The organism is Burkholderia seminalis DSM 23518 (assembly GCF_902832885.1).
Taxonomy (GTDB): domain Bacteria; phylum Pseudomonadota; class Gammaproteobacteria; order Burkholderiales; family Burkholderiaceae; genus Burkholderia; species Burkholderia seminalis.
On sequence record NZ_CADFDK010000006.1, the window covers coordinates 226846 to 284516 of the forward strand.

45 protein-coding genes and 2 pseudogenes (2 of these 47 only partly in view) are annotated in these 57671 nt (G+C 69.2%); 22 read left to right on the forward strand and 25 right to left on the reverse strand.

What is annotated here, in order from left to right; translation table 11 throughout:
* The 3 genes from HWX00_RS20455 to HWX00_RS20465 all read right to left on the reverse strand — a co-directional run.
* On the reverse strand, window positions 1–850 hold the 5' end (the start) of the coding sequence (locus HWX00_RS20455; protein ID WP_175028554.1) for a GGDEF domain-containing protein. It extends 926 nt beyond the left edge of the window; the window shows 850 of its 1776 coding nt (coding positions 1–850); its start codon is at window positions 848–850; the stop codon falls past the left edge of the window.
* Entirely contained in the window at window positions 847–1977 is a 1131-nt protein-coding gene (locus tag HWX00_RS20460) for an extracellular solute-binding protein (RefSeq protein ID WP_034191651.1), read from the reverse strand. The genes HWX00_RS20455 and HWX00_RS20460 overlap by 4 nt, the downstream gene beginning before the upstream one ends.
* Window positions 1978–2151: 174 nt before the next feature.
* Complete coding sequence (locus tag HWX00_RS20465) at window positions 2152–2874, reverse strand: FadR/GntR family transcriptional regulator (RefSeq protein WP_069704699.1); 723 nt, start codon at window positions 2872–2874, stop codon at window positions 2152–2154.
* A 266-nt stretch (window positions 2875–3140) separates the two neighbouring features.
* Between HWX00_RS20465 and uxuA the strand changes: the two genes are divergently transcribed.
* From uxuA to HWX00_RS20495, 6 genes are all read left to right on the forward strand, one after another.
* On the forward strand, window positions 3141–4202 hold the full coding sequence (gene uxuA / locus HWX00_RS20470) for a mannonate dehydratase (protein ID WP_175028555.1): 1062 nt from the start codon (window positions 3141–3143) through the stop codon (window positions 4200–4202).
* Between the two features lie 71 nt (window positions 4203–4273).
* On the forward strand, window positions 4274–5584 hold the full coding sequence (locus HWX00_RS20475) for an MFS transporter (RefSeq protein WP_175028556.1): 1311 nt from the start codon (window positions 4274–4276) through the stop codon (window positions 5582–5584).
* 128 nt (window positions 5585–5712) lie between these two features.
* On the forward strand, window positions 5713–7146 hold the full coding sequence (locus HWX00_RS20480) for an aminotransferase-like domain-containing protein (RefSeq protein ID WP_069704697.1): 1434 nt from the start codon (window positions 5713–5715) through the stop codon (window positions 7144–7146).
* A gap of 101 nt (window positions 7147–7247) precedes the next feature.
* Window positions 7248–7643 carry a hypothetical protein gene (locus HWX00_RS20485; protein ID WP_069704696.1) on the forward strand — a complete coding sequence of 132 codons (396 nt, stop codon included), beginning with the start codon at window positions 7248–7250 and terminating at the stop codon, window positions 7641–7643.
* 205 nt (window positions 7644–7848) lie between these two features.
* Window positions 7849–9633: a nitrite/sulfite reductase gene (locus HWX00_RS20490; RefSeq protein WP_175028557.1), complete on the forward strand. Its 1785-nt coding sequence runs from the start codon at window positions 7849–7851 to the stop codon at window positions 9631–9633.
* Entirely contained in the window at window positions 9630–10085 is a 456-nt protein-coding gene (locus HWX00_RS20495; RefSeq protein WP_175028558.1) for a DUF934 domain-containing protein, read from the forward strand. Before HWX00_RS20490 ends, HWX00_RS20495 begins: the two co-directional genes overlap by 4 nt.
* A gap of 79 nt (window positions 10086–10164) precedes the next feature.
* Here HWX00_RS20495 and HWX00_RS20500 read toward each other — a convergent pair whose 3' ends face one another.
* The 4 genes and pseudogenes from HWX00_RS20500 to HWX00_RS20515 all read right to left on the reverse strand — a co-directional run bounded on the left by HWX00_RS20500 (window position 10165) and on the right by HWX00_RS20515 (window position 15901).
* Window positions 10165–11445, reverse strand: coding sequence for a virulence factor family protein (locus HWX00_RS20500; RefSeq protein ID WP_059556607.1), 1281 nt, complete (start codon window positions 11443–11445; stop codon window positions 10165–10167).
* Window positions 11442–14036 carry a bifunctional lysylphosphatidylglycerol flippase/synthetase MprF gene (mprF, locus tag HWX00_RS20505; protein WP_175028559.1) on the reverse strand — a complete coding sequence of 865 codons (2595 nt, stop codon included), beginning with the start codon at window positions 14034–14036 and terminating at the stop codon, window positions 11442–11444. Before mprF ends, HWX00_RS20500 begins: the two co-directional genes overlap by 4 nt.
* A gap of 444 nt (window positions 14037–14480) precedes the next feature.
* Window positions 14481–14903 (reverse strand): annotated as a pseudogene (locus HWX00_RS20510) (hypothetical protein); the annotation flags it as partial.
* A gap of 83 nt (window positions 14904–14986) precedes the next feature.
* On the reverse strand, window positions 14987–15901 hold the full coding sequence (locus tag HWX00_RS20515) for a LysR family transcriptional regulator (RefSeq protein ID WP_034191251.1): 915 nt from the start codon (window positions 15899–15901) through the stop codon (window positions 14987–14989).
* A gap of 95 nt (window positions 15902–15996) precedes the next feature.
* On the opposite strand from HWX00_RS20515, the gene HWX00_RS20520 reads away from it, so the two are divergent.
* Window positions 15997–16440, forward strand: a complete 444-nt coding sequence (locus HWX00_RS20520; RefSeq protein ID WP_034191250.1) for a GlcG/HbpS family heme-binding protein — start codon at window positions 15997–15999, stop codon at window positions 16438–16440.
* A gap of 4 nt (window positions 16441–16444) precedes the next feature.
* Window positions 16445–17221, forward strand: a complete 777-nt coding sequence (locus HWX00_RS20525; RefSeq protein ID WP_034191249.1) for an SDR family oxidoreductase — start codon at window positions 16445–16447, stop codon at window positions 17219–17221.
* Between the two features lie 45 nt (window positions 17222–17266).
* Here the strand turns inward: HWX00_RS20525 and HWX00_RS20530 are convergent, their stop codons facing one another.
* The 4 genes and pseudogenes from HWX00_RS20530 to HWX00_RS20545 all read right to left on the reverse strand — a co-directional run bounded on the left by HWX00_RS20530 (window position 17267) and on the right by HWX00_RS20545 (window position 25780).
* On the reverse strand, window positions 17267–21454 hold the full coding sequence (locus HWX00_RS20530) for a bifunctional nitrate reductase/sulfite reductase flavoprotein subunit alpha (protein WP_175028561.1): 4188 nt from the start codon (window positions 21452–21454) through the stop codon (window positions 17267–17269).
* A gap of 16 nt (window positions 21455–21470) precedes the next feature.
* Window positions 21471–21815, reverse strand: coding sequence for a nitrite reductase small subunit NirD (nirD, locus tag HWX00_RS20535; RefSeq protein WP_034191247.1), 345 nt, complete (start codon window positions 21813–21815; stop codon window positions 21471–21473).
* A 31-nt stretch (window positions 21816–21846) separates the two neighbouring features.
* Window positions 21847–24433, reverse strand: a pseudogene (nirB, locus tag HWX00_RS20540) (nitrite reductase large subunit NirB).
* 21 nt (window positions 24434–24454) lie between these two features.
* Entirely contained in the window at window positions 24455–25780 is a 1326-nt protein-coding gene (locus HWX00_RS20545; protein WP_175028562.1) for an MFS transporter, read from the reverse strand.
* A 608-nt stretch (window positions 25781–26388) separates the two neighbouring features.
* Between HWX00_RS20545 and cobA the strand changes: the two genes are divergently transcribed.
* The 7 genes from cobA (at window position 26389) to HWX00_RS20580 (ending at window position 32352) form a co-directional block, all read left to right on the forward strand.
* The gene (cobA, locus tag HWX00_RS20550; protein WP_049030155.1) at window positions 26389–27150 is read left to right on the forward strand and encodes a uroporphyrinogen-III C-methyltransferase; all 762 of its coding nucleotides are present in this window, start codon (window positions 26389–26391) and stop codon (window positions 27148–27150) included.
* Window positions 27151–27280: 130 nt separating this feature from the next.
* Window positions 27281–27868, forward strand: coding sequence for an ANTAR domain-containing response regulator (locus HWX00_RS20555; RefSeq protein WP_175028570.1), 588 nt, complete (start codon window positions 27281–27283; stop codon window positions 27866–27868).
* 5 nt (window positions 27869–27873) lie between these two features.
* Window positions 27874–28926 (forward strand): CmpA/NrtA family ABC transporter substrate-binding protein, encoded by a 1053-nt coding sequence (locus tag HWX00_RS20560; RefSeq protein WP_034191243.1) that lies wholly within the window; start codon window positions 27874–27876, stop codon window positions 28924–28926.
* Window positions 28927–29050: 124 nt separating this feature from the next.
* On the forward strand, window positions 29051–29650 hold the full coding sequence (locus HWX00_RS20565) for a uracil-DNA glycosylase family protein (RefSeq protein WP_069704686.1): 600 nt from the start codon (window positions 29051–29053) through the stop codon (window positions 29648–29650).
* Window positions 29651–29711: 61 nt separating this feature from the next.
* Window positions 29712–30494, forward strand: a complete 783-nt coding sequence (locus HWX00_RS20570; protein WP_069704685.1) for a YkgJ family cysteine cluster protein — start codon at window positions 29712–29714, stop codon at window positions 30492–30494.
* A gap of 91 nt (window positions 30495–30585) precedes the next feature.
* Complete coding sequence (locus HWX00_RS20575; protein WP_059556617.1) at window positions 30586–31527, forward strand: helix-turn-helix transcriptional regulator; 942 nt, start codon at window positions 30586–30588, stop codon at window positions 31525–31527.
* 126 nt (window positions 31528–31653) lie between these two features.
* Window positions 31654–32352 carry a fumarylacetoacetate hydrolase family protein gene (locus tag HWX00_RS20580; protein ID WP_046548002.1) on the forward strand — a complete coding sequence of 233 codons (699 nt, stop codon included), beginning with the start codon at window positions 31654–31656 and terminating at the stop codon, window positions 32350–32352.
* A gap of 55 nt (window positions 32353–32407) precedes the next feature.
* Here HWX00_RS20580 and HWX00_RS20585 read toward each other — a convergent pair whose 3' ends face one another.
* From HWX00_RS20585 to pdxR, 6 genes are all read right to left on the reverse strand, one after another.
* Entirely contained in the window at window positions 32408–32953 is a 546-nt protein-coding gene (locus tag HWX00_RS20585; protein WP_175028563.1) for a DUF4303 domain-containing protein, read from the reverse strand.
* A 124-nt stretch (window positions 32954–33077) separates the two neighbouring features.
* A complete protein-coding gene (locus tag HWX00_RS20590; RefSeq protein ID WP_404823829.1) occupies window positions 33078–34298 on the reverse strand; it encodes an MFS transporter in 1221 nt (406 codons plus the stop codon).
* Between the two features lie 212 nt (window positions 34299–34510).
* The gene (locus tag HWX00_RS20595) at window positions 34511–36100 is read right to left on the reverse strand and encodes a trypsin-like peptidase domain-containing protein (RefSeq protein WP_175028565.1); all 1590 of its coding nucleotides are present in this window, start codon (window positions 36098–36100) and stop codon (window positions 34511–34513) included.
* Between the two features lie 375 nt (window positions 36101–36475).
* Window positions 36476–37369 (reverse strand): hypothetical protein, encoded by an 894-nt coding sequence (locus HWX00_RS20600; RefSeq protein ID WP_226193964.1) that lies wholly within the window; start codon window positions 37367–37369, stop codon window positions 36476–36478.
* A gap of 41 nt (window positions 37370–37410) precedes the next feature.
* Entirely contained in the window at window positions 37411–38247 is an 837-nt protein-coding gene (locus HWX00_RS20605) for a CPBP family intramembrane glutamic endopeptidase (RefSeq protein WP_175028566.1), read from the reverse strand.
* Window positions 38248–38743: 496 nt separating this feature from the next.
* A complete protein-coding gene (pdxR, locus tag HWX00_RS20610; RefSeq protein WP_175028567.1) occupies window positions 38744–40219 on the reverse strand; it encodes a MocR-like pyridoxine biosynthesis transcription factor PdxR in 1476 nt (491 codons plus the stop codon).
* A 181-nt stretch (window positions 40220–40400) separates the two neighbouring features.
* Between pdxR and HWX00_RS20615 the strand changes: the two genes are divergently transcribed.
* Entirely contained in the window at window positions 40401–41603 is a 1203-nt protein-coding gene (locus HWX00_RS20615; protein ID WP_049031364.1) for a GNAT family N-acetyltransferase, read from the forward strand.
* A gap of 29 nt (window positions 41604–41632) precedes the next feature.
* Here the strand turns inward: HWX00_RS20615 and HWX00_RS20620 are convergent, their stop codons facing one another.
* Both HWX00_RS20620 and HWX00_RS20625 read right to left on the reverse strand, forming a co-directional pair.
* Window positions 41633–42112 (reverse strand): DUF3331 domain-containing protein, encoded by a 480-nt coding sequence (locus tag HWX00_RS20620; RefSeq protein WP_059556621.1) that lies wholly within the window; start codon window positions 42110–42112, stop codon window positions 41633–41635.
* 41 nt (window positions 42113–42153) lie between these two features.
* Window positions 42154–43365: an MFS transporter gene (locus HWX00_RS20625; protein ID WP_175028568.1), complete on the reverse strand. Its 1212-nt coding sequence runs from the start codon at window positions 43363–43365 to the stop codon at window positions 42154–42156.
* Between the two features lie 212 nt (window positions 43366–43577).
* Between HWX00_RS20625 and HWX00_RS20630 the strand changes: the two genes are divergently transcribed.
* The 5 genes from HWX00_RS20630 to HWX00_RS20650 all read left to right on the forward strand — a co-directional run bounded on the left by HWX00_RS20630 (window position 43578) and on the right by HWX00_RS20650 (window position 49829).
* On the forward strand, window positions 43578–44318 hold the full coding sequence (locus HWX00_RS20630; RefSeq protein WP_124608832.1) for a GNAT family N-acetyltransferase: 741 nt from the start codon (window positions 43578–43580) through the stop codon (window positions 44316–44318).
* Between the two features lie 348 nt (window positions 44319–44666).
* Window positions 44667–45731: a 2,3-butanediol dehydrogenase gene (locus HWX00_RS20635; RefSeq protein ID WP_034191231.1), complete on the forward strand. Its 1065-nt coding sequence runs from the start codon at window positions 44667–44669 to the stop codon at window positions 45729–45731.
* Window positions 45732–46127: 396 nt separating this feature from the next.
* A complete protein-coding gene (locus HWX00_RS20640) occupies window positions 46128–48059 on the forward strand; it encodes a sensor histidine kinase (RefSeq protein WP_175028569.1) in 1932 nt (643 codons plus the stop codon).
* A 142-nt stretch (window positions 48060–48201) separates the two neighbouring features.
* On the forward strand, window positions 48202–48858 hold the full coding sequence (locus HWX00_RS20645; protein WP_034191647.1) for a VC0807 family protein: 657 nt from the start codon (window positions 48202–48204) through the stop codon (window positions 48856–48858).
* A 104-nt stretch (window positions 48859–48962) separates the two neighbouring features.
* The gene (locus HWX00_RS20650; protein WP_175868133.1) at window positions 48963–49829 is read left to right on the forward strand and encodes a CPBP family intramembrane glutamic endopeptidase; all 867 of its coding nucleotides are present in this window, start codon (window positions 48963–48965) and stop codon (window positions 49827–49829) included.
* A gap of 35 nt (window positions 49830–49864) precedes the next feature.
* Here the strand turns inward: HWX00_RS20650 and HWX00_RS20655 are convergent, their stop codons facing one another.
* From HWX00_RS20655 to HWX00_RS20675, 5 genes are all read right to left on the reverse strand, one after another.
* Complete coding sequence (locus HWX00_RS20655; RefSeq protein WP_059556625.1) at window positions 49865–50845, reverse strand: aldo/keto reductase; 981 nt, start codon at window positions 50843–50845, stop codon at window positions 49865–49867.
* Window positions 50846–50990: 145 nt separating this feature from the next.
* Window positions 50991–51671 (reverse strand): MarC family protein, encoded by a 681-nt coding sequence (locus HWX00_RS20660; protein ID WP_034191227.1) that lies wholly within the window; start codon window positions 51669–51671, stop codon window positions 50991–50993.
* A gap of 127 nt (window positions 51672–51798) precedes the next feature.
* On the reverse strand, window positions 51799–52599 hold the full coding sequence (locus HWX00_RS20665) for an enoyl-CoA hydratase-related protein (RefSeq protein ID WP_049036087.1): 801 nt from the start codon (window positions 52597–52599) through the stop codon (window positions 51799–51801).
* A gap of 38 nt (window positions 52600–52637) precedes the next feature.
* Window positions 52638–53960 (reverse strand): phenylacetate--CoA ligase PaaK, encoded by a 1323-nt coding sequence (gene paaK, locus HWX00_RS20670; RefSeq protein ID WP_059556627.1) that lies wholly within the window; start codon window positions 53958–53960, stop codon window positions 52638–52640.
* 55 nt (window positions 53961–54015) lie between these two features.
* On the reverse strand, window positions 54016–55572 hold the full coding sequence (locus HWX00_RS20675) for a 3-hydroxyacyl-CoA dehydrogenase (RefSeq protein WP_175028114.1): 1557 nt from the start codon (window positions 55570–55572) through the stop codon (window positions 54016–54018).
* A 549-nt stretch (window positions 55573–56121) separates the two neighbouring features.
* Here HWX00_RS20675 and HWX00_RS20680 point away from each other — a divergent pair.
* Window positions 56122–57210, forward strand: a complete 1089-nt coding sequence (locus HWX00_RS20680; protein ID WP_034187870.1) for a calcium:cation antiporter — start codon at window positions 56122–56124, stop codon at window positions 57208–57210.
* A gap of 90 nt (window positions 57211–57300) precedes the next feature.
* Here the strand turns inward: HWX00_RS20680 and HWX00_RS20685 are convergent, their stop codons facing one another.
* On the reverse strand, window positions 57301–57671 hold the 3' portion of the coding sequence (locus HWX00_RS20685; RefSeq protein WP_034187871.1) for a transporter substrate-binding and LysM peptidoglycan-binding domain-containing protein. Its footprint extends 763 nt past the window's final position; only the last 371 of its 1134 coding nucleotides appear in the window; the start codon falls outside the window, past its right edge — the gene reads right to left on this strand; it ends in the stop codon at window positions 57301–57303.

Genomic DNA, 57671 nt, shown 5'->3' on the forward strand with positions numbered 1-57671 from the left:
TCTGGCCCGGCGCCTCGTCGGGCTGCGCGAGTCCATTGAGCGTCACGTTCGTTTGAGCGTGGTCGAACAACGCGCGGGTGGCGGTGAAACGGTCCTGCATCAGCACGCGCCGGCCGCGGTCGAAACCGAACGTCTGCGCCGGATCGGGATGCACGAGAAAATCACCCCACTCGTTCGCGAGATAGACCGCATAGTCTTCCGGCAGGTCGCGCTCGAGCCGGTCGAACACGCGCGACAATTCGACGTCGACGACGAGCGCGCCGACCGTGCGGCCGGACATGTCGACCACCGGTGTCCCCACGCGCAGGATCGGCAGCCCCTCGGCCTCGTGCGATCCCGTCTCGTGATTGATCACGATCGGTGACAGGTAGATGTGACCGGGCGCCATCGCGAGCGTGTCGAATACGTAGGAAAACTGCCCTTTCTCCTGGAAGGCGCTTTCGGGCAGCACGACGATGCCGCTCGCATCGCGAGCGACACGGATACGTTCGATCCCGAAATGCCCGCTCGCGATCAGGCGGATCTGCAGGTACTCCGGATGATTTGTCATGAAGCTCCGGTACACCTGCTCGAGCCGCGTGCGGCGTGCGATGTCCGGCTTGTCGTCACCCGCGACGAACGCGGACGACGGCAACTGCGCGAGCACGAGCGCGTCGTCGGCAACATCCGCCAGCGCGGTCGTGAAGCGTTGCCCGAGCAGTTGCGTCGACATCAGCAGGCTGTGCTGCGCTTCCTGCACGAGCATCGCGCGATTGGCGCGATACGCGTAGTAGCCGGTCGTGCCGGACGCGATCACGCCGATGCAGGCGAACAGCACCGACAGCTTCGACACGAGCCCGAGCCGGATCATTTTCCGAACCGCTCCGGCCGGTCGCCCGACACGATACGGCTCCACAACGATTCGCGGCGGGCGATGTTCTCGACGGGCTGGAGCCACACGAGATGCTGGTGCCCGGTGTCGAGCCCCGACGGCGGCTCGAGCGTATTCGCGAGCCCCTGGCGCTCGGTCAGCAGCGCGCCGATCGCCGGTTCGAGCATGTAGTTGATCCACGCGAATGCCAACCCGGGGCGTTGCGCGCCGCGCGTGACGGCCCAGCAGTCGAGCCACGCGAGCGCGCCTTCTTCCGGGATCACGTAGCCGACGTCCGCGCCCGCGCGCCGCAGCAGTTCGACCTGCTGCGTGCCGTAGTTGCCGAACATCAGTGCCGCGCGATGCTGGACGAACAGCGCGGTCGCCTCCTCGGGCAGCGTGTAATACGTCAGCAGGTTGCGGCGCAGGTCGATCAGCTTGCGCGCGACCGCGAGCGTCTGCGCGGACGACAGCCGGAACGGATCGGAATAGCCGAGCGCGAGCGCGGCGAACGAGAAATTGTGCTGCGCGCTGTTGAAGTCGAGCACCTTGCCGCGGTAGCGCGGATTCCACAGCTCGCGCATCGAGCGCGGCGCGGCCGGCACCTGCTTGCGGTCGTAGATCAGCCCCATCGACGAATACGTGAACGGGATCGCGTAGGTCGTGCCGTCCTGCACGAGCCCGCCGATCGTCGCGACCTGCTGGAAGTTCGGCAACTGGCGCCGCCGGTTCGGAATGCGCTGCAGGTCGATCGGCGCGAGCAGGCGTTCGCGCGCATAACGCTGGATCTCGGCCGTATTCGCGGCCAGCACGTCGTACGGCGGCGGCGACGCGCTGTGCATCCGCGACCACAACGCTTCGTCGGAGTCGACGAACGTCACTTCGACGCGCGCGCGAAACTGCGCCTCGAACGCGCCGACGATGTCGCTGTCCGCATAGCCGGGCCACGCGAGCACGCGCAGCACGTTGTCGTTGACGGTTTCGGGAGAGGCGGAGAACGCCGGCACGACGGGTGCCAGAAAGCCTATCGTCAATATGATGAGCAGGCTGCGCACGGCGCCGCGTGCACGCTTGCGTGCACCGATTCCCCTGATCAATCGGACCCCGCGTGAATCGCCCGGCTGCATTCGACTGTCCTTTTTCGAGTCGATGCGATATCCCGCAACGAGACCATAAATCGGACGGTCGCGCAATTGGAAGAAGCCGTACGCGGCGCGCATGTTCGCCGGCACCGGCGACGGCGGCGGCATGCGGCATGCGGCGCGGCTACAGCGGCCCGCGTCGCGCCGCGGAAACCCGCGTCAGCGCCAGGCCTGCGTGAACTCCGCGATCACGCGCGACAGGTGTGCACGCATCGCGTCGCGCGCACCTGTCGCGTCTCGCGCCATGATCGCCGCGAAGATCCGCTGGTGATCCTCCTGCGACGCCTCGCGCAGCGCGGTCGAGTGAAAGTGCTCCTCGATCTTGTCCCACAGCGGATCGCTGCGCGCGCAGTCCCACATCGCCGTGACCATGTGCAGCAGCACCGTATTGCCGGTCGACTCCGCAATCCGCAGATGAAACTGGCGGTCGGCCGCGTCGTACGCGGCCTTGTCGGCCATCTGCTCGCGCATCGTCGTCAGCGAGAGAAACAGGCGGTCGAGATCGGCGTCCTTGCGTTCGGTCGCCGCGAGCGCCGCGACTTCCGCTTCGATCAGCCCGCGCGCGCGCAGCGTCTCGATCGGCCCCGGGCCGCGCGGCACCTCGAACGTCACCGGCCGTGCGGCGTCGGCCGCGGACACGTAGATGCCGGAGCCGATCCGCACTTCGACGATCCCCTGCACCTCGAGCGCGATGATCGCCTCGCGCACCTGCGTGCGACTCACGCCGAACTGGTCGGCCAGACTGCGCTCCGACGGCAACCGCGCGCCGGCTTCGAACGCGCCGGCGGCCACCATCGCGTGAATCTGCCGCGCAAGACCGATATAGGAGCGGTCCGCGGCATCGGTGTCGCGGCTGGCGGGCAGGCTGGAAAGATCGGTCATCGAAAGGCTCGCAACAGGCTGGCCGGCGCCGTCGCGGCACCGGATCCTCAAAATGGTACACCAATTTCAACCCGCACCTGATTCGGCTTGTCGGCCCGTCCTGCCGCGCAATCGCGGATGCTGTCTGTCATCCTTGCGATATCCTCACAACTGGTAAACCACTATCCCACCTAACTGGCATACCAATCATAATCCGCTCACCGGCACCGGGCCGCACGCTGCGGCCCGGTCGTCCGTGCATGAACCGCCAGCCAGGAGCCGCTCCAGTGAAGATGTCTTTCCGTTGGTACGGCGAGTCCGATCCGGTCTCGCTGCAATACATCCGCCAGATCCCGGGCGTCACGCATATCGTGTCCGCGATCTACGACGAACCGGTGGGCGAAGTCTGGCCCGCGCACAAGATCGAAACGCTGAAAGCAACGATCGAGCGCGCCGGCCTGCGGTTCGAAGTCGTCGAATCGGTGCCCGTGCACGAGGACATCAAGCTCGGCAAGCCGGGGCGCGATCGTCTGATCGACCACTACCGGCAGACGATCCGCCATCTCGGCGCGGCCGGCATCCGAGTCGTCTGCTACAACTTCATGCCCGTGTTCGACTGGACGCGCACCGAGCTGTCGAAGACGCTCGCCGACGGCTCGACCTGCCTCGCATTCAGCACCGACGCGGTCGACCGGATCGATCCGAACGACGGCATCGCGCTGCCCGGCTGGGATTCGAGCTACCGGCCCGAACAGCTGCAGGCCCTGCTCGCCGACTATCGCGACGTCGACGAAGCCGCGCTGTGGGCGAACCTCGAGTACTTCCTGAAGGCGATCATCCCTGTTGCCGAGGAAGCCGGCGTGAAGATGGCGATCCACCCGGACGATCCGCCGCGCCCGATCTTCGGGCTGCCGCGCATCGTGAAGAACCGCGACGATCTCGCGCGGATCCTGCGCATCGTCGACACGCCCGCGAACGGGCTGACGCTGTGCTCGGGTTCGCTCGGCGCGGGCCCGCAGAACGACGTCGAGGCGCTGGTGCGCGAGTTCGGCGCGATGGGCCGCATCCACTTCGCACACATCCGCAACGTGAAGGTCGACGCGAACGGCGATTTCGAGGAAACCGCGCACCTGTCGCGCTGCGGCTCGCTCGACATCGCCGCGATCGTGAAGGCGTATCACGACACCGGCTTCACCGGCTACGTGCGCCCCGACCACGGCCGCATGATCTGGGGCGAAACGGGCAAGCCCGGCTACGGCCTGTACGACCGGGCGCTCGGCGCGGTCTACCTGAACGGCCTGTGGGAAGCGCTCGCGAAGTTCGACCGCACGCCGCACGCGTCGAGGTAATCCGCCCATCGAGGCAGCCGGCGCAGCGGATCGCCGGCCGCCCGTCACGACATTCCGCACGGAGACACCGCATGCCACGCATCCGATGGGCCATGATCCTGATGTGCTTCCTGGCCAACGTCATCAACTTCATCGACCGCGCGAACCTCGCGATCGCCGCGCCCAGCATCCGCGCCGACCTCGGCCTCGACGCGGTCGGCATGGGGCTCGTGCTGAGTGCGTTCTTCTGGACCTATGCGTTCCTTCAACTGCCGGCCGGCTGGTTCATCGACAAGGTCGGCGTGCGCGTGAGCCTCGCGCTGGCCGTCGGCTGGTGGTCGGTGTTCACCGTCGCGACGGGGGCCGCGCGCGGCCTCGCGCAACTCGTGGGCGTACGGCTGATGCTCGGCGTCGGCGAAGCGGCCGCGATCCCGTCGTTCGCGAAGGTCGCGTTCAACTGGTTCCCGCGCAGCGAGCGCGGGCTCGCGAGCAGCATCTTCGACAGCGGCTCGCGTGTCGGCTCCGCGCTGTCGCTGCCGCTCGTCGCGTGGCTGATCTCGATCGTCGGCTGGCGCGGGTCGTTCGTGATCACGGGCGGCATCGGCATCGTGTGGGCACTCGCCTGGTGGTTCGTCTATCGCGACCCCGAACGCTACCGCGCGATCGCACCCGATGCCGTCGATGCGCTGCTCGCGCAACGCGGCACACCGGCCGTTGCGGCCGCAACCGATGGCCCGACCGTATCGTGGCTCGACCTGTTCCGCTATCGCACCGTGTGGGGGATGATGATCGGCCTGTTCTGCCTGAACTTCGCGATCTACTTCTTCATCACGTGGTTCCCGAGCTACCTGCTGCAGTCGCGCGGCTTCTCGCTCGCGTCGCTCGGCACGTGGGGCATGCTGCCCGCGCTGCTCGCGATTCCCGGCGGCTGGCTCGGCGGCTACGTGTCGGACAGCCTGTTTCGCCGCGGCTGGAGCGCCACCGCCGCGCGCAAGACCTGCCTCGTGCTCGGGATGCTGCTGTCGTCGTCGATCGCCCTGTCCGCGCTCGTCGAAAACACGTGGGCGTGCCTCGGACTGTTCGCCCTCGCGTATGCCAGCCTGTCGTTCGCCGGCGCCAACGTGTGGACGCTCGTCGGCGAAATCGCGCCGACGCCCGCGCACGTCGCGTCGATCGGCGGCATCCAGAACTTCGCGGGCAATCTCGCGGGAATCTTCATCACGACCTTCACGGGCGTGATGCTGTCGATCACCAAGGGCTCGTTCGTCGTGCCGCTCGCGGCAGCCGGCGCGCTGTGCGTGGTCGGCGCGCTGTCGTACCTGTTCATCGTCGGCAAGGTCGAGCCGCTGCCGCCGCTGCGCGGCCGTGCGAACGGGCGGAATGCGGCGCCGAACGCGGCCTGACACTGCCGGAACGCGCGGCCGGTGCCCCGCGCTTTCCTTTTCGGGCCGCCCGTCGGACAATGACCCGCGCCCGCCGGCGCGGCGCCACTCCGGCCCGCGCGCGGCGACGGCGCGCCCCGCCCACGCCGATGAAACGCTACGAAACCCTCGCCCATACGATCGCCGACGACATCCGCAACGGCAACCTTGCCGTCGGCACGCGCCTGCCGTCGCTGCGGCAGATCATCGCGCAGCACGGCGTGAGCCAGTCGACGGTGTTTCGCGCGTATTACCTGCTCGAACAGTGGGGCTTGATCCGTGCACGCGAACGCTCGGGCTATTACGTCGCGCCGGGCGCCACGCCGGCGGCGAACCCCGCCGCGAAGCGCCGCGCGAGCCGCGCCGGCGCCACGCGCAAGGTCGACATCAGCAGCCTCGTGTTCTCCGTCCTCGACGCGGCCACGCAGCCCGGCATCGTGCCGCTCGGTTCCGCGTTCCCCGCGCCGCAGCTGTTTCCGCTGCCGCGCCTGGCGAAGTCGCTCGCGCAGGCCACGCGGCTCGTGAGCCCGTGGAGCACGGTCGTCGACCTGCCGCCCGGCAACGAGGCGCTGCGCCAGCAGATCGCGCGCCGCTATCTCGCCACCGGCATCTCGCAGCCGATCGACGAGATCGTCGTCACGAACGGCGCGCTCGAGGCGCTGAACCTGTGCCTGATGGCCGTGACGCGGCCCGGCGACGTCGTGGCGGTCGAAGCGCCCGGTTTCTATGCGGCGCTGCAGGCGATCGAACGGCTCGACCTGCGCGCGGTCGAGATTCCCGTCGATCCGCATACGGGCCTCGATCTCGATGCGCTGGCAAACGCGCTCGACCGGCACGCCATCCGCGCGTGCTGGTTCATGACCAATTTCCAGAATCCGACCGGCGTCACGCTGTCCGCCGAAAAGAAGCGTGCGCTCGTCGACCTGCTCGCGGCGCGCGAGGTGCCGCTGATCGAGGACGACGTGTACGGCGAGCTGCATTTCGGCCCCGACTATCCGCTGCCCGCGCGCGCGTTCGATCGACACGGCCTGGTGATGCACTGCAGCTCGTTCTCGAAGACCCTCGCGCCCGGCTACCGGATCGGCTGGGCCGCCGCCGGCCGCTTCGCCGAGAAGGTGCAGCGGCTCAAGCTGATGACGACGCTGTCGGCCAGCATTCCCGCGCAGGCCGGCATCGCGAACTATCTCGAGCACGGCGGCTACGACCGCCACCTGCGCAAGCTGCGCGGCGCGCTGCACGCTCAGCTCGACCGGATGGACGACGCGTTGCGGCGCTGGCTGCCGCCCGGCGTCGAATGGGTGCGGCCCGACGGCGGATACTTCCTGTGGCTCGCGTTTCCCGACGCGATCGACGCGATGGAGTTGCACCGCCAGGCGATCGCTCGCGGCATCAGCGTCGCGCCGGGACCGCTGTTTTCGGCCGCGCACGGCTTCGAGCGCTGCGTGCGCGTGAACTTCGGCCATCCGTGGAGCCGCGACATCGAACGTGCGATCCGCGTGCTCGGCGAACTGGTCGCGCAGCCGCCGGTCCGCAAGGCAGGCTGATCGTTCACGGTACGCGCGGTGCATGCCGCGCGCATCGCGGCCATGCAGGCAATCCGCGCGCGGGTTACATTGCGGATCCCGCCGCACCTTCACGATCTCCCATGAGCCAACTGCCTTACCTCGATCACGCCGCCCTGTTGAAACTGACGGCCGAAGCGGAGCACGTCACGCAATCGTGCACGTGCACGAAGACGTCGCTCGCCGGATGGACGACCCTGCCGCTGTCGCTGCAGGATGCGCAACTGACCGAAATCGCCACGCTCGTGCCGCCCGGCGACGCCGAGCCGACCTATGCGGAGCATCACCCGGCCGGCACGCGCTACGCGTCGGACGACGCACCGATCGCCCTGCGCCATTTCCCGTACAACCGCTGCAGCGTCAGCCGCTGCCGCTCGTGCGGCCGCTTGTTCCTGCGCTATCAGGAAGGCGGCGGCTACTTCATCGACCAGCGCATCCGCGCGCTCGATCCGGCGCTCGTCGTCGACGCCAGCGTTTGATCGCGCCGCGGGCATGGCCGCATGCCCGGTCTCCCGCGCCGGCGCCTGCGTGTCGCCCGCCATCTGCTGCGCCTTTTTCGTCCCGTTCTGCTGCTTGTCCCGCCGCACCGCGTTCCCTACGCTGTCTCCCGTTGCCTGACATCCGTCGCAACGCCTGTCCGAGCCGCGCGCAATCCGCGCCGCGGCGCTTCTCGCGTATCACGTCATGTACCGATATACCGATTTCGACCGGGCGCTCGTGCACAGCCGCGCCGCCCAGTTCCGCGACCAGCTCGAGCGCTGGCAGCACGGCACGCTGAGCGAAGACGCGTTCCGGCCGCTGCGGCTGCAGAACGGCTGGTATGTGCAACGCCACGCGCCGATGCTGCGCGTCGCCGTGCCGTACGGCGAGCTGTCGAGTGCGCAGCTCCGCGTGCTGGCGCGAATCGCGCGCGACTACGACGTGCCCGACGACGCCACCTACCGCGCCGCATGCGACGCGCAGGCGCTGCTCGGCACGTTGCGCCTGCCGACCCGCAGCGCGCACTTCACGACACGCACCAACGTGCAGTTCAACTGGATTCCGCTCGCGAAGGCGGCCGACGTGATGGACCTGCTCGCGACCGTCGACATGCACGGCATCCAGACGAGCGGCAACTGCATCCGCAACATCTCGTGCGACGAGCGCGCGGGCGTCGCGCCGGACGAGATCGCCGATCCGCGCCCGTTCGCCGAAGTGATGCGCCAGTGGACGACGCTGCATCCCGAATTCGCGTTCCTGCCGCGCAAGTTCAAGATCGCGATCACCGGTGCGACCGAAGACCGCGCGGCAACCGACTGGCACGACGTCGGGTTGCAGCTCGTGCGCGACGACGCGGGCGAACTCGGCTTTCGCGTCAGTGTCGGCGGCGGAATGGGCCGCACGCCGATGATCGCGACGCTGCTGCGCGCGTTCCTGCCTTGGCAACACGTGATGAACTACATCGAGGCGATCGTCCGCGTGTACAACCGCTACGGGCGCCGCGACAACAAGTACAAGGCCCGCATCAAGATCCTCGTGAAGACCGAGGGGCAGCGCTACATCGACGACGTCGAGGAAGAGTTCCGCCAGATCGTCGTCCTCGACGGCGGCCCGCACACGATCCCGCAGGCCGAATTCGATCGCGTGGCCGCGTCGTTCGTCCCGCCGCGGCTCAAGCCCCGCACGCTCGACCTCGCCGGCGCGCAGGCACGCGTATCCGCACAGGCGGCCCGTCATCCGGCGTTCGCGCGCTGGCTCGCCCGCAATGTCGCCGCGCATCGCGATCCGGCGCTGCGCATCGTCACGTTGTCGTTCAAGCGCCGCCTGCAGGCCCCGGGCGACGCCTCGCCGGACCAGCTCGACGCGCTCGCCGATCTCGCCGACCGCTTCTCGGCTGGCGAGGCGCGCGTCACGCACACGCAGAACGTCGTGCTGCCGTGGGTGCATGTCAACGATCTGTTCCTGCTGTGGGAAAACGCCCGCGCGATCGGGCTGGCAAGCGCGAACGTCGGGCTGCTGACCGACATGATCGCGTGCCCGGGCGGCGATTTCTGCGCGCTCGCGAACGCGCGCTCGATCCCGATCGCCGACGCGATCACCGAGCGCTTCCAGGATCTCGACCTGCTGCACGACATCGGCGACCTCGACCTGCACATCAGCGGCTGCATCAATTCGTGCGGCCATCATCACAGCGGCCACCTCGGCATCCTCGGCGTCGACAAGGACGGCGCGGAGTGGTACCAGGTGACGCTCGGCGGGTCGGACGGCTCCGCCGCGAGCGGCCCAGCGCGGCCGGGCAAGGTGATCGGTCCGTCGTTCTCGGCGGACGAGATCGTCGATGTCGTCGATGCGATCGTCGGCGCGTACCTCGACGCGCGGATCGACACGAACGGCCGCAGCGAACGATTCATCGACACCGTGCGCCGCATCGGCGCGGAACCCTTCAAGGCCGCCGCGAACGACGCGCGCCACCGGGCGGAGCACGCATGAACCAGGAAACCTCCATCGCACACGCACGCATCCACCTGCTGACGCCGGCCGACCACGCCGAAGACACGCAGCCGCACGACGACGCGACGCTGACGATCGGCAACGACGAGGAACTGGCGCCGCTCGCCGCGCAAATCGCGCAAGCCGCCCGCATCGACCTGCAGTTTCCGTCGTTCACGGACGGACGCGCGTACAGCCAGGCGTACCTGCTGCGCAAGCGCTTCGGCTTCGCCGGCGACCTGCGCGCGACCGGCGAGGTGCTGGTCGACCAGTTGCTGCTGATGGAACGCACGGGGTTTTCGAGCGCGGTGCTCGCCGACGACACCGAAATCGCGGCCGCACGGCGGCAACTCGACCGGTTCCCGGGCTTTTATCAGCGCGACGCGAGAACGGCCACGCCGCCGCACGACACGGCGGCGACAGCGGCGACGGCGGCAGCGGCCGGAAAATGAAACGGGCGGCACGCTGGCCGCCCGTACGATGAACCGGCAGGATTCCGGCCGGTGCCGGCGGCAACGCGGGCGCCAGCGTTCAGCGCGCCGCCACCGGCTTGCCGAACCCGCCGAGAATCTTCTTCTCGAGCGCGATGTAGTCACGGCCGAAGTGGTGATCGCCCTGCGTCTTGATCACGTCGGCGCCCGTGTTCGCGAGCGCCGGGCACATCGTGTCCTTCTCTTCCGCGCCGTAGAAGCACTGCACGAGCTGCGGCGGCACCTTCGCGATTTCCGGCGCGACCTTCAGCGCCTTGTCGCTCGCGGGCATTCCGAGCCAGCCCGTCACGCGGATCTGGAAATCGGCGGACGGCGCAAAGCCGAGCAGCGACATCACCGCGACCTTGTCGCGCAGGTCGGCCGGCAGCCGGTTGTACGCGAACGGCATCACGTCGGCGCCGAACGAGTAGCCGACCAGCGCCACGCGGCTTGCATGCCAGCGCGCCATGTACGTGCGCATCACGCGTGCGAGATCGCGGCTCACTTGCGCGGGCGGCTTCTCGCTCCAGAAATAACGCAGGCTGTCGATGCCGACCACCGACACGCCGTCGCGCTGCAGCGCCTCGGCGATCGTCTTGTCGAGATCGCGCCAGCCGCCGTCGCCCGAGATCACGATCGCCAGCCGGTCGCTGCCGCCCTTGGCCGGCAGTTCGACGAGCGGCAGATCCGACACGTCGAGTTCATCGCCGCTGCCGCTGTCGCGCAGGTGCGACGTGACGAGCGAGACCAGCTTCGTGTTGTCGCCCGCGGCCGCCGTTTCGACGAAGCCCGGCATCGCGCGGCGCACGATCGTCGGATCGGGCGGGCACGGCTTGAAGCGCGGATCGAGCTTTGCGGCCGGGGCGACCGACACGACGCCGGCGATCGTGTTCTCCGGCGCCATCGACAGGATCTGCTTCGCGATCGCGCCGCCCTGGCCCACGCCCGCGACGATCGGTGTGAAATAACGCGACGACTGCGCGAGACGTTCGAGCTGATGGCTGACCGCCTCGGCGTCGCCGTCGAGGTGGTGGCAGGTCTCCTGCTTCGCGGCGAGATTCATCGCGTAGCGCTCGGTATCGACGCCGACCGTCATCGCACCGGCTTTCGCGAGCGCGTCGGCCGCCTGCTGATCGGCGGCATTCCAGCCGGCCTCACGCGAGAACAGCACGACGAATCCGCGCAGGGGCCCGCTCGGTTTGGTCACGGTAACGGGCCCATAACGGCCGCCCGACACGGTTTCGGCTTTCACGGCGGCCGGCTGCGTGGCGCACGCGGCGCCGGCCAGCATCATTCCCGCGCAGGCGGCTGCCGCCCGCGCGATTCCCTTCTTCAAACTCATGAGCGCCGACCTCCAGCCAGCAATGACAGATCCGCCAGCGTGACGAACACGCCGACCGAGCCCGAGGCCGCGAGATAACGCGGCTCCCAGTGCGGTTCGAACTTGCTCTTGAAAGCGCGCAAGCCGCGGAAGTTGTAGAAGCGGCCGCCGAAGCGCCAGACCATCAGGCCGAGCCGGTGCCACGGCGACGGCATCTTCGCCGCCCCCATTCCCGAGAACGGCGCGATGCCCAGGCTCAGCTTGCGGAAACCCGCTTCCTTCAGATGCAGCGCGAGCTGCGTGAACAGATACTCCATCGCGTACGGCGACGCGTCCGGCAGGTGGCGCATCACGCCGACCGTCGCCTCGGTGTTGAGATCGGTCGTCATGAACGTGACGAACGCGATCGGCTTGTCGGCCTGCCGCACGAGCATCACCGACTGCGTCGCGAGATAGCCGTCGTGGAACGCGGCCACCGAGAAGCTTTTCTCGCGCGCATCGCGGCTATCGAGCCAGCCGTCGGAAATGTCGCGCAGCGCCGGCAGCGCGGCCGGCACGTCGCCCGGCGCGATCACCTCGACCGTCAGCGCGTCCTTGTCGCCGCGGCGCAGCGCGTAGCGCAGGTGGGAGCGGTTCGAACCCTTCAGGTCGAACCGGTCGAGCGCGATATGCGCTTCCTCGCCGAGTTTCATCAGCGTGAGGCCCGCGTCGAGATACAGCGGCAGCGCGTTCGCGCGCACCTGGTAGAACGCCGCGCGGCCGCTGTGCGCGTGTGCGAGCGCGATGAACTTGCTGATCAGCGCCGGCCACTCTTCACGCGGCCCGACCGGGTCGTGCAGCGCGGCCCACGTGCGGCCATTCTTCGCGTACATCAGGAACGCGCGGCGCGATTCGGAAAACAGGAAGGACTTGTCGCCCATCAGCGCGAGGCCCGCGTCGCTGCATTCCTGCGCGCGGATGATCTGCTCCGCGTCGATCAGGTCCTGCTCCGCGGGTTTCACGAAACGCCCGGGCGCCGGACGCAGCAGTTGCCACAGCGCGAATAGCGCGACGAACACGCCGGCCGCGAGCGTCGCGCGCAGCGCGCGCGGCGCACGCGCATCGAACGAGAAATGCGACCACAGCTCGCGCGTGTACGGTACGTCGCGGAACGCGAAGAACAGCACCCACACGGCCAGCATCAGCACCATCGTCACCGACACGAACCAGCTCACCGTGAAGCGCTCGGCGAGCAGCGACGAATGACGGTTGAAGCGTCGGCGGCTGACGAGCAGCAGCACGAGCAGCGTGCCGAGCACGCCGGCCTCGACGAACGCGAGACCCTTCGCGAGCGACAGCGCGAGGCTCGCGAGCGTCAACGCGAAGGTCATCCACCATGCGCCGTCGAGCCGCCGCAGCAGCCCGCGCGCGACGAACAGCAGCGCGACGCCGAGCACGCTGCAGATCACCTGCGAGCCTTCGAGCACCCACAGCGGCACGATATGACGCAGGATCGCGATCCGATGCCAGAACGCCGGCGTCGCGCTCGAGATCACCAGCATCCCGCCGACCGCGAACGTCACGAGGCTCAGGAACACCGGTGCGAGCTGCGACACGCGCACGGCCTGCCGCGTGACGAGCCGGCGCCGCAGCGCACGGCCCTCGAAACCGGCCAGCAGGCCGGCCGACAGCACGAGCGGCACGCCGAAATAGATCGCGCGATAGGCAATCAGCGCGGCGACCATCGCGTGCGCGGGCACTTCGCGGCCGAGCGTGAACACCATCGCGGCTTCGAACACGCCGATCCCGCCCGGCGTATGGCCGATCATCCCGAGCAGCAAGGCGGCCGCGTAGACGGTGATGAAGGTCGAGAAACCGACCGGCGCGGCCGGCAGCAGCACCCACAGCGTCAGGCCTGCCGCGACGACGTCGAGCACCGCGTAGACAACCTGCGCGACGAGATCGCGCCGCGCGGGCACGTCGAACGACAGCCACTTGAAGCGCGTGACGACCGGGCGCGCGGTGTGGCCGCACATCGCGACCATCACGGCCAGCACCACGAGCAGCGCGGCGCCGGTCCACGTGAGCACGCCGGGCGCCACGTGCAGCATCGCGGCAAGGGCCTCCGGCACGCAGACCATGCCGACCGCCGTCATCAGCACCATCGCGAGCGCCAGCGTGCCGCTCGTGAAGACGGTCATCCGGCCGATCTGCGCGGGCGTCACGCCCGATACGCCGTACACGCGCGCGCGGACCGCGCCGCCCGTCAGTGCGCCGAAACCGGTTGCGTTACCGAGCGCGGAGCCGGCGATCGCGCCGATCCACAGCGCGACGCGCGGTACTTTCGCGGCGACATAGCGCAGGCCGACCGCGTCGCGGGCGACGAGCGCGAGATAACTGAGGGCCGTCGCGGCGAGCGACGCGCCCCACTCGCCGGCGGACAGGTGACGCAGTTGGCGGATCACCGACCGGTAGTCGACGGATTCCGACAGATGCTGGAAAACCACGATCAGCAGCAGGCCGATGCCGAGCGCGAGCAGCGGCGACAGCACGCGCTCGTTGCGGATCAACGCCCGGGCACGGGCGATCACCGCCGCGGCGCGGCCGGGCGAACCAGAGTGGCGGGAAGACATAAATTGTTCAGTGGTGGTGCATAGCGTGTCGCGGCGCAGGCAAGCCAAGCGGCGACGTATCTGGTTGTTCTGCGTGGGCGGTCGGCCGAAGACGGGGCCCGGCGGCGCCTGGATCAGAACTTACGAGTATACGGAATTTATATTACAGAATCTTTCAGGTTCGCATTGTGCGCTTTTGTGGCTCGCCGGGCGAGCTGACAACACATAAAAATCGTGCACCGCACAAACGCAAGGTGCGCATCATACCGGGAACACGGGCAGTTTTTTCATCGGATGAATGACTTGTGATGCATTTGGGAAAAATCTGCCGGACGGGGCGCGGAGGGCGAGGACGAAAACATGATGGCGCGGGGCGTTTCGGGAATGGGGCCGGGATGATTCGACCGGCCCGCCCGCGCGCTTTGCCAGTGAAGAAACGCGCGGCCCGTCATCACCCCCCCCCCCCTCATGCTCCCCCAACGCGATTGCCTTGTAGTCGTAAGTCGGATAGAACTCCGTCCGATAGGCGCCCCACGCCGTATCCTCGAGCACGCGATTGACCTCGCGCAGCCGCGACGCCGGCAGCCGCAGCACGACGATCTGCCCGATCCCCATCGTCACGGTCCAGCTCACCACTTCGACGCCCGGCGGCGGAAACGCCTTGTAGAACCCCTGCTTCGCGAGTTGCGCATTCAGCTCGGCGAGCGGGCGCGACTGGTCGTGTTTCAGGAAAACCGTCAGGAGTATCGCGTTATCCGGCGTCGCAGCGGCCGAGCCCGCCGGCACGGTCGACGTCTGGCCGACGGCCGGCGCGCTACCGGTCGCGGCACCGGCCAGCGCTGCGGCGATCACAAGGGTTCGAATCGGGAAAAACCGGGCTGCCGTCATGACGCGACTCCGTGGCTTCGTGGCTGGAGCCGCCATCATGCGCCGCCTCGGCCAGCGCTGCAGTCAGCCGGCCGCTGCGGCAATCACGCGGCGTCCGCGCCGTCGCGCTCGCGCAACACGTCGATGAGCGCGCGCAGCTTGGCCGGCACGTGCTTGCGATTCACGTAGTACAGCCACATCGGCGGCAGCGTGCGGCACACGCCCGGCAGCACCTCGACGAGCGAGCCATCAAGCAGATCCTGCTCGATGCGCTCGCGCATGAACGCGAATGCAATGCCGACACCCGCGCGCGCAGCATCGATCACCGCGTCGGCATCGTTCGTCACGAACACGCCGTCCGGATCGAGGTCGACGTCGCGCGGCCCGTCTTGCAGCAGCCATTTGTGCAGGCGTCCGCTTTCCGAGAAACGGAACCGGATGCACGCATGACGCCCGAGCGCCGCAATCGACGCCGGCACGCCATGCCGTGCCAGATAACCGGGCGACGCGACCAACGCACACGTCAGCGCCGGCGCGATGCGCACGCCGATCATGCCCGGCTGCAACCGGTCGGCCAGCCGGATTCCCGCATCGAACCCGTCCTTCGCGATGTCGACCAGTTCGTTCTCGTAGCGGATCTCGAGCCGGACTTTCGGAAAACGCTCGCGAAACGTGGCGAGTACGGGCGCGATCACGAGCGAGCGCGCCAGCGGCAGCGCGGTCACGCGCAACACGCCGCTCGGCTCGCTGCGCGCGTCCTTCAGCTCGTCGCGCGCCTGCATGACCTGCCGGTACGCGGGCTCCGTCTGCCGCCAGTAGCGCTGCCCGGCTTCCGTCAGGCTCACGCCGCGGGTGCTGCGGTTGAACAGCTTCACGTTCAGCTCGCCCTCGAGCTGCCCGATCGCGAGACTGACGGCAGCCGGCGTCAAGCCGAGCGCGGCGGCGGCCCGCGTGAAGTTGCCGGCCGTCGCGACGGTCATGAACACGTGCAGCCCGGCCATCGGATCGCGTCTGCCCATCATTAGAAAAACTTGAAACTCTTTCGAGCGGAATGCGGATTCTCCCATATACCGCAACTGCCTACACTGACGCTGTCGTCTCACCGGAGCTTCGCATGTCACCCGTTACCGCCGCGCTGCCGCTCGCAGCCGCCCGTCGCGCGATCGATGCGGCCCTCGCGCACGCCGCGTCGCTGCAGGTCGACGGCGTCGCCATCGCCATCGTCGATGCCGGTGCAAACCTGCTCGCCTTCGTGCGCACCGACGATTGCTTCCTCGGCGCGATCGATCTCGCGCAGCGCAAGGCGCTGACGGCAGTCCGCTTCCGTGCGTCGACCGATGCGCTCGGCGCGATGTCGGGCGACGGTCCGCTGCACGGCATCGAGCACAGTCACGGCGGGCTCGTCACGTTCGGCGGCGGCGAACCGCTGATCGACGGCAACGGGCGCTGCGTCGGCGCGATCGGCGTCTCGGGCGGCAGCGTCGATGAAGACACCGCGATCGCGCGACACGGCCGCGACCGCTTTCCGGCAACGCTCCACCTCCCAACCACAGGGTAAGCCCATGACACAGAAGCGCATCCTCATCACCGGCGCAGGCACCGGGTTCGGCCGCGAGGTCGCCTTACGGCTCGCCGCGCGCGGTCACGACGTGACGGCCGGCGTTCGCGTCACCGCCGAAATCGACGCACTGACGGCCGCCGCCGCGCAACGCGGCGCCGCGCTGCGCGCGATCAAGCTCGACGTCACGTCGGCGCACGATCGCGCCCGCGCGGCGGAACTCGACATCGACGTGCTCGTAAACAACGCGGGTGTCGGCGAGGCCGGTGCGCTCGTCGACCTGCCGGTCGAGATCGTCCGCGAGCTGTTCGACGTCAACGTGTTCGGTCCGCTCGAACTCACGCAGCAGATCGCGCGCGGCATGCTCGCGCGCGGGCACGGCAAGATCGTGTTCGTGTCGTCGATCGCGGGCCTGATCACGGGGCCGTTCACGGGTGCGTATTGCGCGTCGAAGCACGCGGTCGAAGCGGTGGCCGAGGCGATGCAGGCGGAACTGGCGCCGCACGGGATCCGCGTCGCGGTCGTGAACCCCGGCCCGTACCGCACGGGCTTCAACGACCGGATGATGGAAACGACGCGGCGCTGGCGCGATCCCGCCGTGCATACCGTGACGCCCGAGCGGCTGACGTTCCCGCTCGAACAGCACGACCCGGAGGAAATGATCGCGAAGATGGTCGACGTGATCGACAGCGACGGCGGCGCGTTCCGCAACCTGCTGCCGGAATCGTCGGAAGCATTCGTACGCGCCGAACAGGCGCGCGCATGGGAACGGCAGCAATGACGAGCCGGGCGGCAGGCGCCGGACGGCGCGCCGCCGCTCGCGCGGTCAGTACACGTCGCGCATGTAGCGCCGAGCCTTCGCGAGCCGCGCGACATAGTCGTTCGCGGCTTCGTCCGACATCCCGCCGTGCTCGGCAACGACGGCCTTCAGCGCCGCATCGACGTCCCTGGCCATCCGCGCGGCGTCGCCGCACACGTAGAAGTGCGCGCCTTCCTCCAGCCACGCGAACAACTCGGCGCCCTGCTCGCGCATCCGGTCCTGCACGTAGATCTTGTCGGCCTGGTCGCGCGAGAACGCGAGATCGAGCCGCGTCAGGAAGCCGCTGTCGTGCATCGCACCGAGTTCGTCGCCGTAGTAGAAGTCGGTCTGCGCGTGCTGCTCGCCGAAGAACAGCCAGTTGCGCCCGCGCGCGCCGCGCGCCTGCCGCTCGTGCAGGAACCCGCGGAACGGGGCGACGCCGGTGCCGGGGCCGACCATCACGATCGGCACGTCGCCGTTCACCGGCGGCCGGAAATGCGCGGACTTCTGCACGAACACCGGCACGCGTCCATCGTCCGCGCGATCGGCGAGGAACGTCGACGCGACGCCTTTGCGTGCGCGACGGCCGTTGTGATAACGCACGGCCGACACGGTCAGGTGAATCTCGCCCCGGTGCGCGCTCGGGCTCGACGCGATCGAATAGAGGCGCGGCTGCATGCGCTTGAGCATGCCGACCAGCTCCGCGCCCGACAGCTCGACCGGAAACGCGTGCAGCACGTCCGCGAGCTGCTGCCCCCACAGCCATTGCTTCAGGTCGCCCTTGCGATCGTCGCCGAGCAGCGCCTTCAGCGCACCGTTCGCGCTGCGCGACGCGATGAACGCGAGCGTATCCGGATGCGGACGCGTGATGTCGAAGTGGCGCGCGAGCGCGTCGCCGAGGCGGATCTCGCCGACGCCCGCCACCGACACCGGCGCATCGGCCTTCAGCGCGGTCACCGACAGCAGTTCGTCGACCAGTTCCGGGCAGTTGGTCGGCCACACGCCGAGCGCATCGCCGGTTTCGTATTCGAGGTTCGCGCCGTCGGTCGACAGCGACACGTAGCGCGTGTCCTTCACGGCGCCCGGGCGATTGAGCCGCACGTTCGCGACGAGCTTCGACGGCGCCGGCTGCGCCTTCGTCGGCAGCAGCCCCGGCGGGCTCATCCCGCCGGACGGCACCGCGTGCAGCGCCGCGTCGGCCTCCTTGATCCGCGCGACGACGCGTTCGAGCCACTGGTCGGCATCGTGCTGGAATTCGACGTCGCAATCGACGCGCGCGCACAGGCGCGCCGCGCCGAGTTCCGCGAGCCGCGCGTCGAGGCGGCGGCCGTGGCCGCAGAACTGGTCGTAGTTGCGGTCGCCGAACGCGAGTACCGCGAAATGCACGCCGTCGAGCCGTGCCGCGCTGCCGGCACGCAGCGCGTCCCAGAACTCGCTGCCGTTGTCGGGTGCGTCGCCGTCGCCGAACGTGCTCGTCATCAGCAGCACGTATTGCGCACCGGCAAGCGACGCGACCGGATAGTCGGACATGCACGCGCTGCGGATCTCGAAACCCGCGTTCATCAACCGCGTCGCGTAGTCGTCGGTCAGCGATTCGATGTTGCCGGTCTGCGACGCCCACAGCAGCACGACCTTCGGTCGCGTGCGCACGATCCGCACGCCGCCGGATGCGGTGGTCTCGGCCGGCAGCGCGGCGGTGGCGGCAACCTGCGCATGCGCAGGCAGCGAGCGGCTGAACAGGCCCGCGAGCATCCCGTCGAGCCAGAGCCGCACCGGCGGCGTCAACGGCGCGGCGGCCGGCAGCACCGGCACACCGCCCTCGCGCCGGCCGGCGCTGGCCTTCAGCCCGCTGACGAGGCCCGCCACATACAGCCGTTCGGTATCGGTCAACGGCGGCGGCGCGAGATCGGCGACGCCGAGCGCGGCCGCGAAAGTGTCGATATCTGCCATGTCGGATTCCTGTGAAGCAGCAGCCTGCACCGGCGCCGGCGCGGGCCCCGCGTCGTCGGCGCATGCATCGGGTTGCGCCGCGTCGTCATCGGCGGACGCGAACGCATCCGTGTCGACGCGCCGCAGCGCGACCGCGCAATATTTCAGTTCGGGTTGCTGCGATTCCGGATCGATCGCGTCGTTCGTCACCGCGTTGATGCACAGGTCGTCGCCGTACACGTCGTTCCAGTGCATCGGCGCGAAGCAGTTGCCGCGCCGCACGCGTTCGGTCACGACGGCCGGCAGCACCGCGCGGCCGCGCGCCGAACGGATTTCGACGCCGTCCTTCGCCGCAATGCCGAGCGCGCGCGCATCGTCCGGATGCAGCTCGACGAACGGGCGCGGGTTGAGCTTGTTCAGCATCGCGACCTTGCCCGTCTTCGTCATCGTGTGCCACTGATGCTGCAGCCGCCCGGTGTTCAGCACGATCGGGAACGTGTCGTCGGGCAGTTCGGCCGGGTCGACGTGCGGCCGCGCGAAGAAGCGCGCCTTGCCCGACGGTGTCGGGAATGTGATGCGCGGCGCATCGCCGCCGTCGGCGACCGTGCGCGGCGTCTGGCTCACGCCGTCGTTCAGGTAGCGGACCGGATGCCGCTCGCGCGCGGTGCCCGGCGCGACCGGCCATTGCACCGGGCCGTCGCGCAGCGCCGCATGGCTCGCGCCGCGCAGGTCGTAACCGGTCGCCGGATTCGAGAAGCGCACGATCTCGTCGAACACGTCGGCCGCCGACGCATAGTCGAAGGCCTCGCCGAAGCCCATCGCACGCGCGACTTCCGCGACGATGCGCCAGTCGGGCAGCGCGTCGCCGGGCGGCGCGACCGCCGCGCGCATCAGCGTCATGTTGCGCTCGGAGTTGACCATCACGCCGTCGCCCTCGGCCCACAGCGCGCCGGGCAGCAGGATGTCCGCATAGCGGTTGGTCTCGGTGTCGAGGAACGCGTCCTGCGCGATCACGAGCTCCGCGGCCTGCAGACCGGCGATCACGTTCCGCCGGTTCGGCACGGTCGCGACCGGGTTCGTGCAAACGATCCAGCACGCCTTGATGTCGCCGGCCGCCATCCGTTCGAACAGGTCGACCGTGCCCTTGCCGGCGTCCTTGCGCAGCGTGCCGGCGGGCACGCGCCACAGGTACTCGACGAAGCGGCGGTCGTCGTCGGACAGCACCGAGCGCTGGCCCGGCAAGCCCGGCCCCATGTAGCCCATCTCGCGCCCGCCCATCGCGTTCGGCTGACCGGTCAGCGAGAACGGGCCGCTGCCGGCGCGGCAAATCCTGCCGGTTGCCAGATGCAGGTTGCAGATCGCGTTGGTGTTCCACACGCCGTGCGTGCTCTGGTTGAGCCCCATCGTCCAGCAGCTCATCCATTCCTGCGCATCGCCGATCCATTGCGCGGCCGTGCGCAGGTCGGCTTCCGCGAGCCCGGTGATCGCGGCCACGCGTTCGGGCGTGTAGTCGGCGAGAAACGCGGGCATCGCGTCCCAGCCTTCCGTGTATGCGTCGATGAACGCGGCATCGGTGCGGCCGTTCGCATGCAGCAGATGCAGCAGCCCGTTGGCGAGCGCGAGATCGGTGCCAGGCCGGATCTGCAGGAACAGGTCGGCCTTGTCGGCGGTGCCGGTGCGGCGCGGATCGACCACGATCAGCTTCGCGCCGGCCTTCACGCGGTCCATCATCCGCAGGAACAGGATCGGGTGGCAGTCGGCCATGTTCGCGCCGATCACGAAAAACAGGTTCGCGCGATCGAAGTCCTGGTACGACCCGGGCGGGCCGTCCGCGCCGAGCGACTGCTTGTAGCCGGTGCTCGCGCTCGCCATGCAGAGACGCGAGTTCGACTCGATGTTGTGGGTGCCGACGAAACCCTTCGCGAGCTTGTTGACGAGGTATTGCGCCTCGATCGACATCTGCCCCGACACGTAGAACGACAGCGCGTCGGGGCCGTGCGCATCGAGCACCGCGCGCAGCCGGCGCGCGGTTTCGGCGATCGCGTCGCGCGCCGGCAGCGGTACGAGGTCGTCCTCGCGCGCGCGGCGCACGAACGCGCGGTCGAGCCGTCCCGAGCGGCGCAGCGCCACGTGCGCCGACGATCCCTTCGTGCACAGCCGCCCGAAGTTGGCCGGATGGTCGGCGTCGCCGGAGACCTTGACGACTTCGCCGTCCTCGACGTGCAGCACCATTCCGCAGCCGACGCCGCAGTACGGGCACACGCTCTTGACGGGGGTGGCGGTCATGCGCGCTCCGGGACGGTCAGGCCGCGATCCATACGAAACCGTCCTCGACCCGCGACGGATACGCGTTCACCGACTGCTCGGGCGCCTCCAGGCATTCGCCGGTGCGCAGGTCGAAGTGCTGCTTGTACAGCGGCGACGCGACCACGATGCGCTCGCCGAGGCTGCCGATCAGCCCGCGCGACATCACGGCCGCCTGCGATACCGGATCGACGTTGTCGATCGCGAACACGCCGCCGTCGGCATGCGCGACGTGGAATACCGCGACCTGCGCGCCGTTGACGAGCGCGCACACGCCGGTGTTCGGCACGATGTCGTCGAGCGCGCACACGCGGGTCCAGGATGGCGAAAGACGATCGTTCATGACGGGCTCCTTGAAGTGATGCGGATATCGGTCAGGCGGTTGCCGGTTCGGTCGCGCTGTCGGCCACGACGGGAATCGGCACGCGCTTGCCGCCCGCCCGCTCGCCGGGTGTCGCGGGCCGGATCTGGCCGCGCGTCTCGACGAATTCGATGGTCGTGTCGGGCGCGTCGCTGTTCACGAAGTGGCGGAAACGCTTGCGCGTATCCGGATCGGTGACGGCCCGCTTCCATTCGCATTCGTAGGTGTCGACCACGTGCTGCATGTCGGCTTCGAGTTCGGCCGCGATCGCGAGCTTGTCGTGCACGACGACGTCGATCAGGTAGTCGAGACCGCCTTCGAGGTTGTCGCGCCACACGCTGGTGCGCTGCAGCCGGTCGGCGGTGCGCACGTAGAACATCAGGAAGCGGTCGACGTAGCGGACCAGCGTGTCGCGGTCGAGGTCGGACGCGAGCAGCTCCGCATGGCGCGGTTTCATCCCGCCGTTGCCGCACACGTACAGGTTCCAGCCCTTTTCGGTCGCGATGATGCCGACGTCCTTGCCCTGCGCTTCCGCGCATTCGCGCGTGCAGCCGGATACGCCGAACTTGATCTTGTGCGGCGCGCGCAACCCCTTGTAGCGATGCTCGAGGTCGATCGCGAGACCGACCGAATCGCCGACGCCGTAGCGGCACCAGGTCGACCCGACGCACGATTTCACCGTGCGCAGCGCCTTGCCGTACGCGTGCCCCGACTCGAAGCCCGCCGCGATCAGCTCCTCCCAGATCGACGGCAACTGCTCGACGCGCGCGCCGAACAGGTCGACGCGCTGGCCGCCGGTGATCTTCGTGTACAGGCCGTACTTCTTCGCGACCTGACCGACCGCGATCAGCCCTTCCGGCGTGACTTCGCCGCCCGGCATGCGCGGCACGACCGAGTAGGTGCCGTCGCGCTGGATGTTCGCGAGGTAATAGTCGTTCGAATCCTGCAGCCCCGCGTGCGCCTTCTTGAGCACGAACTCGTTGAAGCACGATGCGAGAATGCCCGCCACGGCCGGCTTGCACACGTCGCAGCCGAGCCCGCGGCCGTGCTTCGCGAGCAGTTCGTCGAAGGTCGTGATGCGCTCGACGCGAATCAGGTGGAACAGCGCCTGACGCGAATACGGGAAGTGCTCGCACAGATGGTTGTCGACCGCGAGGCCCTGCTTCCGCATCTCGGCCTTCATGATCTGCGTGACGAGCGGCACGCAGCCGCCGCACGACGTGCCGGCGCCCGTGCACGTCTTCAGCGCGCCGAGGCTCGTCGCGCCGTCGGCGACCGCCGCGCAGATCTGCGACTTCGACACGTTGTTGCACGAGCAGATCTGCGCGGCCGCGGGCAGCGCGTCGACGCCGATCGCCGGCTTCGCCGCACCGTCCGACGACGGCAGGATCAGGAATTCGGGCGACTCGGGCAGCTCGATGCGGTTCAGCATCATCTGCAGCAGCGTGCCGTACTCGGCCGCGTCGCCGACCATCACCGCGCCGTGCAGGAACTTGCCGCAGTCGGATACCACGAGCTTCTTGTAGACCTGGCGGCGCTCGTCCGCATACTGGTAGGTGCGGCTGCCGGCCGTCGTGCCGTGCGCGTCGCCGATGCTCGCGACGTCGACGCCCATCAGCTTCAGCTTCGTGCTCATGTCGGCGCCCGCGAACGCGGCTGCGGCCCCCCGCGCCGACCTCGCCGCCAAGCTGCGTCGCGACCACGCGCGCCATGTCGTAGCCGGGCGCGACGAGGCCGTACACCATCCCGTTCCAGGCCGCGCATTCGCCGATCGCGTAGATGTCGGCGTCGCTCGTGCGGCACGCGTCGTCGATCGCGATGCCGCCGCGCGGGCCGGTGTCGAGCCCGCACGCACGGGCCAGTTCGTCGCGCGCACGGATGCCGGCCGAGAACACGATCATGTCGGCGTCGAGATGCGTGCCGTCGGCGAATGCCATCCGGTGCGCGCCGTCCTCGCCGTCGACGATTTCCAGCGTGTTCTTGCCCGTATGCACGGTCACGCCGAGCGCCTCGATCTTCGCGCGCAGCATCCGGCCGCCGCCGTCGTCGACCTGCACGGCCATCAGCCGCGGCGCGAATTCGACGACGTGGGTGTCGAGCCCCATGTCGCGCAGCGCCTTCGCGCATTCGAGGCCGAGCAGCCCGCCGCCGATCACGACGCCGCGCTTCGCGTGCGCGCCGCACGCCTGCATCGCCTCAAGATCCTCGATCGTCCGGTACACGAAGCAGCCTGCGCGATCGCGCCCCGGCACCGGCGGCACGAACGGGCGCGAGCCCGTGGCGAGCACGAGCTTGTCGTACGCGAGCGTTTCGCCCGACGCAAGCGTGACCGTATGCGCGGCGCGGTCGATCGACGCGACCTGCGCGTTCAGCCGCAGGTCGAACTGCGGATGACGCTCGAAGAAGCCCGGCTCGACCAGCGACAGGTCGTGCGCCGACTTGCCCGCGAAGAACTCGGACAGGTGCACGCGATCGTAGGCCGGGCGCGGCTCCTCGCCGAGCACGGTGACCTGCAGCGCGCCCGCCGCGCCCGCTTGCGCCGCGACGCATTCGAGGAACTTGTGGCCGACCATGCCGTGGCCGATGACGATGAGTTTCATGGTGAAGGTTCCTTCGCTCGATCAGTTCGCGGCGTTGGCGGCGGCCAGCGCGCGATCGCGCAGCTCGGCTTCGCGTGCCTTGTGTTCTTCGCTGAAGCGCACGGCCATCGCGCACAGCGCGGTCGCGGTCACGACGAGGCCGAGCAGGCTCAGCGTCTGCTGCACGTCGCCCACGCCCTTCAGCAGGAAAGCCGCCGCCACCGCGCCGACGTTGCCGCCCGCGCCGACGATCCCCGCGACGCCGCCGAGCGCCTTGCGGTCGATGAACGGCACCAGCGCGTAGGTCGCGCCGCAGGCCATGTGCGTGAACAGGCCGAAGGCCAGCATCGCGACGAGTGCGACGCCGACGCTTTGCGCATGCGAGAACCAGATCAGCCCGAGCCCTTCGCCGACGATCAGCGCGCACAGCAGCGCCGCGCGCACGTCGAGGCTGCGGCGCGCGGCGATCTTGTCGGACAGCCAGCCGCCGAGCGCGCGGGCGAACAGCGCGAGCAGCCCGAACAGGCCGACCGCGAAACCGGCGTCCTTCAGCGACAGGCTGAAGTGATTGACGTAGTACAGCGCGGCGATGTTGTGGATGAATACCTCGACGCCGAAGCACGCACCGTAGGTGACGAACAGCATCCACACGCGATAGTTCGCGCATGCGGCGACAAAGCTCGCCCAGCCGCCCTTCTTGCCGCTGTCGACCGTCACGCCTTCCTTGCGCAGCGCGATGATGTCGCCTTGCGGGCAGTCCTGCGTGAAACGCCAGTACGCCCAGGCCATCACGAGCATCGCGACGCCCGGCACGACCAGCGCGACGCGCCACGACGAATCCTCGCCGAGGCCGAGCATCAGGCCGGCGGCGACGAGCAGCGGCATCAGCGCCTGCGTCGCGCCGGCACCGGCGTTGCCCCAGCCCGCCGTCGTCGCGTTCGCGGTGCCGACGACGTTCGGCGCGAACATGACCGACGTGTGGTACTGCGTGATCACGAAGCCCGCGCCGATCGCACCGATGCCGAGCCGGCAGATCAGGAACGACAGGTAGTCGTGCGTGAACGACACCGCGAACACGGGAATCGCGCCGAGCAGCAGCAGGCCGACATACACGCGGCGCGGGCCGAAGCGGTCGCACAACGGGCCGACGAGCAGCCGCACGGCGATCGTCGCGGCCACCGCGGCGATGTTGATGTTGGCGACCTGAGCCGCCGTCAGGTGAAATTCGCGTGCAATGAGCGGCATCAGCGGCGCGCACGCGAACCACGCGAAGAAACAGACGAAGAACGCCATCCACGTCATGTGGAACGCGCGCATCGGCGCGGTGCGGAAGCTGAAGAGATCGATACGGGTAGCTTTGTCGGTCATGTCATCCGCCAAACGAAAAACGGCGTCCTGCGCACCCGGTCTCGTCGAGACCCGATGCGTAGGACGCCGTTGCCCAAGAAGCCCGTTGCCGGGCGCGTCGGTAATCGGTACTGCGGACGAATCGCCGTTGATCCGCCCGAATCGGCTTACGCAAACGCCATGCCATGTTGCCGCCAATCGGGCCCGCAGCCCCGCCGTACAAGGCTTGCCGGCCGGCATGCGGCGCCCGGCGACGCGCGGCGGACGCTGCGCGGTGAGGCAACGAGGCACAGATGTGGTGCGCTGCAGCACTGTCGCCGTGCGACATCGCGGTGCGCACACGTGGCGCACGACGCACGCGATACGGCATGGTGGCTGCCCGCGCGCGGTGCGTGCCGGGCCGTGCACCGGTTGGCCCGGATATTGCTCGATCTCGTGCGCGACACCGGCAACGGCGCCGGTGGGCAGTTCCCGCAAACCCTTGCCCGCCCTTCGGGACAGGCTCCCCCAGGACAACGGCGTCCCTCCCGTGCGCGGCACGGCGGATGCCGGTGTGTTTCGATCGCCCGCCGCCACCGCGCAGACCGTTATCGACCGCCGCACGCACGCATGCGGCAATGGAACACGACATGACGACTGGCAAAGTCACGCTGCTGGGCGCCGGCCCCGGCGATCCCGATCTCCTCACGTTGAAGGCCGTAAAGGCACTCGCCGCCGCCGACGTGCTGCTGCTCGACGACCTGGTCGCGCCCGGCATCGCCGAACTCGCGCCGCGGGCGCGCGTGATCCGCGTCGGCAAGCGCGGCGGCTGCCGCTCCACGCCGCAGGCATTCATCGAGAAGCTGATGCGCCGCTACGCGCTGCGCGGCGCGCACGTGGTGCGCGTGAAAGGCGGCGACGCGCTGCTGTTCGGCCGCGCCGGCGAAGAACTCGCGACACTGCGCGCCGCCGCGATTCCGGTCGAGATCGTCAGCGGCATCTCGTCGGGATTCGCGGCCGCCGCGAGCCTCGGCGTCTCGCTCACGCACCGCGCGCACTGCCAGGGCGTCACGTTCGTCACCGCACACCGCCAGGATCACGGCGAACCCGACTGGGCGCGGCTCGCGGCGACCGGCACGACGCTCGCGATCTACATGGGGATGAGCCGCATCGACCGCATCGCGTCGGGCCTGCTCGCCGCGCTGCCGGCGTCGACGCCGGCAGCGGCCGTGCAATGGGCCGGCACGCCCGACGAACGCCGCTGGACCGGCACGCTCGGCACGCTTGCGCACGGCATCGACGCCGCGCGGCTCGGCAGCCCGGCCGTGATCCTCGTCGGCGGCGCGATCGGCGAAGCCGCCGCGCAGGATGCGGATGCCGCGGTCGGCACGGTGTTTTCGCGGGCCGCCTGACATGCGCGGCTTCGCACGGCTTCGGCCGCTCTCCGTTCCCGCCGCCAACGGCCACGCGCGCGGCCTGCATGCGTCGTTCGCGCGCGGCCCCGCGGCTTCACCGCTCCTGTCGCCTGCCTCATGAGTTCGCCTGCCCAGCCCCCCCCGCCTGCGCGTGCTGCTCGTTACCGACACCGACAAGCCGATCGGCGAGCTCGGCGACGCGCTCGCGCGCCTCGGCTACGAGATGCTGAACGACGTCGCGACACCCGCGCGCCTGCCGGCAGCCGTCGAGGAGCAGCGCCCCGACGTCGTGATCATCGACACCGATTCGCCGTCGCGCGACACGCTCGAACAACTTGCGGTGATGCACACGACCGCGCCGCGCCCCGTGCTGATGTTCAGCCACGACGCCGACCAGGAACTGATCCGAGCGGCGGTCGGCGCGGGCGTCAGCGCGTATCTCGTCGAAGGCTTGTCGGCCGAGCGGCTCGCCCCGATTCTCGAAGTCGCGCTCGCGCGCTTCTCGCACGACGATGCGCTGCGCCGCCGGCTGGCCGACGTCGAGCGCGAACTCGCGGAACGCAAGCTGATCGACCGCGCGAAACGCGCGCTGATGGACCAGCGCAAGCTGTCCGAGCACGATGCGTACGCGGCGCTGCGCAAGCGCGCGATGGATCAGGGCCTGCGCATCGTCGACGTCGCGCGCCAACTGCTCGACGCCTCACCCCAGTCATGAGTGCCATGGATACCTCACCTCCCGCCGCGCCGGAACGCGCCCATCTTCGCCTCGGGTTCGTCGCGCTGAGCGACGCGGCCCCGCTGATCGTCGCGCAGCGCCTGAACCTCGGCGCGCGGCACGGCCTCACGCTCGAGCCGAGCCGCCAGCCGTCCTGGGCCGCCGTGCGCGACAAGCTGCTGAGCGGCGAACTCGACGCCGCGCATGCGCTGTACGGCCTCGTCACCGGGCTGCAGCTCGGCATCGGCGGCCCGCAGGCCGACATGGCCGCGCTGATGGTGCTGAACCGCAACGGCCAGGCGATCACATTGTCGCGCGGCCTCGCCGACGCGTTCCGCGACACCGGCAGCCTGCGCGACACGTTCGCGACGCTCGGCCGCAAGCCGCTGCTCGCGCAGACGTTCCCGACCGGCACGCACGCGATGTGGCTGAACCACTGGCTCGCGTCGCACGGCGTCGATCCGCTGCGCGACGTGCGCAGCGTCGTGATCCCGCCGCCCGAGATGGTCGCCGCGCTCGCCGGCGGCGAGCTCGACGGCTTCTGTGCCGGCGAGCCATGGCACGCGGTGGCCGACGCATGCGGCGCGGGCCGCACCGTCGCGGTCACGAGCGAGATCTGGCCCGATCATCCGGAAAAGGTGCTGGCGGCGCGGCGCGACTTCGTCGCGCTGTATCCGGCCACCGCGCGAGCGCTGATCCGCACGCTCGTCGATGCGTGTGCGTGGCTCGACAGCGCCGCGCATCGCCGCGAGGCCGCCGACTGGCTCGCGTCCCCCGACGCGCTCGGCGTGCCGGCCCGCTTGATCGCGCCGCGCCTGCTCGGCGACTACGGCGCCGGGCCGTTCGCCACGCCGCCGCTGCCGATCCGCTTCCACGACGGCGGTACCGTGAACCGGCCCGATCCGCTCGAAGGCCGCTGGTTCCTGTCCCAATACCGGCGCTGGGGGATGCTCGACGGCCCGCACGACGATGCGGCGATCGCCGCGGCAATCGCGCAGACTGCGTTGTATGATGCTGCGGTCGCCGAAGGCGGCGCATCGGGCCCGTCGCGCGCGTAATGCGCGCGCCTGAAGCCGAAGGCGCACTCCCGGGCCGCGCCACACCGCTCCAGGCCACCCGGCGGCGGCCGGCAGGCACCGCCCGGGCGACACCGCATGACCACTCCGTCCCCGATCCGAATCGATGCCGAAACGTACGCGCGCGCCGCTCGACGTGCTGCTCACCGAAATCCGCGCATGCCGTGCCTGCGAAGCCGACCTGCCGCTCGGCCCGCGCCCCGTCGTGCGCGCCCATCGCGACGCACGCATCCTGATCGTCGGGCAGGCGCCGGGCGCACGCGTCCACGCGAGCGGCATCCCGTGGGACGACGCGAGCGGCAAGCGGCTGCGCGGCTGGCTCGACGTCGACGCCGACACCTTCTACGACGAAGCGCGCTTCGCGATCGTGCCGATGGGTTTCTGCTATCCGGGCCGCGGCGCGAGCGGCGACAACCCGCCGCGCCCGGAGTGCGCGCCGCTGTGGCTCGACCGGCTGCTGGCCGAACTGCCGTCGATCCGCCTGACGCTGCTGGTCGGCCAGTACGCGCAGCGGCATTTCCTGCGCGACACGCGCCAGGCGACGCTGACCGACACCGTGCACGCGTGGCGCGACTACGGCCCCGGCGTGGTGCCGCTGCCGCATCCGTCGCCGCGCAACCAGGCGTGGTTCAAGCACCACCCGTGGTTCGACGCCGAAGTCGTGCCCGAACTCCGCCGCCGCGTGGCACCGCTGCTCGGCCGATGAACGCAATCACCGGCGGCCTCGCCATGCCTCGCGTCCCGCCCGATGTCCCCGCCATCCCCTCATGAATACCACCTCGACCGACCTCGACTTTGCCTGCACCGGATGCGGCGCATGCTGCCGCGACCTGCGCATTCCGCTGACGCTCGACGAGGCGATCGCATGGCTGCAACGCGGCGGCCACGTGGAACTGCTGTGCGACGCGATGCCGTGGCCCGTCGAACCCGAGCCCGGCGACGCGTTCGCTGCCTACAAGCGCGCGCGTTCGACGCCCGCGACGAGCGGTTCGCTGCCCGTGCGCATCACGGCCGTGCTCACCGCGTCGCATGCCGGCCCGTGCCCGAACCTGCGCGACGACCTGCGCTGCGGGATCTACGACGAACGCCCGCTCGTGTGCCGGATCTATCCGGCCGAAGTCAATCCGTTCGTGCCGCTGATGCCCGGCGGCAAGCAATGCCCGCCCGACGCGTGGCAGCGCGCGCCGCTGGTCCGCGGCGGCATGCTCGTGGACGCGGCAACGCACGAGACCATCGCACGCTCGCGCGCGGCGAGCGAAGCCGAGACGCCGTTGCGCGCGCGGCTGTGCGCGGCGCTGGGCATCGATACCGCGGCCGTCGCCAATGAAGGCTTCATGGTTCATGCGCCGCCTGCCGCCGCGTTGCTCGCCGCGCTGACCGACCTGCGCACCCCGTTGCCGGCCGAAACCGGCGCCGCAATCGAATGGACGCTGGTGTCGAACCGCGCGCCCACGGTGGAAACGCTCGTGTCGGTCGGTGCATCGAGCATGCTCGCCGCCCGCGGCACGGAGCCGCACGCCCGCTATCTCGGCTTCCATCCGGACGCCTGATCGCCGCGCCGCCACGCGCCCGCACGTTCCGGCCGCGCCCGGTTCGCTGTACCATCGCGGCTCAACCGCGTCATCCACAGCAGAATCCCTCATGCCCTCCACCGCCCCGCCGCGCCTGTATGGGATGCCCGAACGCAGCGACCGGCTCGACTTCTACATCCGCGACCAGGCATCGCGGCAGGCGATCACCGAGCCGCACCGGCACGCGTATTTCCAGATCCAGTTCAACCTCGGCGGCGACACCGAGCAACGGATCGGCGGCGTCACGCGGCCGTTTCCGCGCGGCGCGCTCGCGTTCGTGCTGCCGCACCGCGAGCACCTGATCCCGCATCCGGACGGCGCGCATTTCATCGTGATCAACTTCAGCCAGGCGTTCCTGCGCGCCGATCTCGACGTCGATCCGCTCGATCTCGAGGACGTGCCCGCACACCGCTTCCCCGAGCTGACGCCGTTCCGCTTCCAGGAGCATCTCGACTTCATCCTGACCGGCGACACGTTCGACGAGGCACGCCGCCTCGCGCTGTGCATGCTCGACACCGATCGCGTGCGCACGTTCGGCTCGACCACGTTGCTGCGCGGCTATCTGCTGCAGCTGATCGGGCTCGTCTGCACGCAGTATGCGGGTGCGCTCGACAAGCTCGCGCAGCGCGGCGCCCAGCGTGCGGGCCGGCGCGACGCGCTCGCGCGCGTGCTGCGGCACGTCCGCGCGAACCTGACCCGCGAGGACCTGACGCTCGCCGCGACCGCCGAGGCCGCGTTCCTGTCGCCGAACTATCTCGCGCACCTGATCCGCAAGGAAACCGGCAGCACGTTCACCGATCTCGTGACCGAGCGCCGGATCGCGCTCGCGCAATCGCTGCTGGCCCACACGAGCCGGCGCATCGCGGACATCGCGCGCTCGGTCGGCTTCCGCGACGAAGGGTATTTCGCGCGGCGCTTCCGGGCGCGCGTCGGCGTGTCGCCGAAGGCCTACCGCGACGCGAACGCCGCGCTCCCGGACGGCGACGATGCGCCGGCGGCCGCCGACACGTAGTTTTGTCCCGGTAAAACGCAGTTGCGTCGCATCCGGCCGCCCGCGCGTCGGGTATCGTTGCACGCATGCCGACCCGGGCGCCGCACGGGCACCGGTATCCGTCTTCCCACCGAACGAGGCCATCCGATGTCCGCCTATGTCATCGACGCCGCCGAGCGTCCTTCCGTCGAAGTCGACCAGTCGTCCGCGCGCTTTCCGGTGCGCCGCGTATTCTGCGTCGGCCGCAACTACGCCGACCATGCCCGCGAAATGGGCGCCGATCCCGACCGCGAACCGCCGTTCTTCTTCACGAAGCCGGCCGACGCGATCGTCCCGGCCAGCGGCACCGTCGCCTATCCGCCGCTGACGAACGACCTCCATCATGAAATCGAGCTGGTGGTCGCCATCGGCAAGGATGGCCGGTCGATCGACCCGGCCGACGCGCTGTCGCACGTCTGGGGCTACGGCGTCGGTGTCGACCTCACGCGCCGCGACCTGCAGGCCGAGGCGAAGAAGCTGAGCCGCCCGTGGGACTGGGCGAAGGGTTTCGACGCATCGGGCCCCGTGACCGCCCTGCGCGCGGCATCGGCCACCGGCCACCCGGCGACGGGCCGCATCTGGCTCGCCGTGAACGGCGACACGCGCCAGCAAGGCGATCTGGCCGACATGATCTGGGCCGTGCCCGACGTCATCGCCTACGTGTCGCGTTCGGTCGAGCTGAAGGCCGGCGACCTGATCTTCACCGGCACGCCGGCCGGCGTCGGCGCGCTGCAGCCGGGCGACCGCGTGACGGGCGGCGTCGACGGCGTCGCGACGTTCGAATTCGTGGTGGGCGCGAAGCCGTAATGCGGCACGCACGGCGGCCGCCCGTCCGGGCCGCCGTGCGGTATCCCGATGCCGGTCAGCCGTAACGGCGCAGGAATGCGTCGGCGACGGCCGGCGGATTCAGCGCTTTCGCCGATGCGTTTTCCAGTGCCTCGGCCGCGTCGTCGTCGCTGATCGACACGAACAGCGTGATGGCCGCCCTGTCCTCGCCCGTACCGAACAGGCCCTCGCGGTCGAGCAGCCGCAATGCCTCGATCATGTCGGTCTGCAGTTGCCGCGAGAATGCCGCGAATCGCGACTGGACGAACCGCGGGCTCAGCACTTCGTCGGCCAGCCTGCCGCAGATCGCGTTGAACGGCGAGGCCTCCGCCGCCTCGTACGCCCATTCGGCGGAGCCCCACGTGCACCACGGCGCCGGATCGTCGTCCGCGATCGCCCGTTGCGCGCGGATCCGGCCCAGCCCCTCGATCGAATTGGCGGCCGGCACCACCGTCATCGCGCCGCTGTCCGTATAAAGCGCGAACGCGTAGAAATGTTCGTCGGGGTGCAACGCCCGCAGCGCCTTGAAGGTCGCCCTCGCGGCATCGGCAATGTCCCGCTGGAAATCTGAAAAATCGCTCATCGCTTCCTCGCCCAGGCACCGTTCGCGCGTCGGCGAATACGGCTCGCGGAGGGTGCATCGTCTCCCGGTATTCGACGGATTGTCCGCCAATCGACCGCGCCACGGTACCGGGCCGCACCCGCGGTCAGCGTGCGGCGTCCCGCGCATCGAATATCCTCACGCAGATCGCGGCCGCCAGCGCGATCGCCGTCGACAGCAGCATCATCGCGAGCGGCGCGTAACCCGCGTTGCCGGCGGTCAGCACCGCGCCCGTCAGCGACGACCACGCGGCGCCGCCGGCGATCGTCATCGCACCGGCCAGCCCCGACGCGGTGCCCGCCAGCTCCGGGCGCACCGACACCGCGCCGGCATGCGCGCCGGGATTCGTCAGCCCGTTGCCGATGCCGACCAGCACGCACGGGCCGAACCACGCGAGCGGATGCGTCGCGCCGCCGAGCGCGAGCGCGATCAGCGGCCCCGCACACGCGACGACGCGTCCGCACAGGATCGTCGTGGCCAGTGCGTAGCGGCGCGCGACGCGCGCGGCCAGAAAGCTGCCGCCGACGAAACCGGCCGTGATCGTCCCCATGCAGAAGCCGATCTCCGCCGGCGGGATGCCGAACAGCGTTTTCGCGGCGAGCGGCGCGCCGGCCAGGAATGCGTAGAACGCGCCCGTCGAGAACGCCATGCAAAGCGCATAGGCCCAGAAACGGCGCGCGCGCAGCAGCGCCGGATAGGCACGAAGCTGCTGCCGGAAGCTCGATGAACGCTGCGTATGGGTTTCGACGAGATCGAACGCGCACCAGCCGAACAGCGCGATGCCGGCCGCGCCGAGCAGCCAGAAGCTCGCCCGCCAGCCGGCCGCCTGGTCGAGCGCGCCGCCAAGCGTCGGGCCGAGCATCGGCGCGAACGCGGCCGCCATCGCCGCATAGCCGATCCGGCTCGCCGCGCGCGCGCCGCCGCCGGTATCGCGGATCGTCGCCATCGACACCGGGTAGACCGACGTGATCGCCGCCTGCATCACCCGGCACGCGAGAAACACGCGGACATCGGCCGCCATCGCGCAGCCGAGCGAACCGAGCGCGAATATGCCGACGCTCGTCAGCACGACCGGCCGCCGCCCGAACCGGTCCGACAGCGGTCCCATCACGAACTCGAGCGACGCGGCCACCGCCGCGTAACCGCCGAGCGACAGCGCGACGAGCGCATAGTCGGTGCGCAGGTCGCGCGCGATCGCCGGCAACGACGGCAGGAACAGGCTCAGCGGCAGCACCGAGAGCGCGCACAGCAGGATCAGCGTCGCCTGTCGCGGCGACGCCGGGGCGGAATCGATCGGCGGGTTCGATGACAAGCGGATGCCCTCCATGCACGTGCCCGACGGCCGTGCGCAATGCAAAAAAAAGCCCCCGAACGAGTCGGGGGCGCATGGGTGCCGGCGCGTTGCCGCTACCGGACCCTGCGCCTGTGGACTACGACGATGAAGCAAGCCGTTTTCATGCCGAATGGCTCCTGAATGCCGGGCAGACCGCCCGTGATATCGGACGATGTTAGGCGGACGACGCCGGCCGCGTCAACGCCCTAACGCGCGCGCACCGACACGAACTTCCGCGCGTTGTTGCGCTGGATCAGCACGGCGATCACGTTGCCGCCGCTCGCTTCGAGCGACTGCACGTCGTCCGGCGTCTCGAGCAGCGTGTCGTTGAGTTCCAGGACGACGTCGCCCGGCTGGATGCCCGCGTTCGCGGCCGGCCCGTGCACCGCGTCCACCATCATCCCGACCGCGAGCCCCGTCGAACGGCGCTCGTCGTCGCTCAGCGCGTGCATCGTCAGTCCCAGCCGGTCGCCCCGGTCGCCCCGGTCGCCCGCCCCCGGGCCCGATCGTGCCGCAGCCTTCGGCGCGGCCATGCCCGCCGTCGCGGCCGGTGCGTTCCCGGCCGCGTCATCGGCGCCCGTGATCGTCAGCATCACCGGCGCGCGGTTGCGGATCACGCGCAGCGGCGCCTTCTCGCCGGGCGGCAGCGCGGCGGCCAGGTCGTTCAGTTCGGCCGAGCGGCCAATCGCCTTGTCGCCGAACTTCACGATCACGTCGCCGGGCTTCAGACCGGCCGCGGCGGCCGGCGAGCCCGGCGCGACGCCGTTGACGAGCGCGCCCGCCGGACGCGGCAGCCCGAATGCCGCGGCCAGCCCGACGCCGACGTCCTGCACGTCGACGCCGAACGCGTTGCCGGGCGACGCCCCGGGGGCGGACGCCTGAGCCTGTTGCGCCTGCATCTGTGTCTGCTGTTGCGCCTGCCACTGCGCGCGCACCTTTGCCGCGAATGCGATCGGAATCGCGAACGTCATGCTCGCGTAGCGATCGTTGCCGGTGTAGACCTGCACCGCGATGCCGATCACGTCGCCCGCGCGATTGAACACGGGGCCGCCCGAATTGTCGGGATTCGGCGCGATGTCGGTTTCGAAGAACGGGAACGTGCTGCCGTCCGGCAACCGGTGCGACGTCGCGCTGACGATGCCGGCCGTGACCGTGTTGCCCGCCCCGTCCGGCGCGCCGATCGTCATCACCGGCTCACCCGCGCGGACCTTCGACGCATCGCCGATGCGCACGAACGGCAGTTTCGTCGCGCTGACGCGCAGCAACGCGACATCGCTTTGCGGATCGACGGCCAGCACGGTCGCCTTGAATTCGCGGCGGTCGGTCAGCCGCACCGTCACGTCGGTCGCCTCGTCGACCACATGGGCCGACGTGAGGATCAGGCCGTCTGCGCTGACGATGAAGCCCGAGCCGCTACCCGACACCGCACGCGGCGCCGTGTCGGGTGCCGGCGTCTGCGGCGCCTGCGCTCCCTGCGCGGGCGGCGGCGCGTCGTGCCGGAAAAATGCGGCGAGCGGATCGTCGGGATCGAGCATCGCGAAGGACGGACCGCCCGTTTGCTGGTCGGGCGCGGCAGCCATGATGGTCACGACGGCCGGACCGTAGCGGTCGACGATCGCCGGAAAATCGACCGGCATCGCGTAAGGCGCGGCGGGCGCCCGCTGCTTCATCGCGCGTGGCGCGGCGGGCGGTGCGAGGGGGGCGGCAACGGCAGCGGGCGGCGGCGAAAAAACGGCAAGCACGCCCCCGATCAACGCGGTGCGAAGCACGGCGCGAGCAAGCGTCTGGCAAACCACGGTGCACCTCCCCCGGCAGTCGCGGCGCCGGCCTGCGCGAAACGCGCAGGCGCCCGACAAGCACCGGTACACGCATCCATTTATAGTCCACGCGGCCTGTTCGAACAGATGAATCGAAACCCGTATGCCGGATGGGGCGGCGGGCGCGGAGCCGCGATGGCGTTCGTTCCGGACAAAGTGCGCGGTTCGTCAATCCGCACATCCACCACGCGTCGACGCGCGCGCGAGCTGAGAATCGTTGCCGGTAGTTGTGAACGCGGGCGTGGCAGTCCGCTATGGCTTGTCCGCCTGTCACGCATCGCGGACAGGCGGCACGCAAACCGCGGCCTGTCCGCTATCGCCTTTGGCCCGTCGACAAGCCTGCATCGGCCCCGGTCAGTGGCACGACAACACCACCACGCCACCCACCCCTTGCGTGTTCGGCAACGCAGCCGAGTAACCGACAGCCACCAGCGGCTGAGTCGCGTCGTGTCCGACGACGATCGACTGAATCGTGGCGGGCCCGGTGGTCTTCAGCACACCGTTCAACGGCACTTGCGTGTACGTCAGTCCGTATTGCGCACTCGTCAGCTTGATCGTCAGGTTCAGCGAGGTGAGTACGCGCGTACCGGGATCCAGCGTGGCCGAACTCGAAACGAGCGTACCCGACGTGCTGCCGTCGTTGCTCGCCACCGTGTCGGCAATTACTTGCGTACACGCGAGCGGACCGCCTGTCGCGGGCAACGACAGCGGCGTACCGACAGCGTAGTGAACGCCTTGCGTATCGGTATAAGTGTTGCCGTCGGTATCCATCGCGCGAATCCAGCGGCCGATCGCAACATCGGTGCCGACGCCCTGGATGTCGGTGACGGTTCCGTGGTCGAGCCCAAGGCAATCGGTCGCCGCGGCAGACGATGCAAGCGTCGTAAACGCGCCGCTTCCCTGCTGAACCAAGCTCGTCGCGGGCACGTTGGCCGCAGTGAAGTTGCGATTCTTCGCGTAGTCGCTCGGCAAATTCGGCACCACGAGTACCGCCAGTTGACCATTGCTCGCCGCGACCGGCGACGCGGAACCCGAGTAGTTGAAGTTGCCGTTAGGTCGGCATGCCGTTTGTACGGAAGGCTCGGCGGTGGTACCCGGCGATGACGTAGCGGGCGGCGTCCCGGCCGTGTTGTTGTTCGACGCGTTACTGCCCGTCGTGGCGGTGCCTCCGTCATCGCCGCCACCGCACCCTGTCAGCATCAATACCGTACTCGTCAGACCCGCCAGCCAGACTTGCTTGCCCCGCATGCTTCACCTCGTTTTCTCGTTGTAAAAATAATTGCGTGCCCTCAGTTCACGCCGCCTTTGTTTGCCGGCCCGATGCGCAGCGCATCGACCGACCTGACCAGCAACCATGCACCGGCGCTGCCCGACACGAGCGCACCGAACCACCACGATATCGGCCAGATATCCAGAAGACTCTCTCTGGACAACACGAACGGAGATTTCAGTGCGACGATCACCACGGCCGTGTTGTAGCAGGCATGAATCAAGATACCGGGCAACAGTGATCGTGTGGCCGCGTAAAGTTTTCCAATCAACAAACCAAGTCCGAATGCGAGAACGAACTGATGGACATTCAAATGCGCGAGACCGAATACCGCCGCCGAGTGGGCGATAGCCGCTCCCGACGGATACTGCCTCAAGAAGCTGCGGAGCATGACACCGCGAAACAGCATCTCTTCAACTAGCGGCGCAATCAAGCAAGTCAACACGATCAGGCCGAGTCCACCGTTAACGTAAAACTCGCGGGCTTCAGCCCGGCTCCCGTTCAACGGGAAAAACTGCCCGACGCCAACTTCAAGCACGCTCATCACCAGCAACAATCCCGGTGTGATCAGCAAGGCGGGAACCAGAAACCGCCCGAGCGTCACTCGCCAGGGTTCGGTGCCGTCATGCAGCAAATTACGGTAAGTCCATTTGCCGTGATAAAGCAGCACGGTAAATACGAGCCCGTTCGCGAGAACACGCCCGATGCTGGCAATTGCCATTGTTTGGAGGCCGGCGCCACGGCCGATCGACCAGATGATCGAGTTCATCAGGTACTCGATCATATTCAGCACGACGACGATCAAGAACGCTTCCAGCAGGTTCGGGAAGCAATATCGATTTGAATCGGAGTTCATGGGATGCCATACGGTCTCGCAAACGGTATATGTAATGAACACGGGTGACTACTGACACCGCGCCGGATTTCTCGAAATTAACCGTTTGTTACAGCGAATTCATCGTCGCTTATCCCATCGGTACTTGCAAGCACCATTGACTATTTTTTACGATCGAAACGACAGCGCCGCCGAGCCTACCAAGCAAAACCGGAGATCGACGGTGACCCCCTTATTTTCACGATATTTAATATTTAAAGGATCGACTTCATATTTCGTCGCGTCGAAAGCACCGGTAAAACGCCATTGCGCTCGGTCGAGGTTCGGGCCACGGGGCCGGCTTGCTACCCGTCCCCCGCCTTTCCGGAGACGATCACCCAAGCTGCCCTTCGCCGGCCGGCGCTCGTGACTTGACGCACCGGCAACACGACGCAGATTCCTCGCTAATCGTCGCGGAGACCATGTCGCAAGCTCCACGCATCTGCTTGCTTGAATGGCAGAGCCATGCCGTTACGTGTCACCCGCGGCCCACCCGCTCCGCGAGCGCCGACAGCATCCTCAACATCGGCTCGAACGCATCGGCCGACGTATTGCCGAACCCGAGCACGAGCCCATTGCCCGCCCGCCCCGCGTCGATCGAAAAGCCCGACAGCGGAAACGGCCCGATGCCGTGCGCGCGGGCCGCGTCGACGATCGCGCGGTCGCGATAGCGCGCCGGCATCCGCAACGCGAGATGCAGCCCGCACGGCCCGCCCTCCACCTGGTGCGGCACGCCGAGGCTGCTGTCGAGCGCGGCGAGCAGCAAACGCCGCCGGTCGCGATACAGCCGGCGCATCCGCCCGAGATGCCGGCCGTACTCGCCGGTCTCGATGAAATCGGCCAGCGCGAGCTGCACGTGACGCGTCCCGCCGCGCAGCATCTCCGGCAGCGCCGGCCGCACGGCGGCCAATAGCGCCTCGGGCAGCACGAGAAAACCGATCCGCAACGCCGGAAACATCGTCTTGCTGAACGAACCGAGATAAACGACGGGCGAATCGGGAGCAAGCCCGTGCATCGCGCCGATCGGCTCGCCGGTGTGACGGAATTCGCTGTCGTAGTCGTCCTCGATGATCCACGCGCGATGCCGGCGCGCCGCATCGATCAGCGCGAGCCGGCGCGAAATCGACAGCACGGCGCCGGTCGGGAACTGGTTCGACGGCGTCGTGTAGACGAGGCGCGGCGTCCGTTCGCGCCAGTCGTCCGCTTCCGCGCGCAGTCCCTCCGCGTCGACCGGCATCGGCACGACCTCGAGATCGGCCGCCTGCATCGCCGTACGCGCGCCGCGATAGCCGGGCTCCTCGACCCACACCGTATCGCCCGGGTTGGTCAGCAGCTGCGCGCACAGCGCGATCGCGCCCTGCGCGCCTTCCGTGATCACGATCTGCTCGGGATCGCAGCGCACGCCGCGCGTCACGGCCAGATGGCGCGCGATCGATTCGCGCAACGCGCGCTCGCCGAGCGGGTCACCGTACGCCAGCAGGTCGCGGCCGGCACGGCGCAATGCGCGGTCGATCGCGTGCCGCCACGCGTCCACCGGGAAATGCGACAGCGCGGGCACGCCCGGCCGGAACCCCTCCGACTCGCCGGCGCCGATGAGGCTCGGACGAATCCGGTCGAGCCGCTGGGCGACGGACGGCGGCGCCGCTCGCCGGCGCGGCGGCGCCGGCCGCGACAACCCGACCACGCGTGTGCCGCGACGGTCGGACTGCAGGAACCCCTCGGCGACGAGCTGCTCGTAGACGGCGGCCGTCGTGTTGCGCGACACGCCGAGCGTCTCCGCCAGCGCGCGCGTGCCAGGCAGCCGCGTGCCGGCCGGCATCGCTCCGCCGAGAATCGCGTCGCGCACGCGGCGCAGCAACTGGCGCTGCAGCGAAGGTGCGCCCGGTGCGCGCGCCAGCGGTACGTCGAGCGGCAGCAACGGCGCGTCGCCGGAAGGAAAGGAGGCAGTCGTCATCGGAACATCGCAGCGTGAAAATGTCGGAACGTGGCGCGCGGCGAGTGGCGCGAAGCCGGCGGCCGCCAGATCGTGGCACCATAAATTTGCCGATCCCTGGCGCTTCTCATGGTACCTCGCCGGGACTACGATCGTCTGCATGCCGGCATGTCGCCGGCCGCCAACCGAAGCGAGATCGACCTTGTCCACGCTCACCAACGCCTTCCAGCAATCCATCGGCCACCCCGTCCCCGACTGGTCCGCGCGCCCGCGCCCGGAGCGCATCGCGCTCGAAGGCCGCTACTGCCGGCTCGAACCGCTCGACGCCGAGCGCCATGCGGCCGACCTGTACGCCGCCTACGCACAAGCGCCCGACGGCAGCGACTGGACCTATCTCGCGCACGGCCCGTACACCGACGAGGCAAGCTACCGCGACTACGCACGCGGCGCGCAGGCGAGCGCCGATCCGCTGCACTACACGGTGATCGATCGCGCCACGGGCCGCGCGGTCGGCACGCTCGCGCTGATGCGCATCGATCCGGCCAACGGCGTGATCGAAGTCGGCTCCGTCACGTTCTCGCCGCTGCTCAAGCGCACGCCGGTCTCGACCGAAGCGCAGTTCCTGCTGATGAAGTACGCGTTCGACACGCTCGGCTACCGGCGCTACGAATGGAAGTGCGACGACCTCAACGAACCGTCGCGCAAGGCGGCCGCGCGGCTCGGCTTCCGTTACGAAGGCACGTTCCGGCAGGCGATCGTCTACAAGGGCCGCAATCGCGACACCGCCTGGTTCTCGATCGTCGACGGCGAATGGCCGGACGTGCGCGCCGCGTTCGAAGCGTGGCTCGCACCGGACAACTTCGACGCGCAGGGCAACCAGCGCCGCTCGCTCACCGCGATCCGCCACGCGCAGGCCGGCGCGCGCGACGCGGCCAGCCGTGCGAACGACGCCACGCGCGTCACGGTACGCCCGCTCGTCGCCGCCGACGAAGCCGCGTGGCGCCCGCTGTGGCAGGGCTATCAGAAGTTCTACGACACCGCGCTGAGCGATGCGGTATTCGCCACGACGTGGGCACGCCTGATGGATCCCGCCGAACCGATGTTCGTGCTAGGCGCCTTCGACGCGTCGGGCAAGCTGGTCGGGATCGTGCATTCGATCTACCACCGTTCGTGCTGGACCGAAGGGCCATACTGCTATCTGCAGGACCTGTACACGGCCCCCGACGCGCGCGGGCAAGGCGCGGGCGGCGCGCTGATCGAGGCCGTCTACGCACGCGCCCGCGAAGCCGGCGCGAGCCGCGTGTACTGGCTCACGCACGAAACCAACACGACCGCGCGCGCACTGTACGACAAGCTCGCGAACAATGCGGGGTTCATCCAGTACCGGCACGACCTGAAGAAGTAACGCGGATCCACGGCCGGCCGGCGTTCCGCTCAGTCGAGCACGTCGGCCGAGTCGTGCGCGTCGTCGTGCCCCGCGGCCACGTCGCGCGTCGCGGCGGCCGCGCCCGGCACCGACGCCGGGCAGATCATCTCGTCGCCATTGGCCGGCACGGGCCGCCGCACCGGCCGGAACACGGGCTCGCCCGGCGCGATCGGCTGCCCCGAGATCGCGCAGCGGCCCGGCTGCAGCGCGACGCGCAAACGCCAGCGTTGTTCGCCGTAATGGCAACGGCCGCTCTCGACCCATCGAATCAGCAGGCCGTCGTCACCGGCCTCCAGCACCGTGACGAACAGTTGCGGACGCAACGGCGAAACCGCCGCCGCGTGCTCCGGCCCCGACGCACGGCCGATCGTCACGAACGGTTGGGCGACGACGCCATCGCGCGGCGGCCTCGCTTCGTGCTCGCCATATGCAGGCGCGTCGCACGACACGTCTTCTTCGCAGGTCGGGCTTTCCAGGGTGTTGAGCATGCTTGACGAATTTCCGTGCAGGTTGAACGGCACCGGCGCACTCAGCGCCGGCCCAGCGGTTCGCTCAGCAACGCCACGCCGATCGCCGCACCGGCCGCGGCGGCCGCGAGCATCAGCCCGATGCCGCCAGGCCAGCCGAACGCACCGACGATCGCGCCGATCGCCAGCGGCCCGATCACCTGGCCAAGATAGTTGCCCTGCACGACCCAGCCGATACTGAGCGGCGCCAGCGACGGCGAAGGCGCGGAACCCGGCGCACAGGCGAGAATCGTCGCGGGCAGCATCCCGGCCAGGGCAGAGAACGCGAAGCCCAGCGCGACCGCGAGCGGCGCGGGCGTCGCCGCGCCGAAGAGCCCCGCGCCGGCCGCACCGATCGCAACCGACGTCGCGGCCATCACGATTCCCGGCCGCGCACCGCGTGACAGCAACCAGCCGGCCGTCAGGTTGCCGATCACGCACGCGGCGACGATCGCCGCACTGATCAGCCCCGCCGCGCCGACCGTGACGCCGAGGCGCTGCATCAGGAACACCGGCAGGAACGTCATCACCGCGAAGAACTGCACGTTGTAGGTCGCGAAGCCCAGCGCCAGGAGCGTGGTCGAGCGCGACCCGAGCACGTCGCGCAGCGCGGGCCCGATGCGTGTCGCAGCCGCCTGACGCGACGGCGTGCCGGCCGATGTCGTCACGGGTACCGCGGCCGCCGCGACGAACGTCAGGACCGCGGCCGCGAGCCAGCCGTTGCGCCAGCCGCCGAGCAGCGGCCCGACGAGCATCGACAGCGCCATGCCGGCCGGCATGAACGTGCTCCACAGACCGAACGCGAGATTGCGCCGCTCGGGCGGCGTCACGCGATTCAGCACGGCCGGCGCGGCAACAACCACGATCACGAAACCGAGCCCTTCGGCGAAGCGCGTGGCCAGCAGCAGCGCGAAGCTGCCCGCCCACGCGCCTGCGACGCTCGACGCCCCGAGGAAAACGAGGCCCGTCGTCAGCAACCGCCGGTCGCCCCAGCGCCGCACCAGCAACCCGGCCGCGATCCCGCCGAACACGCCGACGAACGGAAACACCGACATGATCCCGCTCAGCGATGCAAGCGAGCCACCGAACTCGTGTTGCAACGACGGTAACGCGATCGTCGCCTTGCCGACGTGCAGCGACGCTACGATGCTCGCCAGCACGACGTTCGCGACGGCGGCCCGGTAACCGCGCGACGGCAGCGCGGCGGCATCGGCCGCGACAGGCGATTCGGTCATCTCCACCTCCGTTGAAGCGGGCGCGCGCAACGGGATGTCTCACGCGCCCGCAGTCGGACTGGCGCACATGATACAAATTGAAGTTAACTTCAAGTAAAGGGGTAACTTGCGCAACGATGCGTTTCGGCGATCGCGACAATCGGTCGGCGCGACGGCTGCGGCATCCTGATTTAAGCTGTCGGCTTCGCCCCGACGACGTGGTGCACCGACGCATGCCGACCGCCTCCCCCGCTCCTGCCGCCCTGTTCCCGCTCGACGAAGCCTGGTCGGCGTTCCCCCGTCGCAAGGCTGCCGTGCACACGTTCATCGCCGGCTACTGCGCCGCACGCGACCGTCGCGACGCCCCGCTGCGCGACAGCCCGGACGGCCAGGTCGTGCAGTTCGACGGCGGCATGGGCCGGCCTTTCGAGCATTTCGTTATCGAGGGCGCGCCCGCCTCCGGCGACGGCCCGTTTGCGGTCGGCGCGTGGATCACGCGCTACGGCGCCGCGCCGCTGCCGCCCGCGCTGCACGGCAGGACACGCCGGCTGTCGGAAGAAACCTTCATGGCCGCCGATATCGACGTATTGTCCGGCAGCGACGCGCTCGCGCAAGCGCTCGCCTGCCACACGCCCACGGACATCGACGCGTTCAACGTCAGCGACACTTTCCCGCCGTTCCAGCCGAATCCGGCCGCGTTCCTATTCGCGCATCGCGTCGACGGGCGGATCGCTGCCACCGCGCGCTACGGCTTCGCGTCGCCGCGCGATATCGTCGTCGACCGCGTCGGGACGGCAGACGCATTCCGGCGCCGCGGCCTCGCGACGCAACTGCTGTCCGCCATCGTCGCGCACGCGCGGCAACGTGGCGCGCGGCGCGCGTGGCTCGTGTCGACCGAGGCGGGTCAGCCGCTGTACCGTGCCGCCGGCTTCACGCCGCTCGCGCCGGTCACGGTGGACGAAGTCGTCGCCTGAGCACACAGCGCACCGCACCACGTGCTGCCGTTCGTCTCACGATCCGTCTCATCGCGGTGAGACGACTGTCCCGGCGTCTCACTCGATCCACCGTTTCTCGCGCGCAGCACATTCCGTATGCATTGCTCGCAAAATCATTTCCCGCCGGGGGAATGAAGCATGCTGCACCGCACACATCTCCCTCCATTCGATGACCGTAACGGACACCGATCCACGCTGGCCCCGTTCCTGCATATCGGTCGAGCGCGCATTCGCGCGACGGGCGCCGCGGCAGCCATGCCACGCGCCCGACGACAACCTGACGGAGACAGCAACGTGAGTACACCGGCACCGATCACCGCCCGCAGCATGAAAGCCGCCGTCTGGCGCGGCCGCCACGACATCCGCGTCGAAGAGGTTCCCGTTCCGCAGCGCCCGCCGGCCGGCTGGGTCACGATTCGCGTGCACTGGTGCGGCATCTGCGGCTCCGACCTGCACGAATACGTCGCGGGGCCCGTGTTCATCCCGGTCGACGCGCCGCATCCGCTGACGGGACTGAAAGGCCAGTGCATCCTCGGCCACGAGTTCAGCGGCGAAATCGCCGATCTCGGCGAAGGCGTCTCCGGCTTCGCGGTCGGCGACCGCGTGACGGCCGATGCGTGCCAGCATTGCGGCACCTGCTGGTATTGCCGGCACGGGCTGTACAACATCTGCGAGAACCTCGCGTTCACCGGGCTGATGAACAACGGCGCGTTTGCCGAATTCGTCAACGTGCCGGCCGAACTGCTGTACAAGCTGCCCGACAACTTCCCGACCGAGGCCGGCGCGCTGATCGAGCCGCTCGCGGTCGGGCTGCATGCGGTGAAGAAGGCCGGCAACATCGTCGGGCAGACCGTCGTCGTGGTCGGCGCGGGCACGATCGGCCTGTGCACGATCATGTGCGCGAAGGCCGCGGGCGCCGGGCGCGTGATCGCGCTGGAGATGTCGGCCGCGCGCAAGCAGAAGGCGCTGGAAGTCGGCGCGAGCGTCGTCATCGATCCGAAGACGTCGGACGCGGTCGCGGAAGTCAAGGCGCTGACGGGTGGTTACGGCGCCGACGTGTCGTTCGAGTGCATCGGGCACACGGCCACCGCGAAGCTCGCGATCGACGTGATCCGCAAGGCCGGCAAGTCGGTGATGGTCGGCATCTTCGAGGAGCCGACGCCGTTCAACTTCTTCGACATCGTGTCGACCGAGAAGGAAGTGATCGGCTCGCTCGCCTACAACGGCGAGTTCGCGGACGTGATCCGTTTCATCGCGGACGGCCGCATCGACGTGCAGCCGCTCATCACCGGGCGCATCGCGCTCGGCGACATCGTCGCGCGCGGGTTCGAGGAACTGGTCAACCACAAGGACCGGAACGTGAAGATCATCGTGCAGCCCGCCGTTTCCTGATAGCACGCGCCTCACCGCTTCATGGCCGACCGTCGCCCGATTCCCGGGCGACGCATCCGACCGCCCTCTACCGATTTCCCGCTGCCACCGTCCGAAGCGAACCGCATCTCGCTTCCAGACGCGGACACGGTTTCGAATAAACTTCGTTATCCATACAATCAAGCACGACGCGCCACCTGCCTGACGCGCGATCAGGGTTTCTCCCGATCAACCATGTTTCACCCGGTATCGACAGGACCGTGGCGCAAGGCGATCCTGTGCAACGCGCGATGCGGCTTCCCGGCCGCGATCGGTGCCGCCGCGAAACGGCGGCGCCTCTGTTGAACCTCACGGTGCAACGGCGCCGACAGGCCGACAATACGGCCTACCCGGGATAGCTTGCAAACATGGTGTGTCATGACCCTCTCGTTCCATCGGGATCACGCAAACAACGTTCGAACGCTGACGATCCAGCAGAAGACCCATATCGGCTTCGCGCTCGTCACCACGCTGCTGGCCGTGCTGTGCGGCACGATCATCTGGGGAAGTTTCCGGCAATACCGGCAGGAAAACGCCGACCTGCAAAGCTTCGAATTCATCCACGGCACGATGGTCGCCGCCAACCTGCTCTCGGCCGAGCGCGGCCCGACGAACGACCTGCTGGTGCGCCCGCAGAACGACGACACGACGAAACTGCGCAACCTGCTCGCCGCCCGCGATCGTTCCAACCAGGCGCTCGCGCGCTTGCGCACCGCCATCGGGCAGGCGGCCGCGCTCGACGACCGCGAGCGCGGCAACCTGCTGCACGCACTCGACGCCATCTGGATCACGCTCGCCGATGCGCGCGCGGAAGTCGACGCGCTCGCCGCCCGACCGCTCGCGTCACGCACCGTTCGCGATATCCAGCACGCGCAGGCGCGCCTGTTCCGTGTCGTCGACACCGTGTCGCGGCTGATCGACGGCGCGATGGCCGACACGGCGATGCGCGATCCGCGCACGTCGGGCGCGATCCTGCTGGCGCGGCTCCTGAGCGATCTCCGGGAATACGCGGGCCGCACGGGCTCCGTGCTCATCGCGCCGATGTTCAAACGACAGGCGCTCGATCGCGCGCAGTTCGCGGACATCATGCTGATGCGCGGGCGCATCGAGCAATTGCGCGCCCTGATCGACGGCGCGATCGGCGCACAGCTCGACGATGCCGACGTCGCGCGCGAGTACGCGCAGCTCGACGCGGCGTTCGACACTCACCTGCTCCCGCTCGTCGACACGATCGTCGCGAGCGGCCGGACCGGCACTTATGCGATGAGCGCCGCCGACTTCTCGAGGACGATCGTCCCGTATTTCCGGCCATGCGAACTGCTGCGCGACCACGTCATCGACGTCGCCCGGCGTCAGGCCGTTTCGGACCGCGACACGGCCCGGATCAAGGTCGCGATATCGGCGCTCGCGACCGCGCTCAGCGTCGCGATCCTGATCTCGCTCGCGCGCGGCACGCAGCGGCTGCTGTCGAAACCGCTCGATGCGCTCGGCCGCCGGATCGTCGCGCTCAGCGACGGCGATACGGCGCACGTCGCGATGCCGCGCGGCATCGGGCCCGAGATCGCCCGCATCCACGAAGCGCTGGAGACGTTGCGCCACGCGTATGTCCGCCGCGACATGCTCGAGCGCCAGCGCAACGACATGCTGACGCTGTTCTCGCACGACATGCGCGCGCCGCTGACGTCGCTGATCATCCTGATCGACGCGCAGGAAGACCACGCGCGCGATGCACGGACGAAGCAGCAGTTCGCGAGGATCGCCAGGATCGCGCGGCACACGCTGGCGATGGCCGACGGTTTCGCACAGCTGTCGCGTGCCGAGGCCGGCGAATACGAACACGTGCCGGTCAATCTCGCCGACCTGATGAACGAGGCCCGCGACGCGGTGTGGCCGCTCGCGCACCGCAAGCACATGTCGATCGACGACGTGCCCCGACGCGACGATACGGTCGTGCCGGGCGACCCGGCCCTGCTGTCGCGCGCGCTGATCAACCTGCTGGACAACGCGATCAAGTACAGCGCGTCGCTGACGAGCGTCGAATGCCGGGTCGAGCCGGGCGCCGACGGCAAGACGGTACGCTGCACGATCCGCGACAGCGGATGCGGAATCAGCAGCGCGGACCAGACGCGGCTGTTCGAGCGTTACCGGCGCTTTCGCACCGCCGGACAACCGGAAACCAGCGGCGTCGGGCTCGGCATGGCGTTCGTCAAGGCCGTCGTCGAGCGGCATGGCGGCACGATCCAGGTGGAAAGCGCCGTGTTGCAAGGCACCGCGGTCACGATCACGCTGCCGTCGGTCGCCAACGCGTGACGCGACCGGACGCGGCAGACGGCGATTGCGGCGCCGCAGCCGCGCACGATTCTTCGATATACTGGACCGAACCCTTTTCGGGGCAACCGCGGGCCACCCCGTCCGTCGCGCGTTCGCCCCAACCTGCGTGGAATGGCGCACCGTGAAACCGCGAGCCGGACTGATACTCGAACTCTTCGTCAACCTCGTGCTGCCGTGGGTGGCCTACCGGGTCGCGCAACCGCATTTCGGCGAAACCGGCGCGCTGTACGCGTCGGCAGTCCCGCCGATCGTCTGGTCGATCGTCGAATTCGTCCGCTCGCGCCGCGTCGACGCGGTGGCGGCCATCGTGCTGCTCGGCATCGCGCTGTCGATCATCGGGATGGCGCTCGGCGGCAGCCCGCGCACGCTGCTGATGCGCGAATCGCTCGCGTCGGGTACGATCGGCGTCGTGTTCCTGCTGTCGCTGTTCCGCACACGCCCGTTGATCTTCTATCTCGCCCGCGCGACCGTGGCCCGCGAGATGGACGGCGGCGCCGCACATTTCGAAGCGGTCTGGGCCGCGCAGCCGGGGCTACGGCAGATGCTGCGGCGGATGACGTTCGTGTGGGGCGGCGTCATGACGCTGGAAATGCTGCTGCGCTGCTGGATGGTGATGACCTGGCCGGTCGAGCGCGTGCTCGTCGTGTCGCCGATCGTCGGCTACACCGTGTTCGGCTGTCTGCTGGCGTGGACGTTCTGGTACCGGCGGCGAATGCGCGTGCGCAACAGCGTCGACATCCCGGGCCGCAACGGCGTCACCGAGACCGCCGGCCGCTGACGCCCGGCCCGCTGCCGGCTCCACCCGTTCGTCGCGCGCCGGCGGCAGTCGCGACGGCTGCTGTATGATGCGCGGCGTCTCGTCCGACCCAAGCCTGTCCCGTCATGTCCCTTTCGCTCCTTCCGTGTGCCACGATCTGGCTCGCCCTGTTCGCGGCCGCCGCATTCGCCTGGCATCGTCCGCTGCACGGCCTGAGCATCATCCTGGCGACGTTCGGCTATGCCGTCGCGCTGGCGTTCGGCAAGCTCGGGGCGCTCGCGCTGGCGCCGCTCGCGCTGCTGGCCGCGGCCGCGTGGGGCGTGCTGCCCGCACGCCCGCGCGCGGTGCGGATCGCCGCGCACGCCGTGTTTGCCGCGCTGGCGATCGCGCTGAGCCTGCACCTGATCCCCGGGTTCCACAATCCGCTCGTGATCGGCCCGACGCGCTTCACGCCGGACGCCGTGCCGTTCACGATGTACCTGAATCTCGACAAGCCGCTGGTCGGCCTGTGGCTGCTGTGGGCACTGCCGTGGGTCGCGCCCGACGTCGCCCTGCCGCGCGCGCTGCGCACCGGCGCGATGGCGGCCGTCGCGACGGCCGCCGCGTGCCTGGCCGGCGCGCTCGCGTTCGGCATGGTCGGCTGGGCGCCCAAGTGGCCGGCGTCGGGCTGGCTGTGGCTCGTGAACAACCTGTTGCTCGTGACGCTGGCCGAGGAAGCGCTGTTCCGCGGCTACGTGCAAGGCGGGCTGACGCGCACGCTCCGCGCGTTCTCGTGGGGCCCGTGGGCCGCGCTCGCGACCGGCGCCGTGCTGTTCGGCGCCGCGCACGCGGCCGGCGGCTGGCAATGGATCGTGCTCGGCACGCTGGCCGGCGCCGGCTACGGCCTCGCGTGGCGGCGCGGCGGCCTGCTCGCAGCCGCCATCGCGCATGCGGGGCTGAACGTCGTCCACTTCGGCCTGTTCACCTACCCGATGCTCGCCGCCGCGCGCTGAACGCGGTGCGCGGCGGCGCCAGCGGGGCCGCTCGGTCAGTTGAACCCGGCGACCGCGTGCGGCACGTACGGGCGCTCGAGCGTGGCGATTTCGTCGTCGGTCAGCTTCAACTCGAGCGCGCCGAGTGCGTCGTCCAGTTGCTGCGGCTTCGAGATGCCGACGATCGGCGCGGTCACGCCGCGCTTCTGGGCCACCCACGCCAGCGCGACCTGCGCCCGCGGCACGTTGCGCGCGGCGGCGATCGCCGCAACGGCGTCGACGATCGCCTTGTCCGCCTCGATCGTCGCGTCGTACAGCCGCTGGCCGACGTCGTCCTTCCGCTGCCGTTCCGACGATTCGTCCCAGCTGCGCGTCAGCCGGCCGCGTGCGAGCGGGCTCCACGGAATCACCGCGATGCCTTCGTCCTCGCACAGCGGCAGCATTTCGCGCTCCTCTTCCCGATACAGCAGGTTCAGGTGGTTCTGCATGCTGACGAAGCGGGTCCAGCCGTTCTGTTTCGACATGTGCAGCGCCTTCGCGAACTGCCACGCGAACATCGACGATGCGCCGATATAGCGTGCCTTGCCGGCCTTCACGACGTCGTGCAGTGCCTCGAGCGTCTCCTCGATCGGCGTGCCGTAGTCCCAGCGGTGGATCTGGTAAAGATCGACGTAGTCGGTGCCGAGCCGCTTCAGGCTCTGGTCGATGTCCGTCATGATCGCCTTGCGCGACAGGCCGGCGCCGTTCGGCCCCGGGCGCATCCGGTAGAACACCTTGGTCGCGATCACGACGTCGTCGCGCTTCGTGAAATCGCGCAGCGCACGGCCGACGATCTCCTCCGACGTGCCGTCCGAGTACATGTTCGCGGTGTCGAAGAAGTTGATGCCGGCTTCGACCGCCCGCTGGATGATCGGCCGGCTTTCCGCTTCCGGCAGCGTCCATGGGTGCGTGCCGCGCAGCGGCTCGCCGAACGTCATGCAACCCAGCACCAGCTTCGACACGTCCAGCCCGGTCGACCCGAATTTCACGTATTCCATTGCACGCCTCGCCACTCAAGTTGGGATTGCGGCGACATGCGCGTCGCGCATCCGCCGGACGTCGCATGGTATCCCGCACCGCGCGAACGCGTACGGCACGCGCACGCGTGCAGGCTGCGTGAAAGGATGAACCGGGACGATCCGGTTACTTGGCCTGGTCGGCGATCGGCTGCAGGAACGCGGAGAAGCCGGTCAGCATGATCTGTACGCCGATGCACAGCAGCAGGAACGCCGACACGCGCTTCGCGACCTTGGTCCCTTCGCTGCCGAGGTAGCGCGCGAGCAGCGCGGAGCGGCTATAGACCTGCCAGATCACGACCGCGACGAGCACGGAGACGGCGATCGACACGATGCTCGACAGCATGAACTCCGACAGCTTGTGCGTGCGGTTCGCGTTCAGCGCGATCGCGGTGGCGATCGAGCCGGGGCCGACCGTCAGCGGCACGGTCAGCGGGAAGAACGCGCGCGTCATGATCGCGTTCGCGTCGATCGGCTTGACCGGCGTGTCGCCGCCGCCCGGGCCGCCAGGCCCGTCGGGCTCGTTCAGCATCTGCCAGCCGGCCACCGCAACCGCGAAGCCGCCGCCGATCCGCAGCGCTTCCATCGAGATGCCGAAGAAATGCAGCACCGGCGTGCCGGCGAAGAACGCGACCAGCAGCACGACGAACGAGTTGAACGCGACCTTTCTCGCGAGCAGGTCGCGCTCGTGCTCGGTGAGCGCCTCGGTCCGTTCGAGAAACAGGAACGCGATGCCGATCGGATTGATGATGCCGATCAGGCCGGTGAAGCCGAACAGGATCTCGGAGATAAGGCGGTTGACGATCATCGTGCGAAGCATCGGTCGGGGCTGGGCCGGCAGCGCGCCGGGGGTCACGCATTGTAGAGCAAGCGCCCGCGCCCGAGACGCAATTCGCGGACCGGCCCGTTTCGCCGCCGATCGGGGTCGCGCCGCCTTACTCGGCGCCCGCCTCCCAGGCCGGCGGCCGCTTCGCGAAGAACGCGGCGAAGCCCTCCTTCGCTTCCGGCGTCGCCCGCACGCGGGAAATCGTCTGCGCGGTGAATGCCGCACGCTCGTCCGACGGCGGATACTCGCCGATCGCGTCGAAGAAGCGCTTGATCTCCATCAGCGCGTGCGGGCCGTTGCGGCCCAGTTCGGCGAGCGTGCGGTCGAGCGTTTCGTCGAGCGCATCGAGCGGCACGGCTTGGTGGATCAGGCCGATCGCGACGGCTTCGGCGGCGGCGAGCTGCGTCGCGGTCAACGCGAGCCGGCGCGCCTGGCGCTGGCCGACCGCCTCGACCAGATACGGGCCGATCACGGCCGGCAGGATCCCGAAGCGCGCCTCGCTGACCGAAAAGCGCGCGTGGTCGCTCGCAATCACGATATCGCAGGCCGCGCACAGGCCGACGCCGCCGCCGAACGCGTGGCCCTGCACGCGTGCGAGCGTCGGTTTCGGGCACTGCCGGATCGCGCGCATCATCGCGGCGAACCGCTCGGCATCGCGCAGGTTCGCGGCCGCGTCGTTCGCGCTCGCCCGCTGCATCCACTGCAGGTCGGCGCCCGCGCAAAATGCGCGGCCGTCCGAACGCAGCACGATCGCGCGTACGTCATCGCGCCGGCCGAGCGCCGTGAACGCATCGGTCAGCTCGGCGATCATCGTCTCGTCGAACGCGTTGAGCACGTCGCCGCGCTGCAGCGCGACGGTCGCGATGCCGCGCGCATCGACCGTGACGGCCAGGGTCTTCAATCCATCCATCGAACAGGTTTCCTCGGGGTGAACGGCAAATATCGGCATCAGGCGGCCTGGCGACGATCGATCACGCGACGCGCCTTGCCGGTCGCGGTGGCGGGAATGCCGCCGGCCGCCAGCACCGTCACGCCGGACGACACGCCGACCATCGTCTTGATCCGGTGCTGCAGCTCGCGCGCAAGCGCCGCGCGATCGCCGTCGGTGACGGACGCCGCCACCTCGGAGCGCAGCTCGACCGCGAGGTCGAGCCGGTCCATGTGACCGTCGCGCGACAGCGTGATCTGGAACTGGCCCGACAGCTGCGGCAGCGCGACGACGATCTCCTCGATCTGGCTCGGGAACACGTTCACGCCGCGCACGATCAGCATGTCGTCGGAGCGACCCGTGATCTTCGCGAGACGGCGCATCGCGCGCGCGGTCGGCGGCAGCAGCGCGGTGAGGTCGCGCGTGCGGTAGCGGATCACCGGCATCGCCTCCTTCGTCAGCGACGTGAAGACGAGCTCGCCCTGGCTGCCGTCGGGCAGCACTTCGCCCGTGACGGGATCGATGATCTCCGGATAGAAATGGTCTTCCCAGATCACCGGGCCGTCCTTCGTCTCGACGCATTCGCACGCGACACCCGGGCCCATCACTTCCGACAGCCCGTAGATATCGAGCGCGTCGATGCCCACGCGCGTTTCGACCTCCTCGCGCAGCGCCTGCGTCCACGGCTCGGCGCCGAAGATGCCGATCTTCAGCGACGATTCGGCCGGGTCCATCCCCTGCCGCACCATCTCGTCGATCAGGTTCAGCATGTACGACGGCGTGACGAGGATGATCCTCGGCTCGAAATCGCGGATCAGCTGCACCTGCTTCTCGGTCTGTCCGCCCGACATCGGCACGACCATGCAGCCGAGCCGCTCGGCACCGTAGTGAATCCCGAGACCGCCCGTGAACAGGCCATAGCCGAACGCGTTGTGCAGCGTGTCGCCCGGGCGGCCGCCGGCCGCGCGGATCGAGCGCGCGGTCACGTTCGCCCAGGTGTCGATGTCGCGCGCGGTGTAGCCGACCACCGTCGGCTTGCCGGTCGTGCCGCTCGATGCATGGACGCGCACGACCTGCTCGCGCGGCACCGCGAAGAGCCCGAACGGATAGTTGTCGCGCAGGTCGTTCTTGGTCGAGAACGGGAATTTCGCGAGATCGGCGAGCGACTTCAGGTCGTCCGGATGCACGCCGGCCGCGTCGAATGTGCGGCGATAGTGCGGGACGTTGTCGTACGCGTGGCGCAGCGACCACTTGAGGCGCTCGAGCTGCAGCGCCTGCAGTTCGTCGCGGCTGGCGGTCTCGATCGGTTCGAGGGCGGCGGCGGGATGCGTCGGGTGAGTCATCGGGGTGCTCCTCCAATGGAGTGATGTCGTTATCGTGTTCGAAATGGCAAGACGATCACGACCGGAACGTCCGGCCGGCCGCGTGCAGCGCGGCGATGCGCGGCGACACGCGATAACGGTCCTCGCCGTAGCTCGCCGCCAGGTTCGACAGCACGCGAAACACGCGGCCGATGCCGATCGCATCGGCCCACGCGAGCGGGCCGCACGGGTAGTTCACGCCCTTTTCCATCGCGAGATCGAGATCGGCGGGCGAGCACACGCCCTGGTTCACCGTGTCGGCCGCCTCGTTCGCGAGCATCGCGACGGTACGCATCGCGACCATCCCCGGCACGTCGGCGACGCCGACGACGCGAAAGCCCGCCTGCTGGAACAGGCCTACCGCATCCGCATAGGCCGCGTCGCCGCACTGGAGCGCGCGCGTCAGCGCGACGAGCCCGGCCTGCGCGTAATCGCGCGCGAGGTCGACGAGCACGAGATCGGCCACGCCCGTCTGCGCGGCGCGCGCGGTGGCGGTGCGGCCGTCGGTCAGCGCGATCGACGCGCGGCCGGCCGTCGCGAGCAGGTCGTCCTGCTGCATGCCCGCCTGCCGGGCACCCGGGATGCGTTCGGCGAAGCGCGCATGCAACACGGCGGCCGGGCCGTCCTGCGCGAACAGCACGACGTCGGCCGGCGCGGCGCGCGGCGGTTCGAGATCGGGCGCGGGCGGCGTCGCCCCATCCGCATACGAATAGAAGCCGCGCCCCGACTTGCGCCCGAGGAAGCCCGCGTTCACGAGTTCCTGCTGGATCAGCGACGGCGTGTAGCGCGGATCGTTGAAGTACGCGCGGAACACCGATTCGGTGACCGCGAAGTTCACGTCGTGGCCGATCAGGTCCATCAGCTCGAACGGCCCCATCCGGAAACCGCCGGCCTCGCGCATCACCGCGTCGATCGAGGCCGGTGCGCCGCCCTGCTCGTTCAGCACGCGCAGCGCCTCCGCGTAATACGGCCGCGCGACGCGGTTCACGATGAAACCGGGCGTCGATTTCGCCATCACGGGCCGCTTGCCCCACGCGGCGGCAGTCGCGTAGAGCACTTGCGCCACATCGGCAGCGGTCGCCAGCCCGCTGACCACTTCGACGAGCGCCATCAGCGGCGCCGGATTGAAGAAATGCAGGCCGGCGACGCGCCGCGGCACGCGCAGCCCGGCCGCGATCGACGTGATCGAAATGGACGACGTGTTGGTCGCCAGCATGCAGGCGTCGTCGACATGGCGTTCGAGCGTCGCGAAGATCTCGCGCTTCACGTCGAGCCGCTCGGCCGCCGCCTCGACCACCAGCGCTGCGCCCGCGAAGTCGGCCAGCGCGCGCACCGGACGGATCCGGTTGCCCGCCGCATCGGCGTCCGCCGGTTCGAGCCGGCCTTTCTCCGCGAGTCGCGCGAACTGTGCGCGGATGCCGGCGAGCGCCTTGTCGCAGGCTGCGTCGCTCAGGTCGTACAGCAGCACCGTGTGACCGGCCGCGGCCGCGACCTGCGCGATGCCCGCCCCCATCGCGCCGGCGCCGATCACGCCGACGACGGCCGACGGCGCCAGCGCGCCCGAGTTCACCGATTGTGCAGAGGAAACAGCCATCGCTTGCGATCCGTCATGAAGTGGAGGTGCGAGCGATTATAAACCGACCGGTCGGTAGATTTATGTCAGGGCGTGCCCGAATGTGTCGTGCAAGAGACCGTTACGGAGACTGCAAAGATAAAAAATCGAAAGATCGGGGCACTTTTTGTGAACCGAAAGGTCAACGTAAGGGTTCGAATATGAGATAGTGACCCCGGAACGCCTGATAAAATTCGACAAACCGCCGGATTTCAGGGGGAAACCGCGTGTCACGCCGCCACCGCCGTCCATCGCCGGCCACCCTTGCGGGGTCGGAACCGGGCCTACGGCCCGCGCGTCGTCCCGTGGACTCGCCTCGCCGTCCGCGGCCGGCCGCCTTGAACCGTTTCATCCAGCGACGGGCTTCGGCCCGCCCGCGCCCCTCGCCGCCTCACCGCGGCGAACCCAGGGCAGCGCATTGCGCACTGCCCCCCTTCGGTTTCATCGTCCTCGTTCGGCGGATAGTACGGCCGGGCTTCGTCAACCCGTGACGGCGCGTCGCGCGCCGCCACTCGCACCAGGAAACCCTCCATGCCGCTCTCGTCCAACCAGCTCCCGCGCTGGACCCTCTTGGCCCCGCTTGCCGCCTGGCTGGTACTCGCGCTGTCGCGCGTCGTGCCGGCCGAAGGCCTCGTCATCGCGGTGCTCGCCGCCGCGCTCGCCGGCGCCGTGTTCGCCGCCGTCCATCATGCGGAAGTCGTCGCGCATCGCGTCGGCGAGCCGTTCGGCACGCTCGTGCTCGCGGTCGCCGTGACCGTCATCGAGGTCGCGCTGATCGTGTCGGTGATGCTCGGCGCGGGCCCCGAGAAATCGGGCCTCGCACGCGATACCGTGTTCGCCGCCGTGATGATCATCTGCAACGGCATCGTCGGCATCTGCCTGCTGGTCGGCGCATGGAAGCACGGCGAGCAGGACTTCCAGGGGCGCGGCGCGAGCAAGGCGCTCGCGGTACTCGCGTCGCTGTCGGTGCTGTCGCTCGTGATGCCGAACTACCTGAACGCCGCACCGGGCCCGTTCTTCTCGAAATCGCAGCTCGCGTTCGCCGGCGTCGCGTCGCTCGTGCTGTACGGCGCGTTCGTGTTCGTGCAGACCGTACGCCACCGCGACTACTTCCTCGCCGCGCACGACAGCGCGAACGAGGCGGTGCACGCGGCAGCGCCGAGCAACCGCACCGCGGTGACCAGCATGATCCTGCTGTTCGCGAGCCTCGTCGCGGTCGTGCTGCTCGCGAAGCTGCTGTCGCCGGCCGTCGAGCATGCGGTCATGAAGCTCGGTGCGCCCGAGGCCGCGGTCGGCATCGTGATCGCCGCGCTCGTGCTGCTGCCGGAAGGGCTCGCGGCCGTCACCGCCGCGCGCGCGAACCGCCTGCAGACCAGCATGAACCTCGCGCTCGGTTCGGCGCTCGCGAGCATCGGGCTCACGATCCCGACCGTCGCGGCCGTGTTCATCTGGGTCGGCCAGCCGCTCACGCTCGGCATCGGGCCGATGGAAACCGTGCTGCTCGCGCTCACCTTGCTGGTCAGCACGCTCACGCTCAGCCAGGGGCGCACGACGGTGCTGCACGGCGTCGTTCACCTCGCGCTGTTCGCCGCGTACCTGTTCCTGTCGATCACTCACTGACGCCCGAAAACGCGCGGCCCGGCGGATCACCTCCGCCGGGCCGCGCTCGTTTACGTCCCTTCACCCGCCCGCGTTCACGTCACGCCATCGTTACCGGACCGGAATCACGAGATGCTGGCCCGCCAGGATCAGGTTCGGATTGGCAAGGTTGTTGCGGCGCTGGATCTCGCGATAGCGCTGGCCGCTGCCGAGCTTGCTCGCCGCGATCATGTTCAGCGTGTCGCCCGCCTTCACCACGTACGTATGTTCGCCCGATGCGGCCGCGGTCGTCACCGTCTGGTCGCTGACGAAGTATTTGCGCAACAGGTCGAGATACTGCGGCGACTGCTTGAGCTTCGCGATCGCGGCGTTCAGGTAGATCAGCAGATCCTGGTCGTCGGCGCGCACGCCGATCTTGTACGCGATGCTCGAGCCGTCGAGCTTGGTCACCGCGAATTTCAGGTCGGTATTCCTGATCGAGC

What these genes read in the sequence shown, in the direction of transcription:
- HWX00_RS20460 (WP_034191651.1), bottom strand. Translation starts at nt 1,977, where the DNA reads ATGCAGCCGGGCGATTCACGCGGGGTCCGATTGATCAGGGGAATCGGT.
- HWX00_RS20465 (WP_069704699.1), bottom strand. Translation starts at nt 2,874, where the DNA reads ATGACCGATCTTTCCAGCCTGCCCGCCAGCCGCGACACCGATGCCGCG.
- HWX00_RS20475 (WP_175028556.1), top strand. Translation starts at nt 4,274, where the DNA reads ATGCCACGCATCCGATGGGCCATGATCCTGATGTGCTTCCTGGCCAAC.
- HWX00_RS20480 (WP_069704697.1), top strand. Translation starts at nt 5,713, where the DNA reads ATGAAACGCTACGAAACCCTCGCCCATACGATCGCCGACGACATCCGC.
- HWX00_RS20485 (WP_069704696.1), top strand. Translation starts at nt 7,248, where the DNA reads ATGAGCCAACTGCCTTACCTCGATCACGCCGCCCTGTTGAAACTGACG.
- HWX00_RS20490 (WP_175028557.1), top strand. Translation starts at nt 7,849, where the DNA reads ATGTACCGATATACCGATTTCGACCGGGCGCTCGTGCACAGCCGCGCC.
- HWX00_RS20495 (WP_175028558.1), top strand. Translation starts at nt 9,630, where the DNA reads ATGAACCAGGAAACCTCCATCGCACACGCACGCATCCACCTGCTGACG.
- HWX00_RS20500 (WP_059556607.1), bottom strand. Translation starts at nt 11,445, where the DNA reads ATGAGTTTGAAGAAGGGAATCGCGCGGGCGGCAGCCGCCTGCGCGGGA.
- mprF (WP_175028559.1), bottom strand. Translation starts at nt 14,036, where the DNA reads ATGTCTTCCCGCCACTCTGGTTCGCCCGGCCGCGCCGCGGCGGTGATC.
- HWX00_RS20515 (WP_034191251.1), bottom strand. Translation starts at nt 15,901, where the DNA reads ATGGGCAGACGCGATCCGATGGCCGGGCTGCACGTGTTCATGACCGTC.
- HWX00_RS20520 (WP_034191250.1), top strand. Translation starts at nt 15,997, where the DNA reads ATGTCACCCGTTACCGCCGCGCTGCCGCTCGCAGCCGCCCGTCGCGCG.
- HWX00_RS20525 (WP_034191249.1), top strand. Translation starts at nt 16,445, where the DNA reads ATGACACAGAAGCGCATCCTCATCACCGGCGCAGGCACCGGGTTCGGC.
- HWX00_RS20530 (WP_175028561.1), bottom strand. Translation starts at nt 21,454, where the DNA reads ATGACCGCCACCCCCGTCAAGAGCGTGTGCCCGTACTGCGGCGTCGGC.
- nirD (WP_034191247.1), bottom strand. Translation starts at nt 21,815, where the DNA reads ATGAACGATCGTCTTTCGCCATCCTGGACCCGCGTGTGCGCGCTCGAC.
- HWX00_RS20545 (WP_175028562.1), bottom strand. Translation starts at nt 25,780, where the DNA reads ATGACCGACAAAGCTACCCGTATCGATCTCTTCAGCTTCCGCACCGCG.
- cobA (WP_049030155.1), top strand. Translation starts at nt 26,389, where the DNA reads ATGACGACTGGCAAAGTCACGCTGCTGGGCGCCGGCCCCGGCGATCCC.
- HWX00_RS20560 (WP_034191243.1), top strand. Translation starts at nt 27,874, where the DNA reads ATGGATACCTCACCTCCCGCCGCGCCGGAACGCGCCCATCTTCGCCTC.
- HWX00_RS20565 (WP_069704686.1), top strand. Translation starts at nt 29,051, where the DNA reads ATGCCGAAACGTACGCGCGCGCCGCTCGACGTGCTGCTCACCGAAATC.
- HWX00_RS20570 (WP_069704685.1), top strand. Translation starts at nt 29,712, where the DNA reads ATGAATACCACCTCGACCGACCTCGACTTTGCCTGCACCGGATGCGGC.
- HWX00_RS20575 (WP_059556617.1), top strand. Translation starts at nt 30,586, where the DNA reads ATGCCCTCCACCGCCCCGCCGCGCCTGTATGGGATGCCCGAACGCAGC.
- HWX00_RS20580 (WP_046548002.1), top strand. Translation starts at nt 31,654, where the DNA reads ATGTCCGCCTATGTCATCGACGCCGCCGAGCGTCCTTCCGTCGAAGTC.
- HWX00_RS20585 (WP_175028563.1), bottom strand. Translation starts at nt 32,953, where the DNA reads ATGAGCGATTTTTCAGATTTCCAGCGGGACATTGCCGATGCCGCGAGG.
- HWX00_RS20590 (WP_404823829.1), bottom strand. Translation starts at nt 34,298, where the DNA reads ATGGAGGGCATCCGCTTGTCATCGAACCCGCCGATCGATTCCGCCCCG.
- HWX00_RS20600 (WP_226193964.1), bottom strand. Translation starts at nt 37,369, where the DNA reads ATGCGGGGCAAGCAAGTCTGGCTGGCGGGTCTGACGAGTACGGTATTG.
- HWX00_RS20605 (WP_175028566.1), bottom strand. Translation starts at nt 38,247, where the DNA reads ATGAACTCCGATTCAAATCGATATTGCTTCCCGAACCTGCTGGAAGCG.
- pdxR (WP_175028567.1), bottom strand. Translation starts at nt 40,219, where the DNA reads ATGACGACTGCCTCCTTTCCTTCCGGCGACGCGCCGTTGCTGCCGCTC.
- HWX00_RS20620 (WP_059556621.1), bottom strand. Translation starts at nt 42,112, where the DNA reads ATGCTCAACACCCTGGAAAGCCCGACCTGCGAAGAAGACGTGTCGTGC.
- HWX00_RS20625 (WP_175028568.1), bottom strand. Translation starts at nt 43,365, where the DNA reads ATGACCGAATCGCCTGTCGCGGCCGATGCCGCCGCGCTGCCGTCGCGC.
- HWX00_RS20630 (WP_124608832.1), top strand. Translation starts at nt 43,578, where the DNA reads ATGCCGACCGCCTCCCCCGCTCCTGCCGCCCTGTTCCCGCTCGACGAA.
- HWX00_RS20635 (WP_034191231.1), top strand. Translation starts at nt 44,667, where the DNA reads ATGAAAGCCGCCGTCTGGCGCGGCCGCCACGACATCCGCGTCGAAGAG.
- HWX00_RS20640 (WP_175028569.1), top strand. Translation starts at nt 46,128, where the DNA reads ATGACCCTCTCGTTCCATCGGGATCACGCAAACAACGTTCGAACGCTG.
- HWX00_RS20650 (WP_175868133.1), top strand. Translation starts at nt 48,963, where the DNA reads ATGTCCCTTTCGCTCCTTCCGTGTGCCACGATCTGGCTCGCCCTGTTC.
- HWX00_RS20655 (WP_059556625.1), bottom strand. Translation starts at nt 50,845, where the DNA reads ATGGAATACGTGAAATTCGGGTCGACCGGGCTGGACGTGTCGAAGCTG.
- HWX00_RS20660 (WP_034191227.1), bottom strand. Translation starts at nt 51,671, where the DNA reads ATGATCGTCAACCGCCTTATCTCCGAGATCCTGTTCGGCTTCACCGGC.
- HWX00_RS20665 (WP_049036087.1), bottom strand. Translation starts at nt 52,599, where the DNA reads ATGGATGGATTGAAGACCCTGGCCGTCACGGTCGATGCGCGCGGCATC.
- paaK (WP_059556627.1), bottom strand. Translation starts at nt 53,960, where the DNA reads ATGACTCACCCGACGCATCCCGCCGCCGCCCTCGAACCGATCGAGACC.
- HWX00_RS20675 (WP_175028114.1), bottom strand. Translation starts at nt 55,572, where the DNA reads ATGGCTGTTTCCTCTGCACAATCGGTGAACTCGGGCGCGCTGGCGCCG.
- HWX00_RS20680 (WP_034187870.1), top strand. Translation starts at nt 56,122, where the DNA reads ATGCCGCTCTCGTCCAACCAGCTCCCGCGCTGGACCCTCTTGGCCCCG.